The organism is uncultured Thiothrix sp. (assembly GCF_937873765.1).
Taxonomy (GTDB): Bacteria; Pseudomonadota; Gammaproteobacteria; order Thiotrichales; family Thiotrichaceae; genus Thiolinea.
In genome coordinates this window covers 57,672-114,093 of sequence record NZ_CALMZC010000056.1, presented here as the reverse complement: position 1 = coordinate 114,093, position 56,422 = coordinate 57,672, and the positions used below count along the sequence as shown (strand labels likewise).

General features: G+C 45.8%; 58 protein-coding genes (2 of these 58 only partly in view). 24 read left to right on the top strand and 34 right to left on the bottom strand.

All coding sequences use genetic code 11. The features are described 5' to 3' along the window. Positions 1 to 180 carry the 5' portion of a hypothetical protein gene (locus Q0307_RS17030; protein ID WP_298662250.1) on the bottom strand. It extends 114 nt beyond the left edge of the window, so 180 of the gene's 294 nt are visible here — the first part of the coding sequence; its start codon is at positions 178 to 180; the stop codon falls past the left edge of the window. A gap of 262 nt (positions 181 to 442) precedes the next feature. Between Q0307_RS17030 and ampD the strand changes: the two genes are divergently transcribed. The 6 genes from ampD to Q0307_RS17000 all read left to right on the top strand — a co-directional run bounded on the left by ampD (position 443) and on the right by Q0307_RS17000 (position 5,405). Continuing rightward, the gene (gene ampD, locus Q0307_RS17025; RefSeq protein ID WP_298662249.1) at positions 443 to 1,039 is read left to right on the top strand and encodes a 1,6-anhydro-N-acetylmuramyl-L-alanine amidase AmpD; all 597 of its coding nucleotides are present in this window, start codon (positions 443 to 445) and stop codon (positions 1,037 to 1,039) included. Between the two features lie 131 nt (positions 1,040 to 1,170). Beyond that, positions 1,171 to 1,722 (top strand): hypothetical protein, encoded by a 552-nt coding sequence (locus tag Q0307_RS17020; protein ID WP_298662248.1) that lies wholly within the window; start codon positions 1,171 to 1,173, stop codon positions 1,720 to 1,722. Positions 1,723 to 1,873: 151 nt separating this feature from the next. Continuing rightward, positions 1,874 to 3,127, top strand: a complete 1,254-nt coding sequence (gene glyA, locus Q0307_RS17015; protein ID WP_298662247.1) for a serine hydroxymethyltransferase — start codon at positions 1,874 to 1,876, stop codon at positions 3,125 to 3,127. A gap of 1 nt (position 3,128) precedes the next feature. Continuing rightward, positions 3,129 to 3,620: a transcriptional regulator NrdR gene (gene nrdR / locus Q0307_RS17010; protein WP_298662246.1), complete on the top strand. Its 492-nt coding sequence runs from the start codon at positions 3,129 to 3,131 to the stop codon at positions 3,618 to 3,620. Positions 3,621 to 3,628: 8 nt separating this feature from the next. Next, positions 3,629 to 4,735, top strand: a complete 1,107-nt coding sequence (gene ribD / locus Q0307_RS17005; protein WP_298662244.1) for a bifunctional diaminohydroxyphosphoribosylaminopyrimidine deaminase/5-amino-6-(5-phosphoribosylamino)uracil reductase RibD — start codon at positions 3,629 to 3,631, stop codon at positions 4,733 to 4,735. A gap of 10 nt (positions 4,736 to 4,745) precedes the next feature. Further along, positions 4,746 to 5,405, top strand: coding sequence for a riboflavin synthase (locus tag Q0307_RS17000; protein ID WP_298662242.1), 660 nt, complete (start codon positions 4,746 to 4,748; stop codon positions 5,403 to 5,405). Positions 5,406 to 5,422: 17 nt separating this feature from the next. Here the strand turns inward: Q0307_RS17000 and Q0307_RS16995 are convergent, their stop codons facing one another. Beyond that, the gene (locus Q0307_RS16995; protein ID WP_298662241.1) at positions 5,423 to 6,592 is read right to left on the bottom strand and encodes an ATP-binding protein; all 1,170 of its coding nucleotides are present in this window, start codon (positions 6,590 to 6,592) and stop codon (positions 5,423 to 5,425) included. A 186-nt stretch (positions 6,593 to 6,778) separates the two neighbouring features. Continuing rightward, positions 6,779 to 8,257, bottom strand: coding sequence for a ketol-acid reductoisomerase (gene ilvC / locus Q0307_RS16990; protein ID WP_298662239.1), 1,479 nt, complete (start codon positions 8,255 to 8,257; stop codon positions 6,779 to 6,781). A gap of 122 nt (positions 8,258 to 8,379) precedes the next feature. On the opposite strand from ilvC, the gene ilvY reads away from it, so the two are divergent. From ilvY to Q0307_RS16975, 3 genes are all read left to right on the top strand, one after another. Beyond that, entirely contained in the window at positions 8,380 to 9,285 is a 906-nt protein-coding gene (gene ilvY / locus Q0307_RS16985) for an HTH-type transcriptional activator IlvY (RefSeq protein WP_298662237.1), read from the top strand. Positions 9,286 to 9,821: 536 nt separating this feature from the next. Further along, the gene (locus tag Q0307_RS16980) at positions 9,822 to 10,409 is read left to right on the top strand and encodes a Uma2 family endonuclease (protein ID WP_298662236.1); all 588 of its coding nucleotides are present in this window, start codon (positions 9,822 to 9,824) and stop codon (positions 10,407 to 10,409) included. A 277-nt stretch (positions 10,410 to 10,686) separates the two neighbouring features. After that, positions 10,687 to 10,896 (top strand): hypothetical protein, encoded by a 210-nt coding sequence (locus Q0307_RS16975; protein ID WP_298662234.1) that lies wholly within the window; start codon positions 10,687 to 10,689, stop codon positions 10,894 to 10,896. 335 nt (positions 10,897 to 11,231) lie between these two features. Here Q0307_RS16975 and Q0307_RS16970 read toward each other — a convergent pair whose 3' ends face one another. The 4 genes from Q0307_RS16970 to Q0307_RS16955 all read right to left on the bottom strand — a co-directional run bounded on the left by Q0307_RS16970 (position 11,232) and on the right by Q0307_RS16955 (position 14,553). Further along, complete coding sequence (locus Q0307_RS16970; RefSeq protein WP_298662232.1) at positions 11,232 to 12,632, bottom strand: ATP-binding protein; 1,401 nt, start codon at positions 12,630 to 12,632, stop codon at positions 11,232 to 11,234. Between the two features lie 4 nt (positions 12,633 to 12,636). Continuing rightward, on the bottom strand, positions 12,637 to 13,323 hold the full coding sequence (locus Q0307_RS16965; protein WP_298662230.1) for a response regulator transcription factor: 687 nt from the start codon (positions 13,321 to 13,323) through the stop codon (positions 12,637 to 12,639). 12 nt (positions 13,324 to 13,335) lie between these two features. Beyond that, the gene (locus Q0307_RS16960) at positions 13,336 to 13,830 is read right to left on the bottom strand and encodes a DUF4405 domain-containing protein (protein WP_298662228.1); all 495 of its coding nucleotides are present in this window, start codon (positions 13,828 to 13,830) and stop codon (positions 13,336 to 13,338) included. A 270-nt stretch (positions 13,831 to 14,100) separates the two neighbouring features. Further along, positions 14,101 to 14,553 carry a hypothetical protein gene (locus tag Q0307_RS16955; RefSeq protein WP_298662226.1) on the bottom strand — a complete coding sequence of 151 codons (453 nt, stop codon included), beginning with the start codon at positions 14,551 to 14,553 and terminating at the stop codon, positions 14,101 to 14,103. Positions 14,554 to 14,693: 140 nt separating this feature from the next. Between Q0307_RS16955 and Q0307_RS16950 the strand changes: the two genes are divergently transcribed. Genes Q0307_RS16950 through Q0307_RS16940 form a run of 3 tightly spaced genes read left to right on the top strand, consistent with a single transcriptional unit; the run spans position 14,694 to position 17,410 of the window. Next, positions 14,694 to 15,593 carry a ribokinase gene (locus Q0307_RS16950; protein ID WP_298662225.1) on the top strand — a complete coding sequence of 300 codons (900 nt, stop codon included), beginning with the start codon at positions 14,694 to 14,696 and terminating at the stop codon, positions 15,591 to 15,593. A gap of 9 nt (positions 15,594 to 15,602) precedes the next feature. Continuing rightward, on the top strand, positions 15,603 to 16,574 hold the full coding sequence (locus Q0307_RS16945; RefSeq protein WP_298662223.1) for a nucleoside hydrolase: 972 nt from the start codon (positions 15,603 to 15,605) through the stop codon (positions 16,572 to 16,574). Beyond that, complete coding sequence (locus Q0307_RS16940) at positions 16,571 to 17,410, top strand: 2OG-Fe(II) oxygenase family protein (protein WP_298662222.1); 840 nt, start codon at positions 16,571 to 16,573, stop codon at positions 17,408 to 17,410. The genes Q0307_RS16945 and Q0307_RS16940 overlap by 4 nt, the downstream gene beginning before the upstream one ends. 56 nt (positions 17,411 to 17,466) lie before the next feature. Here Q0307_RS16940 and paaK read toward each other — a convergent pair whose 3' ends face one another. Genes paaK through paaZ form a run of 12 tightly spaced genes read right to left on the bottom strand, consistent with a single transcriptional unit; the run spans position 17,467 to position 28,701 of the window. Beyond that, a complete protein-coding gene (gene paaK, locus Q0307_RS16935; protein ID WP_298662221.1) occupies positions 17,467 to 18,780 on the bottom strand; it encodes a phenylacetate--CoA ligase PaaK in 1,314 nt (437 codons plus the stop codon). 28 nt (positions 18,781 to 18,808) lie between these two features. Next, positions 18,809 to 19,240 (bottom strand): hydroxyphenylacetyl-CoA thioesterase PaaI, encoded by a 432-nt coding sequence (paaI, locus tag Q0307_RS16930; RefSeq protein WP_298662220.1) that lies wholly within the window; start codon positions 19,238 to 19,240, stop codon positions 18,809 to 18,811. Between the two features lies 1 nt (position 19,241). Continuing rightward, positions 19,242 to 20,018 (bottom strand): 2-(1,2-epoxy-1,2-dihydrophenyl)acetyl-CoA isomerase PaaG, encoded by a 777-nt coding sequence (gene paaG, locus Q0307_RS16925; RefSeq protein ID WP_298662219.1) that lies wholly within the window; start codon positions 20,016 to 20,018, stop codon positions 19,242 to 19,244. A gap of 38 nt (positions 20,019 to 20,056) precedes the next feature. Further along, positions 20,057 to 21,358, bottom strand: a complete 1,302-nt coding sequence (locus Q0307_RS16920; RefSeq protein WP_298662218.1) for a TRAP transporter large permease — start codon at positions 21,356 to 21,358, stop codon at positions 20,057 to 20,059. Between the two features lie 3 nt (positions 21,359 to 21,361). Continuing rightward, complete coding sequence (locus tag Q0307_RS16915; protein ID WP_298662217.1) at positions 21,362 to 21,904, bottom strand: TRAP transporter small permease; 543 nt, start codon at positions 21,902 to 21,904, stop codon at positions 21,362 to 21,364. Position 21,905: 1 nt separating this feature from the next. Further along, entirely contained in the window at positions 21,906 to 22,931 is a 1,026-nt protein-coding gene (locus tag Q0307_RS16910) for a TRAP transporter substrate-binding protein (RefSeq protein ID WP_298662215.1), read from the bottom strand. Positions 22,932 to 22,979: 48 nt separating this feature from the next. Beyond that, complete coding sequence (paaE, locus tag Q0307_RS16905; RefSeq protein WP_298662214.1) at positions 22,980 to 24,077, bottom strand: 1,2-phenylacetyl-CoA epoxidase subunit PaaE; 1,098 nt, start codon at positions 24,075 to 24,077, stop codon at positions 22,980 to 22,982. A gap of 11 nt (positions 24,078 to 24,088) precedes the next feature. Further along, complete coding sequence (gene paaD / locus Q0307_RS16900; RefSeq protein ID WP_298662213.1) at positions 24,089 to 24,634, bottom strand: 1,2-phenylacetyl-CoA epoxidase subunit PaaD; 546 nt, start codon at positions 24,632 to 24,634, stop codon at positions 24,089 to 24,091. Between the two features lie 5 nt (positions 24,635 to 24,639). Further along, positions 24,640 to 25,410 carry a 1,2-phenylacetyl-CoA epoxidase subunit PaaC gene (gene paaC, locus Q0307_RS16895; protein WP_298662212.1) on the bottom strand — a complete coding sequence of 257 codons (771 nt, stop codon included), beginning with the start codon at positions 25,408 to 25,410 and terminating at the stop codon, positions 24,640 to 24,642. Between the two features lie 4 nt (positions 25,411 to 25,414). Next, positions 25,415 to 25,702 carry a 1,2-phenylacetyl-CoA epoxidase subunit PaaB gene (paaB, locus tag Q0307_RS16890; protein ID WP_298612353.1) on the bottom strand — a complete coding sequence of 96 codons (288 nt, stop codon included), beginning with the start codon at positions 25,700 to 25,702 and terminating at the stop codon, positions 25,415 to 25,417. Positions 25,703 to 25,714: 12 nt separating this feature from the next. Beyond that, positions 25,715 to 26,662: a 1,2-phenylacetyl-CoA epoxidase subunit PaaA gene (gene paaA, locus Q0307_RS16885; RefSeq protein WP_366936786.1), complete on the bottom strand. Its 948-nt coding sequence runs from the start codon at positions 26,660 to 26,662 to the stop codon at positions 25,715 to 25,717. After that, complete coding sequence (gene paaZ / locus Q0307_RS16880) at positions 26,659 to 28,701, bottom strand: phenylacetic acid degradation bifunctional protein PaaZ (protein ID WP_298662210.1); 2,043 nt, start codon at positions 28,699 to 28,701, stop codon at positions 26,659 to 26,661. Before paaZ ends, paaA begins: the two co-directional genes overlap by 4 nt. Positions 28,702 to 28,867: 166 nt before the next feature. Between paaZ and Q0307_RS16875 the strand changes: the two genes are divergently transcribed. The 3 genes from Q0307_RS16875 (at position 28,868) to Q0307_RS16865 (ending at position 33,298) form a co-directional block, all read left to right on the top strand. Continuing rightward, a complete protein-coding gene (locus Q0307_RS16875) occupies positions 28,868 to 29,479 on the top strand; it encodes a phenylacetic acid degradation protein PaaY (protein ID WP_298662208.1) in 612 nt (203 codons plus the stop codon). Between the two features lie 3 nt (positions 29,480 to 29,482). Next, positions 29,483 to 30,445 carry a PaaX family transcriptional regulator C-terminal domain-containing protein gene (locus Q0307_RS16870; RefSeq protein WP_298662206.1) on the top strand — a complete coding sequence of 321 codons (963 nt, stop codon included), beginning with the start codon at positions 29,483 to 29,485 and terminating at the stop codon, positions 30,443 to 30,445. A gap of 81 nt (positions 30,446 to 30,526) precedes the next feature. Further along, complete coding sequence (locus Q0307_RS16865; protein ID WP_298662204.1) at positions 30,527 to 33,298, top strand: SEFIR domain-containing protein; 2,772 nt, start codon at positions 30,527 to 30,529, stop codon at positions 33,296 to 33,298. A gap of 51 nt (positions 33,299 to 33,349) precedes the next feature. Here the strand turns inward: Q0307_RS16865 and Q0307_RS16860 are convergent, their stop codons facing one another. The 7 genes from Q0307_RS16860 to Q0307_RS16830 form a co-directional block, all read right to left on the bottom strand. Then, positions 33,350 to 33,496, bottom strand: a complete 147-nt coding sequence (locus Q0307_RS16860; RefSeq protein WP_298662202.1) for a hypothetical protein — start codon at positions 33,494 to 33,496, stop codon at positions 33,350 to 33,352. After that, complete coding sequence (locus Q0307_RS16855; RefSeq protein ID WP_298662200.1) at positions 33,486 to 33,767, bottom strand: hypothetical protein; 282 nt, start codon at positions 33,765 to 33,767, stop codon at positions 33,486 to 33,488. The genes Q0307_RS16860 and Q0307_RS16855 overlap by 11 nt, the downstream gene beginning before the upstream one ends. 84 nt (positions 33,768 to 33,851) lie before the next feature. Further along, positions 33,852 to 34,868 carry a fumarylacetoacetate hydrolase family protein gene (locus Q0307_RS16850; protein WP_298662198.1) on the bottom strand — a complete coding sequence of 339 codons (1,017 nt, stop codon included), beginning with the start codon at positions 34,866 to 34,868 and terminating at the stop codon, positions 33,852 to 33,854. Continuing rightward, positions 34,865 to 36,163 carry a homogentisate 1,2-dioxygenase gene (gene hmgA, locus Q0307_RS16845; RefSeq protein WP_298662196.1) on the bottom strand — a complete coding sequence of 433 codons (1,299 nt, stop codon included), beginning with the start codon at positions 36,161 to 36,163 and terminating at the stop codon, positions 34,865 to 34,867. Before hmgA ends, Q0307_RS16850 begins: the two co-directional genes overlap by 4 nt. A gap of 4 nt (positions 36,164 to 36,167) precedes the next feature. After that, positions 36,168 to 36,374 carry a DUF2783 domain-containing protein gene (locus Q0307_RS16840; RefSeq protein ID WP_298662195.1) on the bottom strand — a complete coding sequence of 69 codons (207 nt, stop codon included), beginning with the start codon at positions 36,372 to 36,374 and terminating at the stop codon, positions 36,168 to 36,170. Further along, positions 36,371 to 38,074, bottom strand: coding sequence for an FAD-dependent oxidoreductase (locus Q0307_RS16835; RefSeq protein WP_298662193.1), 1,704 nt, complete (start codon positions 38,072 to 38,074; stop codon positions 36,371 to 36,373). Before Q0307_RS16835 ends, Q0307_RS16840 begins: the two co-directional genes overlap by 4 nt. 42 nt (positions 38,075 to 38,116) lie before the next feature. Continuing rightward, positions 38,117 to 39,079, bottom strand: a complete 963-nt coding sequence (locus Q0307_RS16830; protein WP_298662191.1) for an MBL fold metallo-hydrolase — start codon at positions 39,077 to 39,079, stop codon at positions 38,117 to 38,119. Positions 39,080 to 39,190: 111 nt separating this feature from the next. Here Q0307_RS16830 and Q0307_RS16825 point away from each other — a divergent pair, with 111 nt between their 5' ends. Further along, positions 39,191 to 39,658 (top strand): MarR family transcriptional regulator, encoded by a 468-nt coding sequence (locus Q0307_RS16825; RefSeq protein ID WP_298662189.1) that lies wholly within the window; start codon positions 39,191 to 39,193, stop codon positions 39,656 to 39,658. Between the two features lie 3 nt (positions 39,659 to 39,661). On the opposite strand, the gene purN is transcribed toward Q0307_RS16825, so the two are convergent. Further along, positions 39,662 to 40,306, bottom strand: a complete 645-nt coding sequence (gene purN / locus Q0307_RS16820; protein ID WP_298662187.1) for a phosphoribosylglycinamide formyltransferase — start codon at positions 40,304 to 40,306, stop codon at positions 39,662 to 39,664. Next, positions 40,296 to 41,336, bottom strand: coding sequence for a phosphoribosylformylglycinamidine cyclo-ligase (purM, locus tag Q0307_RS16815; RefSeq protein WP_298662185.1), 1,041 nt, complete (start codon positions 41,334 to 41,336; stop codon positions 40,296 to 40,298). The genes purN and purM overlap by 11 nt, the downstream gene beginning before the upstream one ends. Positions 41,337 to 41,658: 322 nt before the next feature. Between purM and Q0307_RS16810 the strand changes: the two genes are divergently transcribed. After that, the gene (locus Q0307_RS16810) at positions 41,659 to 42,975 is read left to right on the top strand and encodes a hypothetical protein (protein ID WP_298662183.1); all 1,317 of its coding nucleotides are present in this window, start codon (positions 41,659 to 41,661) and stop codon (positions 42,973 to 42,975) included. Here the strand turns inward: Q0307_RS16810 and Q0307_RS16805 are convergent. After that, entirely contained in the window at positions 42,972 to 44,141 is a 1,170-nt protein-coding gene (locus Q0307_RS16805) for a pyridoxal phosphate-dependent aminotransferase (protein ID WP_298662182.1), read from the bottom strand. The two genes, Q0307_RS16810 and Q0307_RS16805, sit on opposite strands and share 4 nt — an antisense overlap. A 33-nt stretch (positions 44,142 to 44,174) precedes the next feature. On the opposite strand from Q0307_RS16805, the gene Q0307_RS16800 reads away from it, so the two are divergent. After that, positions 44,175 to 44,987, top strand: coding sequence for a peptidoglycan DD-metalloendopeptidase family protein (locus Q0307_RS16800; protein WP_298662180.1), 813 nt, complete (start codon positions 44,175 to 44,177; stop codon positions 44,985 to 44,987). A 462-nt stretch (positions 44,988 to 45,449) separates the two neighbouring features. Here the strand turns inward: Q0307_RS16800 and Q0307_RS16795 are convergent, their stop codons facing one another. After that, complete coding sequence (locus Q0307_RS16795; RefSeq protein WP_298662178.1) at positions 45,450 to 45,815, bottom strand: YkgJ family cysteine cluster protein; 366 nt, start codon at positions 45,813 to 45,815, stop codon at positions 45,450 to 45,452. Positions 45,816 to 45,827: 12 nt separating this feature from the next. Then, complete coding sequence (nhaR, locus tag Q0307_RS16790; protein ID WP_298662177.1) at positions 45,828 to 46,718, bottom strand: transcriptional activator NhaR; 891 nt, start codon at positions 46,716 to 46,718, stop codon at positions 45,828 to 45,830. A gap of 130 nt (positions 46,719 to 46,848) precedes the next feature. Here nhaR and Q0307_RS16785 point away from each other — a divergent pair, with 130 nt between their 5' ends. Then, a complete protein-coding gene (locus Q0307_RS16785) occupies positions 46,849 to 47,340 on the top strand; it encodes an Rrf2 family transcriptional regulator (RefSeq protein WP_298662175.1) in 492 nt (163 codons plus the stop codon). Between the two features lie 109 nt (positions 47,341 to 47,449). Here Q0307_RS16785 and Q0307_RS16780 read toward each other — a convergent pair whose 3' ends face one another. Together Q0307_RS16780 and Q0307_RS16775 are read right to left on the bottom strand one after the other, a co-directional pair. Next, positions 47,450 to 49,048, bottom strand: a complete 1,599-nt coding sequence (locus tag Q0307_RS16780) for a hypothetical protein (RefSeq protein WP_298662173.1) — start codon at positions 49,046 to 49,048, stop codon at positions 47,450 to 47,452. A gap of 89 nt (positions 49,049 to 49,137) precedes the next feature. After that, positions 49,138 to 49,452, bottom strand: coding sequence for a hypothetical protein (locus Q0307_RS16775; RefSeq protein ID WP_298662170.1), 315 nt, complete (start codon positions 49,450 to 49,452; stop codon positions 49,138 to 49,140). 83 nt (positions 49,453 to 49,535) lie between these two features. On the opposite strand from Q0307_RS16775, the gene Q0307_RS16770 reads away from it, so the two are divergent. From Q0307_RS16770 to lolD, 3 genes are read left to right on the top strand one after another with little or no spacing between them, the layout of a single operon-like run. Further along, positions 49,536 to 50,783: a lipoprotein-releasing ABC transporter permease subunit gene (locus Q0307_RS16770; protein WP_298662169.1), complete on the top strand. Its 1,248-nt coding sequence runs from the start codon at positions 49,536 to 49,538 to the stop codon at positions 50,781 to 50,783. After that, complete coding sequence (locus Q0307_RS16765; protein ID WP_298662168.1) at positions 50,776 to 52,050, top strand: lipoprotein-releasing ABC transporter permease subunit; 1,275 nt, start codon at positions 50,776 to 50,778, stop codon at positions 52,048 to 52,050. The genes Q0307_RS16770 and Q0307_RS16765 overlap by 8 nt, the downstream gene beginning before the upstream one ends. Next, on the top strand, positions 52,043 to 52,738 hold the full coding sequence (lolD, locus tag Q0307_RS16760; RefSeq protein ID WP_298662167.1) for a lipoprotein-releasing ABC transporter ATP-binding protein LolD: 696 nt from the start codon (positions 52,043 to 52,045) through the stop codon (positions 52,736 to 52,738). Before Q0307_RS16765 ends, lolD begins: the two co-directional genes overlap by 8 nt. 24 nt (positions 52,739 to 52,762) lie before the next feature. Here lolD and Q0307_RS16755 read toward each other — a convergent pair whose 3' ends face one another. Then, a complete protein-coding gene (locus Q0307_RS16755; protein WP_298662165.1) occupies positions 52,763 to 53,368 on the bottom strand; it encodes a DUF2062 domain-containing protein in 606 nt (201 codons plus the stop codon). Positions 53,369 to 53,420: 52 nt separating this feature from the next. Here Q0307_RS16755 and Q0307_RS16750 point away from each other — a divergent pair, with 52 nt between their 5' ends. Together Q0307_RS16750 and Q0307_RS16745 are read left to right on the top strand one after the other, a co-directional pair. Then, on the top strand, positions 53,421 to 55,799 hold the full coding sequence (locus tag Q0307_RS16750; RefSeq protein ID WP_298662164.1) for a DNA internalization-related competence protein ComEC/Rec2: 2,379 nt from the start codon (positions 53,421 to 53,423) through the stop codon (positions 55,797 to 55,799). A gap of 375 nt (positions 55,800 to 56,174) precedes the next feature. Continuing rightward, a protein-coding gene (locus Q0307_RS16745) for a PrkA family serine protein kinase (protein ID WP_298662162.1) crosses the window boundary here: on the top strand, positions 56,175 to 56,422 show its start. The gene runs 1,675 nt beyond the window's last position; only the first 248 of its 1,923 coding nucleotides appear in the window; its start codon is at positions 56,175 to 56,177; its stop codon lies off the right edge, out of view.

The window sequence follows — 56,422 nt, the reverse complement described above, 5'->3', positions numbered from 1 at the left end:
AGGGTACATGTCTTTGACTTTACCCATAATGGTAGATTTGCGCAGTGGTTGATCCGGTTGGGTTCGGGTCATCTGAATTTTGTAAGGAACATGAGTTTCCGCAATACTAATAGTAGGTGCTAAAGATGTAGACAAAGCCAAAAACACTGCACACCAACGTAGGTTGCTTTGTAAGTGCATTTAAATTTCCCCTGTTTTAAAAACTTGTGCAGACTCCATGCCCATGGGGTCTGTATTGCTATGGGCGAATTATAAGTGTTACTTTATTAACAATAAATTAATGAATGAGATTGGTGATTGTATTAGCAGAGCGAGCTTTCAATAAGGTTTTAAATAGAAAATTCTTATCTTTATATAATAAATATGAATGATTATTATTTATTTTTTAATTTAATGAATCATAATAAGTATGAGTAATTTTTGTCTAGGGTGATTTTTAACGATGGTAATTGATCACATTACTGGTTTATTGGCCGAAGCTCAACAATGTCTTTCTCCTAATCATGATGAACGTCCAGAGGGCTGTGTGCCCGAGCTGATTGTCTTGCATAATATTACCTTGCCTCCTGGTGAATTCGGTGGGGATTATATTACCCAATTATTCACGAATACTTTAAATAAAGATGCGCACCCTTTCTTTGCTGAGATTGGTCATTTAAGAGTTGCTAGCCATTTATTAATTCGGCGTAATGGTGAGGTTATTCAGTATGTACCTTTCCATTTACGTGCTTTTCATGCGGGCATCTCTCTATATCGTGGGCGTAGTCGCTGTAATGACTTCTCAATCGGGATTGAATTAGAAGGTACTGATTTTATGCCTTTTACTGAGCTTCAATACCAACAGCTTACCGAAATTATCAAAGCTCTGTGTTGGGCTTATCCAAGCCTGTCTATAGAGCAAATTACGGGACATCAGCACATTGCACCTGAACGTAAAACTGATCCAGGGCCATTTTTTGATTGGATACGCTTAGGTCAGGAATTGGGTGTTAGCTTGCCGGCCAAGGCTAGTTGTAGCGATCCGACTTCTTGTGGCTAAAATGCTAATATTTGGCTATATATCAGTCAAAATTTCAGTGAGTTGTTGTTTCTTTGCCTATACTTAAGCTGTCGCCAGCTTATTTTATTGCTTGGCGTTCATAACTTAAGAAGTGCCTAAGAGAGGGAACTATGAATAGCGAGGTCTTCCATTTGAACTCTGTACAATTAACGCGCAGAGCCTTTTTAATTCTACCTGCAGCGCTATGGGCTAGTCAGGTTTTAGCTGCAGATACACCGGTTCCATCTGCTAGTTTGCCGCCGGGAGCTTGCCCATTAAATAGTGGTGGTCCTTCCTTATTAGGAAGCCGTTGGTTTGTCATGTCTATTTACGGTAATGCAGTACCTAAAGAGTTACGTATGACCATGTTGGTTGAGCAGACAGCGATGGTAGGTATAGGCGGCTGTAATAATTACACGGCTAATTTTGTGCAAGTAGGCAATCGTGGTTTCAAAGTGGTTGGTATTAATCGTGGAGACAAACCGTGTGAAGTAATTCGCCCTGCTCCGGGTGAGCCAACAATTGATGCAGGGAGTTGGGAAGGGCGATATTTGCGCGTTTTAGGGCGTGCAGGTAGTGTGCAACAACTAGGTTCGACCTTGCAGTTTCATGATTTCAATGGGAAGCCCTCGCTGGTGTGCGGCAAAGTTTATGGTTCACGGGCTACTCCGCCGGCAGCTTGATAGTAGTTCGTAAGGCTAAAGCAGACTCTGATAGTTTAGAGTCTGTGCCGAGATTTAGTTTTTCTAAGCTGAACAGCATAGGTCAAGTTGTTAATTGTTGTTATGATACGCCGCTATCACCACTCAATAATGTGCAGGAGACTTGATTAGCATGTTTACCAAATCTATGACCATTGCCAGCTACGACCAAGAGCTAGCGCAAGCGATGGCCGCCGAAACTCAACGTCAAGAAGAGCATATCGAATTAATCGCCTCCGAGAACTATGCTAGCCCGCGGGTGTTAGAGGCACAAGGTTCAGTTTTAACCAATAAATATGCTGAAGGCTATCCAGCAAAGCGCTACTACGGTGGTTGTGAGTATGTGGATGTTGCTGAGCAATTAGCCATCGATCGCGTTAAAAAATTATTTGGTGCTGATTATGCAAATGTGCAGCCTCATTCAGGTTCACAAGCGAATGCGGCTGTGTATATGGCTTTACTCAATCCGGGTGATACGGTCTTAGGGATGAGCTTAGCTCATGGTGGTCACTTAACGCATGGGGCAAAAGTGAACTTCTCTGGGCGCATCTATAATGCGGTGCAATATGGCATTACTTCAGAGGGTTATATTGATTATGCTGAAGTTGAGCGTTTAGCGGTTGAGCATCAGCCAAAAATGATTGTTGCAGGTTTTTCCGCTTATTCACGCGTGATTGATTGGCAAAAGTTTCGTGAGATTGCCGATAAAGTAGGCGCTTATTTAATGGTCGATATGGCGCATGTAGCAGGTTTAGTGGCTGCTGGTGCTTATCCAAGCCCCGTACAAATCGCTGATGTAACTACCTCAACCACGCACAAAACTTTACGTGGCCCCCGTGGTGGCATTATTTTAGCGAAAGCGAATCCTGACCTTGAAAAGAAATTTAATTCTTTAGTTTTCCCTGGCATTCAAGGTGGCCCGCTGATGCATGTAATTGCTGCTAAAGCAGTTGCCTTCAAAGAAGCCTTAGAGCCAGAGTTCACCGCTTATCAACAGCAAGTGGTAAAAAATGCCAAAGTGATGGCGGCAACCTTGATTAGCCGTGGCTATAATATTGTTTCGGGCGGCACGGATAATCACTTAATGCTGGTTGATCTGATCGCGAAAGGTTTGACGGGTAAAGCTGCCGATGCTGCTTTAGGGGCAGCAAATATTACGGTGAATAAAAATTCAGTGCCGAATGACCCGCAATCTCCTTTTGTTACTAGCGGGATTCGCGTCGGTACACCGGCGATTACCACCCGTGGTTTTAAAGAAGCTGAAGTCGAGCAACTAGCCCACTGGATTGCAGATGTCTTAGATAATATCAATGACTCTGCTACCACCGAGTGGGTGAAAAAAGAAGTGCTAGCTATCTGCAAACGCTTCCCTGTATACGCGGACTAACATGCGTTGCCCATTTTGTGGCGCGGAAGACACGCGCGTGATTGATTCGAGGCTAGCCAGCGAGGGTGAGCAAGTGAGGCGGCGGCGCAAGTGTTCAGCTTGTGAAGAGCGCTTTACCACCTATGAGCTAGCTGAATTAACTATGCCACGTGTGATTAAATCGAATGCTGCACGAGAGCCTTTTCATGATGAAAAGCTCCGTGCGGGCATTATGCGTGCTTTGGAAAAGCGTCCTGTGACAATTGATCAAGCTGAAGCTGCGATTAGCCGTATCCGCAAAAAGGTATTGATGAGTGGGGAACGTGAAGTCTCCTCCGCTCAGATTGGCGAGTTGGTGCTGGCGGAGTTAAAGCATTTGGACGAAGTCGCCTATATTCGTTTTGCTTCTGTTTATCAACGCTTTAGCAGTATGGCTGAGTTTCGTAATATGATTGATCGGATGGAGCGTGAGCATCCTGATGAATATAAGTCCTCAACGGATCGCTTAGATTAATCCCTTCCATGTCAGTGTTTACTCCTGAAGATCATGCTTATATGGCGCGTGCTCTGCAATTAGCACGTTATGGCTTGTATACCACGCATCCGAATCCGCGAGTGGGTTGTGTGCTAGTACGAGACGGGCAAATAGTTGGTGAGGGTTGGCATGAACGAGCAGGTCAGCCGCATGCGGAAGTATTTGCCTTGCGAGCAGCCGAAGGGCGAGCACAGGGTGCAACTGCTTATGTCAGTTTAGAGCCTTGTGCCCATTATGGGCGTACACCCCCCTGCGCTGAAGCGTTAGTAGCAGCTAAAGTCGCTAAAGTGATTGCTGCGATGGTCGATCCTAACCCCCTAGTAGCCGGTCAAGGCTTGCAGCGTTTACAATCTGTCGGTATTGAAACGGCTTCAGGTCTATTAGCCGTAGAAGCACGCGCTTTAAATCCGGGCTTCATGAGTCTGATGGAGCGTCAGCGTCCGTTTGTACGGATTAAAATGGCGATGAGTCTCGATGGACGCACGGCAATGGCATCGGGAGAAAGTGTGTGGATCACCGGGGAAGCTGCGCGGCGCGATGTGCAGTTCTGGCGGGCGCAAGCGGGAGCGGTACTCACTGGGATTGATACGGTGTTGATGGATCAACCCAAGCTCAATGTACGCTTGACTGCACAAGAACTAGGGATTAGTGGTGAAGTGCGTCAACCTGTCCGAGTGGTTTTAGATTCTAAGTTACGTTTTCCGCTAGAAGCTCCTTTATTAGAAACGGCGGGTCAAGTGCTGATCTATACCTGTAGCACTGACGAGGCAAAAATCACTCTGCTACAAAATTTGGGCATACAAGTGAGGCAATTCACAGGCAATCGCCTAGATTTAACTGAAGTGCTGAAGGCTTTAAAGGTCGATGGTATTAATGAAGTGCATGTAGAGGCGGGTGCGACTTTAAGCGGTCAGTTTATTGAGCAAGGTTTAGCGGATGAGCTAGTTTTGTATATGGCTCCGCATTTAATGGGTTCAGCGGCACGACCTTTATTTAATTTGCCACTGATAACGATGGCAGAGCGCTATGCGTTAAGTATTCGAGATATTCGAGTAGTTGGACAAGACTGGCGAATTTTGGCTGATTTTAAGTAGGAGTAGGGTAGTGTTCACAGGCATTATTCAAGCAATGGGTACGATTCGAGCAATGCAGACGGTCGGTGGCGATCTACGCTTAACGATTGCGACCGGTAAGCTTGATATGGGTGATGTGCAATTGGGGGATAGCATTGCAGTGAATGGTGTTTGCTTAACAGCGGTGGTTTTAGACGCCTCCAGTTTTAGTGCTGATGTGTCTCGCGAAACTTTATCACTCACTAGTATTGGGCAATTAAATCTTGGTTCTAATGTCAATTTAGAAAAAGCTTTAACTTTAAGTACCCGCTTAGGTGGACATTTAGTCAGTGGCCATGTGGATGGTTTAGGCGAAGTCGTGAGCCGCTATGATGATGCCCGTTCAGTGCGTTTTCGTTTAAAAGCCCCGGATAGTTTAGCTAAATACATTGCAGCTAAAGGCTCGATTTGTGTCGATGGAACGAGCTTGACTGTGAATAAAGTGGAGGGTGCTTTTTTTGAGTTGAATATTGTTCCGCATACTCTGCAAGAAACGATTATGTCGGGTTATCGTGCTGGTTCTAAAGTTAATTTAGAAGTGGATGTGGTGGCGCGCTATTTAGAGCGTTTATTGTTGGGGGATAAGGCTGCAGAAATGAATGCCGGTGGGATTACTGAAGCCTTTTTGGCGGAGCATGGGTTTTTGCGGTGAGTCGTTTAACTCAGCATTTAATTCGGGACTTTCAATTTCTCCATCAAACCATACAAACCTATTTGTGTCGTTTGCTCGTTGATAGGAAACGAGATTTCCTCCGGAGTGACTATATAACTATGCCTTGCTTGTAAGTCAGCTTGGGCGCTGTAGAAGCCTTTACTGAGTTTGGGGCGTGGGTTGCGTTTGATTTCTATCGCTAGTTTACTTTGATCGGGATAAAGCAAAACTAAATCCATTTCCGCCCCACTGCTGGTACGGTAAAAATAGGGTATAACTTCGTCCGGTAAAATAGCTAATAAATTTTCGATCACAAAGCCTTCCCAACTTGCACCCGCAATAGGGTGCGTAATCAAAGAGTCCCAAGTGGGAAGTGTTAGTAAAGCATGTAATAAACCGCTATCTCGGATGTATAATAACGGTGTTTTGACTAAGCGTTTGCCAATATTAATATGAAAAGGCTGTAAACGCCGAACTAGCATTAAATCAACCAGTAAATCCGTATAAGCAATGACTTTTCGATAGTCTAAACCTAAATTATTGGCAATATGGCTGGCATTAAAAGGCTGGCCTTGCAAGTGTGCCAGCATCAACCATAAGCGCTGCATAGTTTCTTGGGGAACCGAGCGATCAAAGAAAGGAATATCTTTTTCTAAATAACTACGAAGCAAATATTTGCGTTTGCGAAAACTATCTTCATCAGAATGTGCCAGATAACTTTGTGGAAAACCGCCCCGAGTCCAGAGGGTTTCAATCTGGAGTTTGCCTACTTCCAGCGCATTCAGTGTGGTGAGGTCAAGATAAGCGACACGTCCGGCAAGGCTTTCTCCAGCCTGTTTCATCAGCTCAATCGAAGCAGAACCGAGTAGTAAAAATTGCCCCGAATCGCGTCCTTCACGACGACGCTGATCAATGATTCCGCGTAGTACCGGAAACAAGGCGGGTGTATTTTGAATTTCATCAAAGATGACCAGCTCATGTTTATGTTGTTCGCAAAAGAGTTTAGGGTTTTGCATCACACCTTCACGTTGCACATAGTCCTCCAAATCAAGATAGATAGCTTGATGGGTGGAGAGAAGTTGATGCGCTAAGGTGGTTTTCCCTACTTGGCGAGCGCCTAACAATACTACAGCCGGTTGATTTTGTAGTGCTTCGAGCAGATGTGGCATAAGGGTTCGTTCAATCATACTTGCAAATTATCATTTTCAATGATAATTTGCAAGGATTATTACGATTCCCAAAGGTTAAAATAATTGATTTAGTCTAAATTCGGCTAAAATTGATTAAAAGTTAGTCCAAATAATCCTTATGTAAAACTAAAAAAAGAAGCCCCTACTATGTTGCAAGAGCTTCTATGGCTAAGCTAAGCCAGCTTAAACAATTTTCTTCATCGCCGTCATATAAGAACGCAGTTCTTCGCCCACAATCTCAACGGAGTGATTGCAAATTTCAGCGTTAATATGCACTAACTGACGATTATCGACGCCGTTATCTTTCAAAGTCAAACCACGACCAATCACATCGGATTTAATCTTCGGCATGAATTTCTCAATTAATAATGGACGTGCTGCTTGGTCGAATAAATAACAGCCATATTCAGCCGTATCCGAAATAACGACGTTCATTTCGTACAGTTTTTTACGCGCAATTGTATTTGCGATTAGTGGTGTTTCATGTAGCGATTCGTAGTAAGCGGATTCTTCAATAATGCCTGCTTCCACCATCGTTTCATAAGCGAGCTCAACCCCAGCACGTACCATCGCTACTAACAAAATACCCTTATCGAAGTATTCTTGCTCGCTGATGGCTTGATCGGTGATCGCTTGCTTTTCAAATGCAGTTTCTGCGGTGGCAGCGCGCCAACGGTGTAAATCTTTATCATCGTTGGCCCAGTCTGCCATCATCGTGCTAGAGAATTTGCCAGACATAATGTCGTCTTGATGCTTTTGGAACAGTGGGCGCAGGATTTGTTTCAATTCTTCGGACAGTTCAAACGCACGAATTTTAGCTGGATTGCTTAAGCGATCCATCATATTGGTAATACCACCGTGCTTGAGGGCTTCTGTGACGGTTTCCCAACCAAATTGCATAAATTTGGCCGCCCATGCTGGCTCTAAACCTTCTTCAACCATTTTATCGTAGCAAAGGATAGCGCCCGTTTGCAGCATACCGCAGAGAATGGTTTGCTCGCCCATCAAATCCGATTTAACTTCTGCAATCGGTGAAGACTCCAATACGCCTGCACGATCACCGCCGGTTGCAGAAGCTAAAGCTTTAGCGATTTTTAAGCCATCACCATTCGGATCATTTTCACGATGCACTGCGATCAGAGTGGGCACGCCGAAACCACGGACATATTCAGCACGGACTTCAGAGCCGGGGCATTTCGGGCACATTAAAACAACGGTTAAGTCTTTGCGAATTTGCATGCCTTCTTCAACTAAATTGAAACCGTGCGCATAGTCTAAACAAGCACCTTGCTTCATTAATGGCATAATTGCATTAATGACAGAGGTATGTTGCTTATCGGGAGTCAGATTCATGACGATGTCAGCGCTAGGAATCAGCTCTTCATAAGTGCCTACTTTGAAGCCATTTTCGGTCGCGTTTTTCCAAGATTTACGCTTTTCAGCAATTGCTTCGGCACGTAAGGCGTAGCTGACATTCAAGCCGCTATCACGCATGTTCAAGCCTTGGTTTAAGCCTTGTGCGCCGCAACCAATGATCACGATTTTCTTATCGCGAATATAATTGACTCCATCAGCAAACTCAGACTGATCCATGAAGCGGCATTTGCCAAGTTCTTCAAGTTGAACACGCAATGGCAGCGTATTGAAATAATTTTGACCCATGATGGACTCCAAACAAGCTTAAGAAGGGAATTTTAGGGTTGCTACTGTAAGGGATTTTCAGCATTGCGTAAAATGATCAATTAGGGATATCATCTTGCGTTTTAAGCAATAAGGTAAACGCTATGGAAATTCGTGATTGCCAAATGTTTATTCAACTGGCCAGTACTCAGCACTTTGGCAAAGTAGCGAATGCCTGTCATTTAAGCCCTTCAGCGATTAGTCGGCAGTTGCAGCGTTTAGAAACTGAAATCGGTAAGAGGTTGGTCGAGCGTGATAACCGCGAAGTGCGTTTAACGCCAGCAGGGCGGCATTTTCTCGAATATGCCTATCAAACGGTACAAGCTTGGCAGCAGTTACGGCGTGATCTGAGTGATGATCCGCAAACGATTAGTGGTGAATTAAGTGTCTATGGTTCAGTGACCGCAAGCTTCAGTTTACTCAGTGCAATTCTGCCAGTACTACGCACGAGTTATCCGGGTGTGGAGCTAAAACTGCGCACGGGTGATCAAGCTGATGGGATTGAGCGGGTGCTGAATAACAGCGAGGATTGCGCGATTGCGGCTCAGCCAGATAGTTTGCCGAGTCAATTGCAGTTTTTAGTTTTGCAACAGTCACCTCTCTATCTAATTGGCCCAACGATGAATTGCAGTTTGAGTCAGCGTTTGGAAGAGGCTTTAGCGACGCATACCGTTTTAGACTGGACACAGGTTCCCGTGATTTTGGCAGAGCATGGTTTAGCACGTGAGCGCTTCTTGCAACGCTTAAGACAATTGAATTTGCATCCGCCGATTTATGCACAAGTTGCAGGACATGAGGCGGTAGTGGCAATGGTGAGCCTAGGTTTTGGTGTTGCGGTAGTACCTGAGTTGGTCATCAAACACAGCCCCCGCCAAGAAACTATTCGGATACTACCGTGGTTGAACGATTTAGAGCCGTTTAGGATTGGTTTATGTGCACGTCAAGAGCGTTTAGCTGATCCTTTATTGCAGGCGTTTTGGCAGAGTGCCCAAGTGGCTTTTTTTGAGTAAATGAAAATTACAAATCTAGGCTTTATGGTTCAATAATCTCCACTCTTCCTAATCGGTGTTCAAACTGGCGTGTTCACCTTAGCTTAGTACAAAAAACTATCTCTAACTTAATAGAAGTCAATGGTAGGGGTCAGAAGGATGTAGTGTGTACAAATGTGATTTTTAAGGCTCAAGAAATTAATCTCGAAAATTATCTGAAGCAACAAGTTCTTCCTATTAAAGACTTGTTAGCTGCCTATTTATTAACGCCAGAGCAGGCTAAAGAGCCAGCAACCTTGATGATGACCACTAATTGTCCGAATTTTATTTGGTCTAAGTAGTTTGTAATCCTCCAACCCAAAAGCACAGTGGAGTCGAAGGAGTTATTAGGTACACATTTTATGTTCTGGAAAGAGGGTGTATTATTTTCAGGGTCATCCGGCCTGCTCCAGTAAGTCGAGGACTAGGGCATGACCTTCTTACCCGTCCTACCAGTAGGGTATAAGTTGCTCTTATGTATATACTGGTACTAGTGTTATAATCTTGGAGCTAAGCAGATGACACACGCACAGCAACTAGCATTCATACCATTTGAAGATTATCTTGAAGGTGAGCGTGAGGTAGAGGGTGTACGCTACGAATATGTGGATGGGCAAGTCTACGCTATGGCGGGTGGTAGTGAGTTGCATAACACGGTGGCTTCTACTTTCCATGGTATCATTGAGAATGCCTTGCCTGATGAATGCCGAGCTTGGCAATCTGATATGAAAGTGGTAGGTAAAAATCAGAGCAAGCACTTTGCCTATTATCCCGACATTATGGCATCTTGTGAAGGCAACAGGGGCGATGATCTGTACATACGCGATAACCCTAGTCTGATTGTCGAAGTGCTCTCTCCCTCCACCCAACGTACTGATTTGAAGGAAAAGTTCGATAACTACATTACTATCCCTACCTTGATGGAGTATGTAGTGGTATCGCAGGATACGCCCTATGTACGGGTATTTCGACGCCGCAATAACTGGCAGAATGAGTCTTATTATGCAGATGACAGCTTCGTACTAGATTCAGTAGGGCTAGAAATCGCTGTCAAACAGATTTATCGGCGAGTGAAAAAAGAAGTGGGCTTGGAAACACGACGCTGAAGTCGCATTTTTTCAATTTTCACAGATGCTAGCTCAATGTTGGCATTAGTTCATCTGCTACTGATCTGTAAGTTCGATTAATTGCCCAAATATGACTCCTATGACTATCAATTGCCTTTTTGGGTTTGGAAATATGCTGATGGTAATGGAGTTAGTTACTCTTGGGCGCAAGTCAATACCAATACCTCGACAGTGGATGGTGTCGCACGGGGTACTGATGATGGGATTGGTGCTCTTATTCGAGTCGCTTGTGCAGTAGATGTTAATGGTTTTTTTGATGAAAAGATTATGGATGCCCTTAAGTGTATTGCTTATGGCTTGCAATGCCTGTGCGGGTCAAAGTGCTGCTCAACGCCTCCCCATTGTACAAGGTGCATGGGTAGTGATCGCCACTCAAGAGCCGACTTATTGGCGCGGTGCTGAACAAAAACTGTATGAGTATCAGCAAAGGATCGCTCAGTTACTCGCGAAACGTTACTGTGGCTGATGCACAAACCTTGATTGATCGGAGTCAATATTATTTATTGACTCCGAGTCGTAGATCCAGTGATTCTCGTATCTATGGTGCGAGAAGCATTGATGGTACTAGTCATCTTTTGCCACGAACTGATACGGGGGGCGGCTTCGTCAAAAATGTCCAGTAAAAATCTTGCAAGGGGCAATTCCGATTGGTAATGTTCCATCAGTTGAGAGTTATGGGCTACGATTTAATAAAACAATGGTAAAAGCTTGTATTAAACATTTTCGCTTAAATGACGGTTAAGTGTATGGGGTGTTGGCAACCTAAGATGAAAGCATGGCCAAGGTCATGCCTTCATTTCATTATTTAGGTTCAAGTCGCTCCGAAACTTGCCCAACCAACAACGGTAATTCAATACTAATCCGCAACCCCCCTTCAGCCCGATTACTCGCCCGAATACTGCCACTATGGCTATCAATTGCCCGTCGTGCTATTGCTAAGCCTAAGCCGTAGCCGTGACGTTCATGATTGCTTTTGCTGCTACGTTGGAAGGGTTCAAAAATTAAATCGATGTCCTCAGGGGGAACGCCGCTACCTTGGTCATCTACCGTCACATGCAGCGTATTGCTAGCTTTATTTTGATAGGCCGTTACGGTTACCGTGCTTTTAGGGGGCGTGTGATGCAGCGCATTACGCACCACGTTTTCTAAGGCACGATACAGGAGTTCGCCGTGTGCGGGGATAATCAGGCTGGCATCATCGCTGCTATGTAAAATTACGGAGCAATTTAGAGCACTGGCTTCAAAGCGTGCATCGTCAACTACGGTATCTAAGAGTTCTAAAACATCCACGTACTCATCAGTCGAGGGAGCAACCCCCGCCTCTAAGCGTGATAAGGTTAAAACCTCACCGACTAATTTATCTAAGCGCTCGGCTTCATGTTCAATCCGATCTAAAGTCGCTTGGGTTTGTTCGGGTTGTTGACGTGCTAAGCCAATACTGACTTGTAAACGTGCTAGTGGAGAGCGCAACTCATGGGAAACATCATGCAGCAAGCGCCGTTGTGAGGTCATCAAGGTTTGTAGTTGGCTAGCCATGTGATCGAAATCATTGCCTAAATCAGCAATTTCATCCCTTCGCCAGCCAATTTCTGGAGAAATGCGCGTATTTAAATCACCTTGTGCTATTGATTTAAAGGCTTTCCGCAACAAGCGCACTGGTTTGGAAAAATGCCAAGCTAGCAAGAAACTGGAGATAAAGCTCACAATCAAGCCGGATAAATACCAAGGCCAAGTCAGGTCACGATAACGCGGTGGCATACGATTGGGCTTTTGAAATTCAGGAAACTGCCCCGATAAAGGGGCGAAGAAAATCAGTTCTTCAGACTGAGTTTGCACACTACGCGCAATGGGGGGGGCGACATTTTGCTGAATACTGGTACGAATGCGTTGCAGCATGGCTGTAGGAACTGAGCGCCCTAGCAACTCTTTATTATTAGCATCAACCGCATAGACTTGGAGATTCGCAGGGGCTTCTTGATTTTGTTCTTGCAGCATATTGGAGACTGCATCCTTGCCACCAAAGCGGAAGGTATTTGCAGCTGCTTGCACTGAGAGAATCGAGCTAGGCCGAATCACTACATCTTCTGACACTGACTGCAAGGCGCGATGATGCCACCAGACGGCCAAAGCTGCCGTACCACCAGCTACCAACAAAGTGAGCCAAAAAGTCAGCAGAATTTTCCAGAATAAACGTCCCATCATGCGCTTAGTCTCGAATCAATTGATAACCAACGCCGCGCACGGTTTGAATGCAAGAGCGCCCATCGGGTAGATTGCCTAATTTATGGCGAATACTGCTCATGTGTACATCAATGCTACGATCGTAGCGGGTAAGAGGGCGGCCTATGCCAACTTCAGATAAATCATGTTTGCTGACCACCTTACCCGCTTGCTGTGCCAGTACTAACAGTAAACTAAATTCAGTACTGGTTAACTCCAAGGTCTGGCTTTGCCAAGTAGCTAAGCGCTTTTCAGGCCACAGACTCAAGTCACCGATATGCAAAGGCTCATGGTTCGTGGCATTTCCACTCGGTGCGGTGCGTCGCAAAATAGCACGGATACGGGCGACTAATTCGCGCGGTAAACAAGGCTTGGGCACATAATCATCTGCACCCATTTCTAAACCCATAATGCGATCAATATCGTCACCCCGCGCGGTGAGCATCAACACCGGCACAGAACTATTCATGCGAATGCGGCTGAGTGCTTCGATGCCGTTCATACCCGGCATCATCACATCGAGCACAATCAAAGCATATTCATGTAAGCTAGCTTCTTTTACTGCTGATGCGCCATCCATCACCGCAGTGACTTCAAAGCCCTCTTGTATTAAATAAGTACTGAGGAGTTTATTCAGTTCTAGATCGTCATCCACCAGCAGTAGTTTACTCATATGCCTATCTCGTTACTGTAGGGCTTTGCTCAAAGCTTCCATAGGGTTACGCTTGCTTGTTTCAGCAACTTGTTTAAGGGTGTTATTCAGGTCAGTGATAGTGAATCCCTGTTGAGTGAGCGTCGTTTGAAGGCTTTCAGCCGTTTTGTTGGTGACGCTGGCCAAAGTGGTAATAGGTAAATTCAATAATACATTCACTGCTTGTTGATCTGCACGACCACGTGGGCCACCTTGTTGCGGGATGACGAGCGCTGTGATAGTGAGAATCGCGAAGAGACTAATAATTGCTAAGCTCAGTTTTTGGCTAAAATAGCGCTTAAAAACTTTCCAATTCACCACTAAATGCAAACCTACCGCCCCCACCATGATTATACTTAACCACTCATGTGCGGCTTTTGCTAAACCAAGCTGTAGATGGAAATACATTAATAAGCCAGTTATCGCCATTAAAATAAAGGCACCGATGGTTAAAGGGGTAGCCCAAGGGCGTAGCTTATTCATATCCATAATCTTAATCCTTTTGATTCTACTAAAAATATTTCCGCAAGCTCAGTGACACATATGTCACTATTGAGCGAATAAAATTAATCAGAACTTAAAAAAAGGAGCGTGTTTCAAGCTGGTCTTGATGAGGAAGGCTAACCTACTGTGTAGAGACGCAGGCTAGTAAAGTCTCAATCCGCTTTAAGTTCTGGCGTTTGGTATAGGACTATGATTGCGGACAAAGTGCTAAGCGAACAGCAGTTTTACATTTTTTTACATGATCTTGATCTTACTTTACACAGCAGCGTCATTGTCCCCTAAAGCATAACCTCCACGGTAAAAGCGATTACGCCGATTAGAACTAGAGTTATCAATGATGGGTTTAGGTGTTAAACCAACAGGAGCTTCATTAGCTAATTTAGGTTGTTCTGTTAGCTGGGTTGATGGCAAGTCTAAAGTTTTTAAGCAAAATTCGTGTGCTACCGCCGCTTCTTCCCTAAAAGGAAGCATTAAATTCTCTGAAAAAGCACAAGCAGCCTGCTTAACTTGCAAGAGACTCAAGACAGCCGCTGCACCTTTAGCGCGACTATGGGTACAGTGCGTGATACGTCCGCGCTCAATAGCAAAGCGGCAAGAGGTATTCTGCTCGGTAGCAATAAGAAAAGTACCAGACTGTTTATTATATAGAGTAGTACTGAGCTGATGCAAAACTGCTGCGAGAGGATAAAGGATAGAGGTATTAGCCATGAGTGCAATTTCCGCTGATTTCAACTGTGGCTTATTGCATTGCAATAAATATACCAGCAAAAACGACGTATTAGCTCTATCTTTCCAAGTGGTGTCTAAGGTTATAATGCATTATCACAAGTTACCTAAACCATGTGCTTATGCCTATCTACAATTATGGCTCTATCAATATCGATCATGTGTACCGAGTCCCCCATTTGGTGCTGCCCGGCGAGACTTTAAGTAGCCATCATTATCGACAAGTTTTAGGTGGTAAGGGTGCGAATCAATCGATTGCTTTAGCACGTGCTGGTAGTGAAGTTTTTCATATTGGCCGTTATAACGTGGCCGATCAAGCTTTGGTACAACCCCTGATTGAGGCAGGTGTCGCCGCAGAGCATTTAGAAACAGTCAATGAGCCGAGTGGGCATGCGATTATTCAAGTTGATGATCAAGCTGAAAACTCGATCATTCTTTATGCAGGTGCCAATCATTCTTTTACCGTGACTGATTTAGCGAACAGCCTTCAAGCTGCCAAGGCAGGCGATTGGCTGTTGCTGCAAAATGAATGCAGTTGTACTCAAGCAATGATCGAATTGGCGGCTGCACGTGGGTTAAAAATTGCTTTCAACCCGGCTCCCATGAATGCAGCAGTTAAAGACCTGCCCTTAGACAAACTCAGCTTGTTGTTTGTGAATCAAGTGGAAGTATGTCAGCTACTGAATTTGCCCACTGAACCGCTGCCAACTCTAGAGGATTTAGTAGCCTTATTGCAAGCACGTTGGCCGGATACTTTAGTAGTTATTACCCTAGGATCGAAGGGTGCGGCTAGTGTTTATCAAGGGCAACTCGAATTTGTGCCTGCCGTACCGGTACAAGCGGTGGATACGACAGGGGCGGGTGATACCTTCACCGGATATTTTTTGCATGCTTGGATGCAAGGCCAGTCCTTGCGTGCGGCTTTAGAGCGTGCAGGTAAGGCTTCTGCTTTATGTGTGCAAAGAGTGGGCGCTTCTTCAAGCATTCCCACTGCTGCTGAGGTGGATGCATTTAAACAATAAGGTTGAGGAATGGCGCATAAGATTATTCTGGACACTGACCCCGGTATTGATGATGCAATGGCGATTTTCGCGGCTATTGCACACCCTGAGATTGAGCTACTTGGAATAACCACAACCTTTGGTAATGTCAGTGTGGCACAAGCATGTATGAATGCACTGACGCTAGTGGAAATGTGTGGAGCCGAGGTGCCGGTTTGTATCGGCGAATCTTGGCCGATGCATAGTGACCCAATGCCATTCCCTGATTTCGTGCATGGGATGGATGGTTTGGGGGATCAGTTCCTACCGCCACCCCATCGCCGCCATCATGATCAGTTCGCTGCCCCTTTTATTATTGAACAAGTCCGCAAATACCCCGGTGAAGTTACTTTAGTGGCTATCGGCCCTTTGGGTAATTTGGCGCATGTGCTTGAGCTTGATCCTGAAATTGCTAAGCTTGTTAAACAAGTGGTGATTATGGGCGGCACGATTGGGCATGTTGGTAATGTGTCGCCAGTAGCCGAAGCGAATATTTTTGCTGATCCCCATGCAGCCGATAGGGTGATGGCCGCTGACTGGCCATTAGTGATGGTTGGGCTAGATGTCACTTATACCGTGCTGTTTGATCGCAAACTATTTAGCTATATCGCTGCTAATAATCGCAAAGTCGGCTCTATGTTGCATCGAGCAGCGGATTTTTATATCGATTTTTACCAGCATGAATACAAAGTGCCGGGCTGCTATGGACATGATATTTCAGCGCTGACTTATGTGCTTAAACCAGAATTATTTAAAACCATTGAAGGTGGGATTTGTGTCGTCCCTGATGGCATTGCGGCTGGACAGACCATCATGAAGCGGATTAAAGGTGATACTTATTTTGTGCGGGCTTGGGATGAGCGCCCTGTGCATAAAGCTTGCATGCAAGTGGATGCCCAAGGGGTGATTGATTTTTTCCGTGACACTTTGACCAATGCATATTGGCAAGCGAGGTCAAAATGAATTTACAAGCTGTTGATTATCTAGTGCCAAATGCGGCAGCAAGCTTTGTTGAGTCTTTACGTGAGTTTGGTTTTGGTGTTTTAAAAAACCATCCAATTCGCCAAGAGTCTGTGCACGCGATTTATCAAAATTGGCTGAGTTTCTTTCAAAGCCCTGAAAAATACGAATACCGCTTTCGCCCGACTTTTGATGGCTATTTCCCGCCTGAAGTTTCAGAAACGGCTAAAGGTTGTGCAGTGCGGGATATTAAAGAATATTTTCATTTTTACCATCCTTGGGGGATTTGCCCCGAAGCTTTGCGCTCTGAACTGATTACCTATCGGCAAGCAGCGAATTCGCTAGCGGAAGAATTACTAGGCTGGATTGAAGCTTATTCACCCCCAGAAGTCGCCATTCTTTATCATGAGCCACTTTCTCATATGATTCAGGGTAGTGACCAAACCTTGTTACGGGTTCTGCATTATCCACCTTTTCAAGGCTCTGAGCCTTCACACGCCTTGCGTGCTGCTGCGCATGAAGATATTAACCTACTGACGATCTTACCCGCTGCGAATGAGCCGGGTTTGCAAGTTTTAACGAAAGCAGGGGAATGGTTAGATGTCCCTTGTGATTTTGGTTATCTGATTGTAAATATCGGCGATATGCTGCAAGAGGCTTCAGACGGTTATTTTCCTTCCACGACGCATCGAGTAATTAATCCCCCGCCTAATGCTGCGAATGTCTCACGAATTTCCTTGCCACTGTTTTTGCACCCACGCCCTGAAGTCGTGCTTTCTGACCGTTACACAGCGGATAGTTATTTGCAGGAGCGCTTGCGGGAATTGGGGTTTAAATAACCTCAAGCTGGCGAGCACAAATGCGAACTAATCAAGCTCGCACTGCCAAAGTAAGTTTAATTTTTTGGACGCTTATCCACCACCCGTTGCGCTTTCCCTTGCGAGCGTGCAATTTCACCTTCTGATTTCACATTGATTTTGGTGCTGACACCGACCAACACTTTAATCCGGTGTTGCAGTTCTTTAGCCGCCGCCGCACGTTCGGTTTCGCTCACTTGATTACTGCGTGCTTCTACATTCACCGTGAGGTGGTCTAAATTGCCATCCCTAGTGATTTCCAGTTGATAATGTGGTGACAGCTTGTCAATCTTCAGCAGAATTTCTTCGATCTGTGTGGGGAATACATTCACGCCCCGGATAATCATCATGTCATCACTACGCCCCGTGATTTTCGCCATCCGCCGCATATTGCACGCGCTGCCGGGGAGTAGGGTAGTGAGATCGCGGGTGCGATAACGAATCACTGGCATGGCTTCTTTGACTAAAGAGGTGAAAACCAATTCGCCTTCTTGTCCATCAGCCACAGTTTGCAAAGTTTCAGGATGGATCGTTTCGGGGTAAAACATATCTTCCCAAATGGTGGGGCCATCTTTAGTTTGCACAAATTCTTGCGCAACACCCGGCCCCATGACTTCAGATAAGCCATAAATATCCACCGCATCCAAGCCCATGCGCTGCTCAATCTCCAAACGCATCGCGGGTGTCCACGGTTCAGCACCAAAGATACCCACCCGTAGCGAACAAGCACGGGGGTCTAAACCTTGGCGCTCGAATTCATCCGCAATATTTAAGCAGTAAGAAGGCGTAACCATAATGATGTCAGGTTTGAAATCTTGAATCAGTTGCACCTGCTTTTCAGTTTGTCCACCGGACATGGGAATCACGGTACAACCTAGGCGTTCAGCACCATAATGCGCACCCAAGCCGCCAGTAAACAGGCCATAACCATAAGCCACATGCACTTTATCCCCCGGTTTGCCACCGGCGGCTAGAATGGAGCGTGCAACCGCTTCAGCCCAGCGCTCAATATCGCCTTTGGTGTAGCCCACTACTGTGGGTTTGCCGGTAGTACCACTCGATGCATGAATCCGCGAAACTTGCTCCATCGGCACTGCAAACATGCCAAACGGATAGTTATCACGTAAGTCATGTTTAGTGGTATAAGGGAATTTTTGAATATCCGCTAATTCTTTTAAATCATCGGGATGCACGCCTGCAGCATCAAATTTAGCCCGATACATCGGTACATTTTGATACGCATGTTTGACCGTCCATTGTAGGCGTTTTAATTGTAATGCTTGGATTTCGTCCCTACTGACTTTAGTAAAATTATCTAAATTCAGGGTTTCACTGGGAAAACCGGTACTCATTGCTTCTCCTCCTTGGTGCTACGATAATTTAGCTTTCGGGTAGCACGCTACCTTTGAGTTGATAGGAGCGTCCACGGAAGGTCGCTACTAATTTGCCATCAGGATTATGAATTTCCACATCATACACACCGGTACGTCCACTACGCGAGCGTTCTACTGCGGTGGCAGTCAATAGCTCACCTTCGTAAGCCGGTGCGAGGAAGTCAATCGTACAGCCTGAGGCTAAGGTGACTTTATTAGTGTTATTACACGCATGGGCGAAGGCGGTATCAGCTAAAGTAAACAGCATACCGCCGTGGCATACCTCATGCCCATTCAGCATGTCATTGCGAACTTTCATAGTCAGCACTGCTTGGCCAGCGACAGTATCAATAATATTGATACCCATCATGTGCGCAGTACGATCATTCACATGCATCGCATCGCTACAAGCGCGTGCAAAAGGGTCTTTTTCGTCCATCTTAAGCTCCTTTAAACACCGGTGCGCGTTTCTCTAAGAACGCATTCACGCCTTCTTTAAAATCATCACTTGCAGCGGCAGCCGCTTGCAAATCGCGCTCTAAATCGAGCTGTTGATCTAAAGTATGCGTGCCTGCTGCATGAATCGCCTGCTTAGTCATCGCTAAACCTTTAGTCGGCTGAATGGCTAAGTGTTTCGCTAATTTTAAGGCTTCAGCCATTAGATCTGCGTCGTCCACGCATTTCCAAATCATCCCCCAAGTTTCAGCTTTTTCAGCGCTAATTTTTTCACCTAATAAAGTCAAGGCCATGGCACGCGCATGCCCAACTACACGGGGTAGTGTCCAAGTACCCCCGGAGTCTGGGACTAAACCAATCTTGCAGAAAGCTTGAATGAACGAAGCGGAGCGAGCTGCTAACACAATATCGCAAGCTAAAGCGATATTCGCTCCAGCACCAGCAGCGATACCATTGACTGCACAAATAACTGGTATGGGTAAGGTAGTGAGTGAACGTACTAGAGGATTGTAATCACGTTCAACAGTCGCACCAATATCAGCACTTGCAACTTCATCTGCTAGGTCTTGGCCTGCACAGAAGCCCCGCCCTTTGCCAGTGATTAATAAGCAGCGCACATTGGTATCGGCTTGAATAGCACTTAAAGCCTCACGCAGTTCTGCATGCATGGCAGTAGTGAAGCTATTTAGCTTATCGGGGCGGTTAAACGTTAAAGTTGCCACGCCCTCTGCAATAGCTAGGTCAATAGTTTGAAAGTTCATGCCTGTCATTTCCTGTGTTAATCCAGTGAGTCGCTGAGTCAGCGATATAAAATTTCCGGTAGGAAAAGGGAAATTGCTGGAATCAAGGTCAATAAAGTTAAGCGGATCAAGTCTGCAATCCAGAAAGGTGTCACCCCTTTGAAAATCGTGCTGGTTTTGACATCTTTCAGCACACCACTTAAGACGAAGACATTCAAACCCACTGGCGGAGTCAGCAAGCTGATTTCAGTCACTACAACCACTAAAATACCAAACCATACCAAATCAAAACCGAGGCTTTGTACTAAGGGATAGAAAATCGGCACTGTCAGTAACATCATCGATAAGCTTTCTAAGATGCATCCGAGTAGGATATAGATGGCTAAAATCATGAAAATCACCATCATGGGGCTTAAGTTATAGCCTTGTACGAATTGCAATAAATAATCAGGGAATTCAGCGCGAGTGATGAAGTTAGAGAAAATCAGTGCGCCAATCACTACAAAGAATAGTGAAGCTGAAGTATGTGCTGTCTCAGTCAAAACTTCATATAGGGTGCGCCAAGTGATGGATTTGCGTGAGAGTGCAATCAAAAATGCACCTGCAGCACCAATACCTGCCGCTTCAGTGGCAGTAAACGCACCGACGTACATACCACCAATCACCAAGACGAAGAGGAGTAAAGTTCCCCAAACGCCTTTCATGGCGGCTAAACGTTCTTTACCTGTTGAGCGTTCCCCCGGAGGACCGGCTTTAGGATTACGCCACACCGTCCAAGCAACAGCACCCATATACAAGAGAATACCGAGCATGCCGGGCAAGAAGCCTGCTGCAAATAATTCCCGAATACTTTGTTCAGTCATAATGCCGTAAATCAGCAGAATAACGCTGGGTGGAATTAAGATGCCAAGTGTGCCACCGGCTGCAATCGAAGCAGTGGCTAAACTATCGCTATAGCCGTATTTACGCATCGGTGGCATGGAGACTTTCGACATGGTGGCTGCAGTCGCTAAGCTGGAGCCGCAAATAGCAGAGAAACCACCACAAGCCACGACGGTAGCCATCGCTAAACCACCGCGCAGATGTCCCATAAAAGCGTATGAAGCGCGATAGAGTTCATGAGATAAACCGGACTTGGTAACAAAGTTACCCATCAAAATGAAAAGGGGAATAACAGTCAGGCTATAATCACGTGAAGTATCAATGATCCGCCGGGCGGACATGGACAAGGCTGCTGTCCAGTTCCAGTCATTGAGCCAAGCAAAACCAAAAAAGCCGACTAAGCCCATGGCAATACCAATCGGCATGCGTATCATGATCAAAAAGAGTAAAACCGCAAAGCCAACTAAGGAAACTAACATGGCTTACTCCAAGTTTGCGGATGTGGTAGTGCGCACTAAGCGATATTGAATGAGTGCTCGATAGATGCCTAAAGTCACTAGGACTAATGCTGTAAACCAGCACATCACACCAAAGGAACTCACAATAGCGCCAACGGGAAGATGTAAGTATTCAGTGACCTCACCGTGCGAGCTAGCGCGTGCACCTAGATCCCAAATACGTTGGCCAATCACAACTAGCGCGATAGCTGTGAGGAGATTAAATAAAATAGTGCGGATGAAGTTAACATGCGGTGGAATGAAGGGGTCTAAAATATCCACTACCACTTGCTCATTACGCCAAGAGATCACCGGCAGAGCCATAAAAATCATGACTCCTAATAAAACCTCAATTAGCTCGACACCACCCACTAAGGGTTTATTGAACAAATAACGACCGATTACATCGATGCAGGTGATTACCATCATAGCCAGTAGAGCACTGCCTGCGATCAGGTTAAGAGCTAAGGCTAGCCATCGGGCTAGCCCCTTCTCGGAGTGCTGGGTGATTTGTTCAGCACTCGTCATCTCACTTAGATCCTTCCGCTTTAGCGATTTCGCGCATTTCTTTTAAAGCAGCTTCTGCATCAACTCCACTGTCTTTAACGCTTTCTAAAAAGTTTTTGTCAAAGTCTTTGGTCATTTCTGCAAATTCAGCCAAGATTTCAGGAGAGGCTACTTGGATAGTATTACCAGCCGCTGCTGCATCTTTCTCACCTTCTTCGGCTTCTATACCCCATTTTTCACCCGCCAAAGCAGATAGTTTTTCGCCAGAGACTTTCATAATGGCTTCGCGATCTTTGGCATCCAATTTATCCATGAATTCTTGGTTCAAGATAACCATGAAACTGCCTAAATACATACCATTTGGGAATTTGATCGAAAAAGGCGCGACTTCTTTCAGGCGTAAAGTTTTCTTTTCGCCCATTGGCATGAAAGCACCATCGGCAACGCCCTGTGCCAGAATTTCATAAACTTTAGAACCCGGAGCCGCAACCCCTTCAACCCCCATTGCTTTACCAATGTCGGCTTGTACACCCCCACCGATACGAATCTTTTTACCTTTCATATCAGCCAATTTTTCGATGGGTTTAGCTAAGTGAATTTGCCCAGGGCCATGCGTGAATAGACCTGCTAAGACCACACCTTCATGCTCTTTAGCTTTGGAGAGGTATTTTTCATGGATGCGCCAGTGAGCAATGGATGCTCCTTTAGCCCCACCTTCAATACCGGGCAACTCCACCATTTTGGTCAGCTTGAAACGTCCCGGATAATAGCCGTGGAAAGTCCAAGCCGCTTCATATGCACCATCTTGAACTTGGTCGAGTAGTGCTTTTGGATCGCCACCGGGGTATTCAATTTTCAGTTTGACGCGGCCTTCAGTCGCTTCTTCAATCCACTTGCCCCAAGTGGGTAAAACATCAGCATTCATGGTATGTGCCGGTGGTAGCCAAGAACCGACGCGAATCGTAGTTTCTGCCCAAGTTGGTGCTGAAGCTGCCAGTGCGGCTGATGCGATGGCAAAACTCAGCATTAACTTTTTCAAATTTTTCATGAATCCTCTCCTCTAGATGTTTTATACGAAAATCTTAGTTAAAAGCTATTAACGTTGATCGAAGTCGACCACGACTTCATCAGAGACTGGATGCGCTTGGCAGGTTAAAATGTAACCCGCCGCAATCTCATGTGCTTCCAAGCCATGATGAATATCCATGTCGACTTGGCCTTTGACCAGTTTAGCCTTACATGTCGAGCAAACACCGGCTTTGCAAGCATAAGGTAGGTCGAGGCCATTATGAATCCCCGCATCTAAAATGTTTTGCCCAACCGTAGCGAGGTCAAACTGTAAGGAGCGTCCGTCCGCAATCACAGTAACTTTACTGGTTTTTTCCTCACCATAGGTTTCAATCCGCTGTTGCGCCTTTTCGAGCAAGGTAGCTGCATCGGCTGAGGAGTTAGCAAACAACTCATAATGAATCTGTGCATCACTTAAGCCAGATGCACGGAAGCCGCGCGAGACTTCAGACATCATTGCTTCAGGGCCGCAGATAAACACTTCATCCGTGGTTTTAATATTGATTAGGCGGCTTCTGTGTAAAGCAGAGCCTTTTTGATTATCAATTTGTCCATTAAGAAGATCAGCCCCTTGATCTTCTTGGCTCATGATATTGATCCATTGGAAGCGGTTCAGGTATTTGTTTTTCAGGAAGCTCAACTCGTCCTTGAACATCACTGAATTACTGCGCCGATTCCCATAAATTAAGGTCACTTTGCTGTTGGGTTCTTCGACTAGAATAGTTTTCATAATCGACAGAATTGGGGTAATCCCGCTACCACCCGCTAAGCACATATAGTTCTTAGCATTATCCGCACTTAAAGGTGAATTGAAGCTACCTTGTGGCGGCATCACTTCCACCGTATCACCGACTTTGAATTGATCATTCGCGTAGTTAGAGAACTTGCCACCGCGCACCCGCTTAATCCCAACCCGCAAGCTGCCATCATGCACACCTGAGCAGATCGAATAAGAGCGACGGACATCTTCGCCATCAATATCTGCTTTGAGGGTGAGGAATTGGCCTTGAATAAATTTAAAAGTATCAGTTAATTCTGACGGAACCTTAAACGAGACACAAACTGCAGTATCAGTCTCTGGTTTAATCTCGCTAATGGTCAGAGGATAAAAACGGGTATCAGCCATCGGGGTCACCCTCAAAGATGCTTAAAGTAATCAAACGGTTCATGACAGTCTTGGCATTGAAATAAGGCCTTACAAGCTGTTGAACCAAACTCACTAATTCTGCGTGTATTGCTAGAGCTGCAATGTGGGCATTCAATCCCTGCATCGGGTGTTAAGCCTTGTGCATGGGCGCAGCCTCCACCCGTCGGTGGTGCAATCCCATAAGCTTGCAATTGCTCTCGGCCTTGCGGTGATAGCCAATCCGTCGTCCAAGCTGGGCTTAGGCGGGTGACGATTGCATAGGGCTGAATGTTTGCAGCGTCTAAAGCAGCGGCAATATCCGCTCTAATCGTTTCCATCGCCGGGCAGCCGGAATAAGTAGGGGTGATACTCACCACATACTTGTCCTCCACGACTTGCAGATCACAGAGCACACCTAAATCCCAAATACTTAACACGGGAATTTCTGGATCTTTAACTTGATCCAGCAGCTCCCAAAGGGACGTTAAGGTCGATTGCTTACGCCGTTGAGCGCGTTCATACCAAGCAAAAGGAATGACAGGGATTGATTTAGCCATCACAGTTACCACTGACAGCCCGGATAGGCGCGATGTAAAAACTGCATATCATTGAGCAGATGCCCAAGATTTTCAGTGTGATAACCCACTCGTCCCCCCCGGACTGCCCAATCATCTTTCGGCACTGTGAGCGTCGCTTCGGTCAAAATCGCCGAAACTTGCGCTAACCAAGCCGGACGCAATGCCGCGTTATGCACACCCACCCCCGCCTCGGCCAATTGCAGTTCGAGCGGATCAGCGTCGAATAACTCGTGGGTATAGCCCCAAAGTGACTCAAGTGCCCGTTGCATGCGCTGGTGGCTTTCTTCAGTACCATCGCCTAAACGTAAAGCCCATTCGTGGCTACGGCGCAAGTGATAGCGCGTTTCTTTAATAGCTTTCTGTGCAATCCCGGCCAGCGTGCTATCGGAAGATTTAGCAAGTTCTGGCAAATAATGGGTATTGAACACGTCCACCAATAATTGCCGCACCATGGTGTAAGCAAAATCGCCGCGAGGTAGTTCATGAATCAATAGATTACGAAACTCACGCATATCGCGCGTATAAGCAAGGTCGTCCTCAGTTTTACCATTGCCTGCTAACTCAGCGGCATAGGTGTAATACATCCGTGCGCGGCCAATATAGTCGAGTGCCACATTGCTTAGGGCAATGTCTTCTTCTAAGAAGGGGCCATTGCTCGTCCACTCAGAAATACGATGGCCTAAGACCACTGAGTCATCGCCTAAGCGTGTTGCATATTCTTGAGTAGCTGCTTTGAGATCGAAGTCGCTCATCATGACCTCACATATTGTTCACAGCTTCAGGAAGCTGATAGTAAGTTGCATGCCGATAAGGTTTGTCATCGGAAGGGTCATAGAAACTTTCACTATCATCTTCTTGTGACGCACAAATATCCCGCGAGCGTACTACCCAAATACTTACACCTTCACTACGACGGGTATAGCAATCACGCGCATATTCTAAGGCTTGCTCGGCATCTTGTGCGTGCAGGCTGCCGACATGCTTATGATCTAAGCCACGCCGCGCTCGCACAAAGACTTCGTATAATTCAAGATTGTCAGTAGCCATTGCGATCTCTCCTTAAGCAGCTTGGCGTTGTTCAGTGGTTTTAGCTTGTTGCTTAGCGTTATAAGCCGTCATGGCATCACGTACCCAAGCACCCTCTTCATGGGCACGCACATGATGTTCAATCCGTTGGCGATTGCAGTGACCATTGCCATTAATTACGTTATAGAATTCCTGCCAGTCGATCTCGCCGGAGTCATAATGCCCACGCTCTGCATTCCATTTCAGATCTTTGTCGGGATGCGCTAAGCCTAGGAATTCAATTTGTGGCACGGTTTGATCAATGAACTTTTGGCGCAAGTCATCATTGGTTTCACGCTTGATCTTCCAAGTCATTGATTTTGCGGAGTGTGCAGATTCAGCATCATGCGGGCCAAACATCATCAACGCAGGCCAATAGAAGCGATTCAGCGCATCTTGTGCCATCGCTTTTTGCTCAGGGCTGCCATGCGCAAGGGCAATCATCAATTCATAGCCTTGGCGCTGATGGAAGCTTTCTTCCTTACAAATCCGAATCATGGCACGCGAATAAGGGCCATACGAAGTGCGTTGTAGTGATACTTGGTTCACAATCGCCGCACCATCGACTAGCCAACCAATCGCACCAATATCCGCCCAAGTTTGCGTGGGATAATTGAAGATTGAGGCATATTTCGCTTCACCGGATTGCATGGCTGCAATGAGATCAGCACGCTTTACACCCAAAGTCTCACAAGAGCTGTAGAGATATAAACCGTGGCCGCCTTCGTCTTGCACTTTTGACAGCAATACCGCTTTACGGCGCAATGAGGGCGCGCGCGTAATCCAATTGCCTTCGGGTTGCATACCAATTACTTCAGAATGGGCATGCTGAGAAATTTGGCGAATTAAGTTTTGGCGATAGGTTTCAGGCATCCAATCTTTCGGCTCGATCTTTTCTTCAGCCTCGATTTTGCGCATGAAATTTTGTTCGGGAGTCATCATTTTGTTTCGCCTCCTTGTTGCTTGGCGACCAATGTCAATACATCATAATGAGCGACCAGCGCTCCCTCTTGATTTACGATAGCAGTATCCCAACGTACCTCACCGTAGTTTTCGGTTTCACGATTGGTTTTTTGCTTACAGGTAAATTGCACTTGCAGCGTGTCACCAGCATAGACTGGTGCTGAGAAGCGCAAATCATCTAAACCATAATTAGCCAGCACTGGGCCTTCATTGGGTTCAACAAATAAACCCGCTGCTAAAGACACTAAGAAATAGCCGTGAGCGACCCGATCTTTAAAGAAAGGATTGCGCTGTGCGGCAGCCTGATCCATGTGTGCATAGAATTTGTCGCCGCTGAGTTCAGCAAAAGCTTCAATATCTGCAAGGCTAAGCGTGCGTTTCTCAGTAATAACCGCATCGCCCACTTCTAATTCATCAAAGGTCTTACGGAAGGGGTGAATACCATCCGTATTACGCTCAGCACCTTGCATCCACACACCCGTGACAGCGGTCAGCATATCGGGTGAGCCTTGTACGGCAGTCCGTTGCATATAATGCTTTACGCCCCGCACACCCCCCATTTCTTCACTACCCCCCGCACGGCCAGGGCCACCATGAATCAGATGGGCTAGAGGTGAACCATGTCCAGTGGATTCTTTCGCACATTTTTCATCCAGCACTAAGACCCGACCATGATAAGGTGCGATGCCTACCACGATCTTACGGGCTACCTCTTTATTCGCCGTTGCGACTGAAGCGACTAAGCTACCTTTACCCAAAGCGGCTAATTCCACCGCTTCTTCATCGCTACTGTATGGAATCAAAGTGGTCACAGGGCCGAAAGCTTCTACATCATGTGCATTGGTAGTTCGTGCATCTTTACAGGCCAGCACCATCGGCGAGAGGAACGCACCCGTGTCATTATTCGCACCCAGTACATCCACCTGATGCATATCCCCGAACAGGACTTCATTTTGCTTAGCTAATTCAGCGATGCGCTCGCGTACATCAGAGCGTTGCTCTAAACCAGCTAAAGCACCCATTTTCACGCCTTCTTGATCAGGGTCACCAACTTGGATTTTGCTTAAGCGTTCTTTCAAAGCCGCCGCTACTGCTTCTAAGCGGTCAGCGGGTACGATAGACCGACGGATCGCAGTACATTTTTGCCCTGCCTTGACAGTCATTTCGCGCACCACTTCTTTGATATATAAGTCAAAGCTTGGTGTGCCGGGTTGCACATCGCTACCGAGAATCGAGCAGTTTAAGGAGTCCGCTTCCATATAAAAGCGTACTGAATTGGCAATTACATTGGGATGCTGTTTAAGCTTTTGCCCTGTCCATGCAGAGCCTGTGAAGCTTACTGCATCTTGGCAGGTCAAATGATCCAATAAATTACCTGTGCTACCACACACTAATTGCAAAACACCTTCCGGTAGAATTTTGGATTCAATAATCATTTTGACCACCAGCTCTGTCACATAAGCGGTTTGGCTGGCAGGTTTAACAATGGTAGGTACGCCTGCTAATAGCGTAGGTGCAAGCTTTTCGAGCATTCCCCAGCAAGGGAAATTGAAGGCATTGATTTGCACTGCTACACCCGTAATCGGTGTGTAGATATGTTGGGCAGTGAAAGTTCCATGGCGCGAGATTTGTTCCTGAGCGCCGTCTAAATAGATATTGCTATTCGGTAATTCACGGCGGCCTTTGCTGGCGAACACCAACATGGTGCTAATACCGCCTTCAATATCAATCCATGAATCTGTGCGTGTGGCGCCAGTCGCTTTCGAGCAGGTATAGAGTTGTTCTTTGCGCTCAATTAAATATTTGCCAAGAGCTTTGAGCATAAGAGCACGTTGATGGAAAGTATATTTACGTAAGTTGGAGCCACCTACTTTACGGGCATAATCGAGCATAGCCTGAAAATCGAGGCCATCACTGCTGATTTCTGCGAAGTCTTCGCCGGTAATCGCGTGCTTGATGAGAGCGCCTGCTGTTGAGGATGCATACCATTCTCCTTGAGCATAACTTTGCAGCTTCATACCCAACCTCTCCACTTGGTTATCTGATGTTGCAGATAGTAATATGATACAAAATCATAGTCAAAGTATTTTTTGTTGTATCACTTTGTGTTTTACTAAGGTCTGAGGAGTAGACGTAAAACGCTTAGACCGACTAAGCTTAAACCTAATAATGGAGGACTTATTCATGCCTTACTATGCCATTAATGGAATTCGCCCCGTGGTGCACCCTGAGAGCTATATTCACCCCACTGCAGTCTTAATCGGCGATGTGATTGTCGCTGCGGGTTGCTATGTTGGACCCAATGCAGTACTAAGGGGGGATTTTGGGCGTTTAGTATTAGAAGAAGGTTCCAATTTACAGGATACTTGCGTAATGCACGGTTTCCCCGGTACGGATACCGTGGTGCGCAAAAATGGCCATATTGGTCATGGGGCAGTTTTACATGGCTGCGAAGTCGGCGAAAATGCATTAGTTGGTATGAATAGTGTGATTATGGACGGGGCAGTGATTGGGCATTCGGCAATCGTGGCAGCGATGAGTTTTGTAAAAGCGAATATGCAAGTACCAGCACGGAGTTTAGTGGCAGGCACGCCCGCGCGGATTATACGTGAACTGAGCGACACTGAAATTGGCTGGAAAGAAGAGGGCACTCGTTCATATCAAAAGCTTGCTGTGCGTAGTATGCAAACCTTGGTTGAAACTACGCCTTTAACTGAAATCGAGGCCAATCGCCCCCAGATTGATGCTGATGGTCTTGCGCCCCTCTATCAAATTAAACAACAGGAACCCCGTTGAAACGTGACTAATCCGGCTCGACAACCCCAAATACAGATAGAGAATTCATTTAATCAAGCTGCACAAGCCTTGATTGATCAGTTTGTGCAAACCTCACCGATTCACGCGAACTCGCTGATTGTCACGGTTTATGGTGACACGGTTTGCCCGTATGGTGGCTCGATTTGGTTGGGCAGTTTAATTAAACTGGTCAAGCCGCTTGGAGTGAATGAACGTTTGGTACGCACTTGTGTGTTTCGTCTGTCTGAGAAAAATCTACTGCGTTCACAGCAAATCGGCCGGCGCAGTTTTTATTCACTGACTGAAAAAGGCTTGCGCCAATTCTCTAGCGCCGCCAGCCGGATTTATGCGCCCGATTTAGCCAGTTGGGATGGGCAATGGCGTTTAGTGATTACTCTTCTCGGTGAATTGAGTATTGAGCAGCGCGAGCAATTACGCAAGGAGTTATTCTGGCTGGGCTTCACACACATCACCACGGGCATCTTTGCGCATCCTACCGCTGATTTAGCCGAAGTCAGTGCTTTAATTAAAGAACTACAAATCGAAGAGCATGTTGCGATTTTACAAGCAACCACTCCTGAACCAGAAAACGTACCAGTGGCCAATCGCTTAATTCGCAATTGCTTTAATACTGCTGCTTTAGATGAGGAATATACTGAGTTTAACCAGCAATTTGCGCCTGTTTTAGATGCTGCTTTAAATACGCGGCAGCCTGATCCTGAATTATGCTTTTTAATTAAAATCTTGCTGATTCATAAATACCGGCGGATATTATTACGTGAGCCAGAGTTACCGAAAGAATTGGTGGAAGCCGATTCTGCTAGCCAGCAAGCGCGGAGAATCACTGCGCAATTATATGGGGCAATCGCAGCCTTTGCGGATGAGTATTTTAAGCAGGTGAGTGAGTCGGAGAAGGGGGCTTTTGCACAGCCGCCACGGGCTTATTATCGACGGTTTAAAAACTAGTTTATTGGCTTTAAAGCTTTTCGGACAAATCAGCGATCAATGGTAAAGTTTACAGCATCTAAGATTATCTAGGGCAAGCTTATGACCAAGGTTTTCATCAGTTACAGCCATGACTCTGATGCACACCGAGCTTTTGTGCGTGATTTGTCAGACCGTTTGCGTCGTGAGGGCTTAGATTGCCAGATTGATCAGTATATCAATGGCTTCCCGCCCGAAGGCTGGCAGCGTTGGATGGAAAACCAGCTTGAAGTTGCTGATTTCGTGTTATTGGTGTGTACGGAAGTTTATTTGCGGCGCTATCGCGGGCAGGAAACTCAGGGTGGCAAGGGGGTAACATTTGAAGGCGTGGTCATTTCGCAAACCCTGTACGACCACTACTACCACAACACCAAATTCATTCCGGTGATTCCATCACAGGGTGATTTTGACCATGTGCCTATAGCGTTGAAGGCATACTCCACTTATATGTTGCCACGTGATTACGATACATTATACAGGATGCTAACGAGGCAGGCTGAATATCTCGCACCCGTGATAGGTACACTCCGCTCTTTGCCAACTGCACAGATACCATCCCGCATCCACTCCGACCGCCTGCCCACCGTCAAGGGAGGATTCTTCGGACGCATTGCCGAACTGCAATTGCTCAACGACGCTTGGGCAGGTAATGGCACGCGCATCATCCAATTCATCGCCCCCGGTGGTACAGGCAAGACCAAACTCCTACGCCATTGGCTCGACCACACCAAGGGCATCGACGCGCTACTGGTGTGGTCCTTCTATGCACAAGGGGCAAGCGAAGACAAGCAAATCTCCGCTACACCGTTTTTCAGCCATGTATTCGGGGTGCTGAAATCCGACAAAACCCAGTTCAACACCGAAGAGGAAAAAGGTGAACACCTCGCTCATTTGCTGCGCCAACGGCGTTGTCTACTGGTGCTGGATGGCTTAGAACCACTGCAACATGCCGGTAGGGGAATGCGCGGTGAACTCAAAGACCGAGCTATTCGCCAATTGCTGAAAAGCCTTGCGGGGGAACATAACAGCCTGTGCATTATTACCACCCGCCTTGCGGTGCATGAACTCAGTGATCGCGCCCATGTCGTTTCCCACAACCTGCAAAACCTTGCCCCGCAAGATGGCGTTAGCTTGCTGAAGTCTTGGGAGGTGTACGGCAGTGAAACGGAACTGGAAAAAGCCGTCCATGAATACGGTTGCCATGCACTCGCGTTGCATTTGCTGGGCAACGCTTTGCACACCTATTTGGATGGCGATATACGCAAGCGCGATACACTGGATGAGTTACTAGGCGATTATGATGCTATTGAACGCCATGCTTTCAGGGTGATGCAGGCTTATAGCCGTTGGTTGGAAGGTACGCCTGATTTGCAACTGCTGCATTTGCTGGGGCTGTTCGACCACCCGATTGAAACCGAGGTTTTGCAGGTGCTGTGGCAGGCGCAAATTCCCGACCTGACCGCTGGCATTCCTGAAAAAGCGTGGAAAGTCACCATCCGCGATTTGCGCGAAAAACACCGGATGCTATCAGCACACGAAGGCCACCCCGATCTGCTCGACTGCCACCCGCTGATCCGCGAATACTTCGGCAAGCAATTGCAAAGCCAGCACCCCGCAGCATGGCAACAGGCACATGCACGGCTGTATGACTACTACAAAGCTTTGCCAGAAAAGGAGTTTCCTGATACGTTGGAAGAAATGCAGCCGTTGTTTAGGGCTGTAGCGCATGGGTGTGCGGCGGGGTTGCACCAAGAAGCATCAGGTCGCATTCATTGGATGAGAATATATCGTGGCGAAAAATCATATATTCTAAGAACGCTTGGTGCATCCAGCGATGACCTTGCTGTCATTGCAAATTTTTTTGATAAACCATGGAGCATTCCTTCGTCTAATTTGCACGAAGAGCTACAAGCCATCTATTTGAATAGAGCAGCTTTCCAGCTATCTGCAACAGGTCGAATACGTGAAGCATTAGAGCCTGCTGAGGCAGCAACGAAGATATTTTTTTCCAGAAAGAGTTGGCAACAGGTAGCAAGAGAGATGGGCAATCGAAGTGAGAGGGAAATGGCTCTTGGAAATTTTTCCGCCGCATTAGATATAGCTAAAATCGGCGTTGATTATGCTAAGAAATCTTCAGATAAAGTAGAAGAAATATTTGCGATCACTACATATGCAGATGTCTTGCATCAATCTGGTCATACAGAAACACCACTCAAACTCTTCATCGAAGCCGAAAAAATTCAGCAAAGGATTAATATAGCAGATAAGTTCTTATTCGGACTACAGGGTTTTCAATACTGTGATCTTTTACTGAGAATTAACAAAAAAGCTGAAGTACTTGAACGCGCGAAATTTACTATCAAAATAGCACGCAAAAACAAGTTTTTACTTGATATTGCCCTAGACCAACTTACTCTTGGTCGTTCTTATTTATTTCGAGGAAACTTTACAAAAGCCCTTGACTGGTTAAATCGGGCTACAACCAAATTCCATGAGGCCGAGTGTCAGGCATATACACCACTCGGTCTGCTGGCACGCGCTGCGCTTTACCGCACAACTGACGATTTCACTCGCGCTCGGCAGGATTTGCAGGAAGTGTTCGACATTGCCGAACCGAGCGGGATGCGCCTGCATTTGACAGATTATCATTTGGAGATGGCGCGGTTGTTGTTGGCAGAAGGTCGGGATGGGGGGAGCAGCAACAAAGTGGCTGATCATATCACCGCCGCTGCCCGCCTCATCCAAGAAACCGGCTATCATCGCCGCGATGCGGAGTTGGTAGAATTGCAAACCTTACTCATTGGTTATCCTTCAATGCTGCAAACGGATCAGTAAGCCGCAGCACTCCCTCAATGATTTGCCGGTGCTGCATGTCTTTGGAGTAAATTACTGACTGACCTCATTTAAGACTTGGGTACTAATCCAAGCGTCTGGTTGTTGAGCGCATTTTAGAGCTAAGGTAGCTTTTTCTGGTTCATCTTCAGAATAAAGATAAATAAGCACATTGGAATCGAGAAAAAACTTAGCGGGCATTGGCATCCTCACGATCAAAGCGATACCCAGCCGTTTTTAGTTTAATTGCATTAAATTGTTTCGTCGGAATTGATGGATTAGTTAAGTGCTGTAAGCGGTTTTCACGCATTAGTTTTTGCAAATAATCGAAGGTTAGGCCGGGGTACATTTCTGCGAGTCTACCGATTTTTGCCCAATAATCGACTTGTCCCCCTAAAGTACGTTGAAAGATTTGGGCTTGTTGGCGGGCAGACTCAATGGTCTCATCAGATAGTTTTACGCTAGCAGACATAGTAGACACCATTAGTTACTAGTAATTGGCTGTAGTAACTAATGGTAGTCAAGAGCAGTTCTGCCAACAAGTACTTAGGCCAATTTATGCGCCTTTATACTCCACAATCTTCTGCTCAATCGCCCCAAATACGCTCTGTCCCTGCGCATCCAGCATTTCAATCCGAATGCTATCACCGAATTTCATAAAGGAAGTTTGCGGTTGGCCGGTGTTGATGGTTTCAATCATGCGTACTTCAGCGATGCAGGAATAACCCACACCACCTTCAGAAACGGCTGAACCGTATTCGGTATCTTGCTTATTGGAGACCGTGCCAGAGCCAATAATTGCACCTGCACCTAAGGGGCGGGTTTTTGCAGCATGTGCGATGATTTGTGGGAAATTGAAGGTCATATCTTCGCCTGCATTGGCTTTGCCAAATAAGGCTTGGTTGTAAGTGACCAACAGTGGTAAATGCACGCGTCCATCTTGCCAAGCAGTGCCTAATTCATCCGGGGTGACTGCGATTGGCGAGAAGACACTGGAAGGTTTGGATTGGAAAAAGCCAAAGCCTTTGGCCAATTCAGCCGGAATCAAACCACGCAAGGAGACATCATTCACCAACATCAGTAAGCGAATTTTATCAGCACAGACTGCAGGGCTAGCGCCCATCGGCACGTCATCCGTAATCACTGCGACTTCGGCTTCAAAATCAATGCCCCAATCTTCGCTGGCTAAAGGCACAGGGTCGTGTGGAGCAATGAAGCTATCAGAGCCACCTTGATACATCAGTGGGTCATGCCAAAAGCTTTCGGGCATTTCGGCATTACGCGCTTTGCGGACGAGTTCAACATGATTCACATAAGCACTCCCATCCGCCCATTGATAAGCACGCGGCAGGGGAGACGCACAAGCACTTTCATCAAACGCAAACGCATGGCTAGCTTTACCGGCATTGAGCGCATCGGATAAGGCTTGTAGCTGTGGTGCGAGATTCGCCCAATCATCTAAAGCAGCTTGTAAAGTTGGCGCGATAACAGAGGCTTTCACTGCTTGTTTGAGATCACGCGAGACAATAATTAATTCGCCATCACGGCCTTGTTTTAATGAAGCGAGTTTCATGCAGCACCTCCAAAATGTTTGTTTAAACCATGCCAACAATCGACATAATCAGCTTGCAGTGCTGGGGTTTCGAGGGCAAAACGTGTGGGTTGAATCACATAGCGCGATTCAAACATAAAAGCTAACGTATTTTCATAACGCTGCGGTTTGAGTTCCACACTGCTTGCTTTCTCAAAAACAGCAGCTTCCGGGCCATGCGGTGAGAAGCTATTATGTAGGCTGCAACCCCCCGGATCGAAACCACCGCTATCTTTGGCATCATACACGCCCAAGATTAAGCCCATGAACTCACTCATGAAATTACGATGATACCAAGGTGGGCGAAAGGTATCTTCTGCGACCATCCAGCGAGGCGGGAAAATCACGAAATCCACATTGGCAACGCCCGCTTGCCCTGAAGGTGAAGTCAGTACCGTAAAAATGGATGGATCAGGATGATCGTAGCTTACGGTATTGATCACATTGAAACGTGCTAGATCGTATTTATACGGCACTGAATTACCCGTCCAAGCCACCACATCCAAGGGTGAATGCGTAAGCGCACAGCTATAATTCTGCCCCATAAATTTGGTAACTAATTCAAACTGGCCTTCACGATCTTCGAAAGCAGCAACCGGAATTTGGAAATCCCGGTCATTCGCATAACCATTCGCGCCGACTGGGCCACGCTCCGGCAGAATCAGTGGATGCCCATAGTTTTCGCACACATAACCGCGCGCACTTTCATTTAATAGCTCGACTCGCCATTTCATCCCGCGTGGGACGACAGCTATTTCACCCGGTACTACCTCTAAAATTCCGCATTCCGTATGTAAGCGCAGTCCGCCTTGTTGGGGTACTAGCAACATTTCACCATCGGCATTCAGATAAAAGCGATCTTGCATGGATTGGTTAGCCAGATACAGGTGAATGCCAATCCCTGCTTGCCCCGGCACGCTACCATTCACTGCCATCGTGGTTAAGCCTTGGACGAAATCAGTCGGTTGACTAGGAATCGCTAAGGGTGACCAGCGCAGCATATCCGGTGGTGTTGGAATTTCGGTGAAGGGCGCGCTACGGGTTAAACCATTATCAATAGCTTGGTAGCGACCTTGAATGACTGAAGGGCGAATCCGATAAAACCAAGTACGGCGATTATCGGCGCGTGGGGCCGTGAAAGCAGTACTGTTAAATTGCTCAGCATATAAACCGTGGTTGACGCGTTGCGGATTAAAGCGGCCAACTGGCAAAGCACCTGCTAAAGCTTCGGATTCAAATTCATTGCCGAAGCCGTGTAAATAGTTTAATTCACTCATAATTCTATTCATCGGTGGTGGTTAATTGGGCGGCGATACGCATCGCTTCGAGCAGAATCGCTTGATCACCAATATGATTGGCGAGAATTAAAATCAGCCGCGCATTGATACGCTCACTTTTACGTTCATCACCTTCACGATGGAGATCAGCCAGCGCTGCAAAAAAAGCATCAGCATCTGAAAAGTTAGCTTGAAGATTTAACTGGCTCATATCAGCTCCTTGCCTAAAGCTCGTTGCATGGCAGCCAGCACTTTATCGGCACGTACTTGCCGCCAACGGGCTGCTACATGTTGATCAGGGCGAATTAAATAAGCAGTTCCGGGTTGCAAGTCGTAGCGCTCTGTGACTAAACCTACGCTGTCTTTTAAGGTGGTGTAATTCGAGGAGACTTGCTCCGCGATCACGACTATATCTAAATCCGCTACCTGCTCAAGTTGTGCTAAAGCTTCACTCGGCAAAGCACGCCCATCCACTAATAGCACAAAGCGATCACCTAACTGCTGTAAGAGCCAAGGCTCGGCACTGTGCGCTGCATTCAAGGCCTTGATCGGTGCATCTTTACAACTAGAACCGGGACGGAGTGCTTTCGGGAAGTGATCAGTCGTTGTATCCGGTATACTTAAGGGTGAGGCTTCATAAATGCAGGGTAAGGATAAGCGTCCGCTATTCACTAAGGGGCGCGCAAAGGTGTATTGCTCGGCTAATTCTAAAACCGTATCACGGAAGAAGCGCGTCATGCGATTTTTAGGGGTAATAAAATCAGTCGCGCGTGTTGAGTTCAGAATATTTTCATCTGCGCCCTGACTGCGCTCTTGATCATAAGTTCTGAGCAAAGCTGCGGGGGCTTGCTGTTTCAGAACGCGGGTCAATTTCCAAATCAAGTTTTCAGCGGATTGTAAAGCACCATTCGCACCCCGTGCACCGAAAGGTGAAACCTGATGGGCTGAGTCACCGACAAATAAAATTTGATCTTCATGAATGAACGAGTCCATGCGTCGACAGCGGAAGCTATACACACTTAGCCATTCAAACTCGAATTCGATATCATCGCCCAGCATGGCTTTAACCAATGGACGGACTTTTTCAGGATCACGCCAAGCCTGACGATCAGCATTTGGCCCCAGTTGGAAATCGATCCGCCAACAGCCATCCGGTTGTTTATGTAGGAGGACGGACTGCCCCGGATGGAAAGGCGGATCAAACCAGAACCAGCGTTCGGTCGGGAAATCCGCCTTCATTAGAATGTCAGCAATCAAGAAGGTGTCATTAAAAATTTGCCCACTCGATGGCCGGCCTAAGCTTTCGCGGATGGGGCTATTCGCTCCGTCAGCGACCAATACATAGTCACAAGTCATCCGATAGTCGCCAGCCGGTGTAGTCACACTGACTTCAACGAGTTCGCCAACTTTTTTTACTTGAGTGACTTTAGTTTGCCAGCGCAAATCAATTTCAGGAAAGTCTTGAATGCGATTAACTAGGAATTCTTCTGGATAATATTGCTGGATATTGATGAAAGCAGGGCGCTGATGCCCGTCTTCAGGTAATAAGTTAAATTCGTAAACTTGCCGCTCATGAAAAAACACTTTACCGAGCTGCCAAGTCACCCCTTTATCCACCATCGCTTGACCACAACCCACACGGTCTAGGATTTCTAAGCTGCGTTTAGAGAAACATAAAGCCCGCGAGCCATAACTTACCGTATTATCTTCATCCAAAACTACGCTTGGAATGCCTTGTTTAGCCAGATCTAAAGCGCAATACAAACCTGTTGGACCTCCGCCGACAACGATTACAGGATGATGCGTGGGCGGATAGGCAGTTTGATCACTACTTGGCTTGAAGGCATAAACCGGATTTACATAAGTTGAAACCACACTATTCACTCCTCCAGTGAAGGTTGAAGCACTCAAGCCTTACTCTCATAGTAAGGCTTAGTGGAGTTGAACAAGGTCTTACTTACTGACCACGGCTTGCAGTGAATGCCACATTTGGTTATCGCGTTCTGCTGTCCAGATGCGTGGATCAGGATAGTCGCCCGCCTCGTCATAGCAGCGGGTAATATCGAAGGGTAAGCAGTGTTCAAAAATAACCCAATGCCCAAATTGAGGTTGCAGCAATTTATAGGTATCTGCATAGGTAGCGGCTAAATCCATCCCCGCTGCACGGCACTTTTTTACGTTGCCGTACATTTGTCCTAAAAAGTCACGAGTGCCATTAATCGCTTCTAAGCATTGCTCGGCAGTGACTAAGGCTTCGCCACGACCGGGTACTAATTTTTCAGGTTGAAGGGCTGCAATTTTTTCTAAAGTGTGTGGCCATTCTTCATGATAAGCATCACCGGTATAAGGGGTAGCACCGTATTCAACTTGATCACCGGAGAATAAAATCTTTTCTTTAGGTAACCACACGACGGTATCGCCTTTAGTGTGGCCTTTACCTAAATGCATGATTTTTACTTTACGTTTACCCATGAAAACAGTCAATTCGCGCTCAAACATAATATTCGGCCAAGTTAAACCGGGTATGGAGCTGGCATCAGCGAATAAACGTGGGAAACGACCTAATTCAGACTCAAAATCTTGTTGTCCACGTTCGACAATTAAGTCATAGGTATTACGGCTGGCGTAAATATTTTCTGGCTGATAAGCAGAAGCGCCTAACACACGTACAGCATGATAATGCGACATCACCACATGTTTAATCGGTAAATCAGACACTTCACGAATACGGCGGATCACATCCTGCGCCATCGTTGGAGTGGCTTGAGTATCGATTACCATTACCGAGTCATCACCGATAATAATGCCAGTATTGGGGTCACCCTCAGCCGTATAGGCATACACACCTTCGGCTAATTTCGAAAAAGTGACTTGCTTTTGATCTAAATCAGCGACCGATGCAAATTGTTTACCCATAATCTGGCAGACTCCTCGTAGTGTGGGCATGGAAAAATATTTTTGATCGAAACTAATATAGTTTTGTATAAAATCATTTGCAAGAAAAATTAATATAATTAAAATGTTGCAATGAAAAAATTAGAGCTTGATAATTTTCTGCCTTACCATCTTTCAGTCACTGCTGAAATGGTGAGTCGTGCTTTATCCAAAGTCTATGCAGGTTTTGGTATCACCATTCCGGAATGGCGGGTAATGGTGCACCTGAATCATCATGGTTCCTTAACCCCTAGCCAGCTTGGTATCGCCACCAGTATGGATAAAGCGCGAGTCAGTCGTGCACTTATCTTGATGGATAAAAAGGTTTTAATTAGTCGGCAAGTGGATCAGCGTGATAAGCGAGTCGCGCATATTTGCTTAACCGAAAGCGGCAAGGACTTATTCGTGCGTATTGAGCCTGAGGTTATGGCTTGGAATGCACGCTTAGCGTATGAAATGCCGGATCAGCAACATGATAATCTGTTGCAAGCTTTAAAAACGGTAGAAACTTGGTGCAAAGCTCAAGGCGTTACACCCAACGAAACTGAAAATGATTTCTGACGCTTAAACCTGTTGTTTAAGCGGTTCTAATAAACGCTGACCATCCAACCAAGCAAAGCCTTCGTTAAAACTTAGGCGCTCATCACAAAACCAAGCCACTACTTTCGGATAGATTTTGTGCTCTTCAACTAAAACTCGCGCTGCTAAAGTTTCGGCAGTATCTGCGGCTAAAACAGGCAGCTCAGCTTGTAAAACTACTGCTCCATCATCTAATTCTGCCGTCACGAAATGCACACTCGCACCATGTACTTTGGCCTGATCAGCCAAGGCACGTTGATGCGTATGCACACCTTTGTAAGCAGGTAACAGGGAAGGATGAATATTCAACATTCGCCCTGAATAATGTTCAACAAACTCTGTAGTTAGAATGCGCATAAAGCCCGCAAGCACCACTAAGTCAGGCTGGTAGGTATCAATCAATTCCATCAAAGCTTGATCAAAGCTTAGGCGATCTGCAAAGTTTTTATGATCGAGAGTTTGAGTTTCAATGCCTGCTAGGCGCGCGCGCGTTAAGCCATAGACTTCAGGGCGATTGCTGATAACTGCAACAATCGAGCCTTGAATTTCATGGCTAGCGCAAGCATTGATAAGAGCTTGTAGATTGCTACCACTGCCAGAAATTAAAACAACAATGCGCTTAGTCGACATAGGTGACATGCGGCTCAGTGGCATCAGTGCTAGCAATCTCACCAATCACCCAAGCTGGTACATGATCCAAGCGGCACGTGGTAAGAATATCGTCTTTATCCTGTGCTGCTACGACTAAAATCAAACCAATCCCACAGTTGAAAGTACGCAGCATTTCTTCTTCGGTGACATTACCCTTGTGTTGCAGCCAACCAAAAATCGCTGGGCGTTCCCAACTGTTGCGCTTCACGCGTGCTTGAATCCCATCAGGGAGGACGCGCGGAAGGTTGTCGGTGATCCCACCACCGGTAATATGCGCAATCCCGTGAATATCATGGCGTTTGAGTAGATTCAGTACTAGTTTGGTGTAGATTTTAGTCGGTTCTAATAAAGTGCGACCTAAAGTCGACTCACCAAAAGGTTCATCTAAGGATGCTTGACTGATTTCAATGATTTTGCGAATCAATGAGTAACCATTGGAGTGCGGACCACTAGAGCCAATCCCGATCAGTACATCGCCGCGATGGACTTTGGTTTGATCAATGATTTTATCGAGCTCTACCACGCCCACACAGAAGCCTGCTAAGTCAAAATCATTGCCATGATACATACCCGGCATTTCAGCGGTTTCACCACCGGCTAAGGCCGCACCTGCTTGTAAGCAACCTTCGGCGATCCCTTTAATGACTTGCTCAGCGACTTCAACATCAAGTTTCCCAGTCGCATAGTAGTCGAGGAAGAACAAAGGCTCAGCCCCACTGACAATAATGTCATTCACGCACATCGCCACGAGATCAATGCCGATAGTGTCGTAAATACCTGTATCTAGCGCGAGTTTGAGTTTAGTGCCAACCCCATCCGTACCAGAAACTAAAATCGGTTGCTTGTATTGTGGTGGGATTGCTAATAAAGCGCCAAAACCACCAATGCCCGAGATCATTTCTGGGCGGCGGGTTTTTTGTGCATGTGGTTTAATCCGGCGAACGAGTTCTTCGCCTGCGTCAATATCAACTCCCGCATCGCGGTAGCTTAGAGAAACACCTTCAGCCATTACCATGTTGTTCCAGAGTCAGGAAGTGCCGGATTTTACCATGTCTTTTGAGGCGCTGCCTGCTTTTCAATGTCTTTATCTAAGCTTGGGTTAGGTATTATACAAGGCTATTAACTAATAAGCGTTAAAGGTTTTATAAGCCTAACGTTTATGAGGTTCTATAATGCATGCCTATGATTTTGCAAATAATTATCTGGTGGTTTTGTTTAACCATTGTTATGATAAGAAAAATTTATGAAAAAAATTCAGCCTCAAACTTATTAAAATCAACTAAAGTTTGAGTTGCTGTTCTGGGCAAGCTAACAACGAATAGTACAAAAAAATGCAGGCTAGAACGATTGTATTGGGCTTTATTTTGAGCACCCTCGGCTTAACTTCTTGGCTATCTGCTTCTGAACAGCAGCCAACTAATCTTTTACAGGCAGACTTCGATCAGGATGGTTTAGTCGATAGTTTAGAAACCAAACTTAAAACGGATCCTGCTTTAGCGGATACGGATGGGGATGGCTTAAGCGATGGACTGGAGCTGGGTGCTAATCCACAACAACCGCGCGATAGTGATCAGAATTCGATTATTAATGCTTTAGATTGGGATGATGATGGCGATCATATTCCGACAGTTCTCGAATCCAAACGGGACACTGATCAAGATGGCTTAGCGGATTATTTGGATACAGATAGTGATAATGATGGTCAATCGGATACTCAAGAAGCAGGATTGGCTGGCTTAGATAATGATCAAGATGGCATTGACGATCGATTTGATGCTGATCTAACTAAAGGTAAGGATCAGAACGGTGATGGAGTGGATGATGCTAGTGTTCTAGCAACGGCTGTGACTACTTTTAATCAAGTAGTGTCCAATGCTGAAAAGCCTAATGCTATTCCTAATATGCCGAGTAGTTCAGTAGACACAACTGCTACCTTGGCCAATCCTAATCAGGTTTTAGAGGTTGAAGTGTCAGAAACCGCTGAGCTGAGTATGTTAGTGAATCTACCTAGTTCAGTAGTAGAGGGAGTTACTAAATTAGCCAAAAAGCCAGATACGGATGGTGATCGTTTACCTGATGAATTAGAAATCGGCCTTGATCCTAAACATCCTGTTGATACCGATGGTGATGGTATTTTTGATTTTCTCGACGAAGATGACGATGGCGATAATGTGCTAACTGTTGTAGAGGGTGAAGCAGACCGCGATGGCGACGGGCGCGTGAATTATTTAGATATCGATGAAAGCGGTTATTTCTATTGCGCCACCACCGGACGGATTATAGGGGGAATTAAAAACTTTAAGATTACACCAAGCGCAGATGTGGTATTACAAGCGGATGCAAAAAAAGGCCACTATCGTTGGTATCCGCTAAAGCCGGGTACTTACACTCTACAGTTTGTACTACCCAAAGGTTTACGTACTGTCACCGAGTTAGAAAAAGGCCAACTGTATGTGACTAGTGCAAATAAAGCTTTGGTAAATTTAGGCTGGAATGAAGATATTAATCATGAAGGGCAATTAGCTCGCTTTAATTCGCAGAAACTACCCCTTTGGTACAGTTCTTTTGTTATTCAGGCCGGTGCACCACCGATTATTAATCACAATATTCCTCTAATGGGTACCGCTTGCGATACGCCTAAATCTTAAGACGGCAGATACTTAGCTAAGCGCTCCACAGCCTGCTCTAACTCAGGCAAGTTGGTGGTGTAAGCAAAGCGTACATGTGTTTTAGCTAAATAATCACCAAAATCAATACCCGGTGTAAAGGCAACACCAGCCGTTTCTAACAAATTTAAGCTTAGCAGATGGCTATTCTCACTAAAGGCTGAGGAATCCGCATAAATATAAAAAGCTCCTTGCGGTATACTTTGAATTTCAAAGCCTAAATGTTGCAAAGCAGGTAATAAAAAGTCACGGCGTTTCGCAAATTCCAAGCGGCGAGCTTCAGTAATCTCTAAAGTATTTTGTCCAAAAGCTGCCAACGCTGCATATTGAGCTACAGTCGGTGGAGAGAGAAATAAGTTCTGTGCTAAGCGATTCAATGAATCTAAAGCATATTCTGGTGCAATCAGCCAACCTAAACGCCAACCGGTCATGCCGAAATATTTGGAGAAGCTATTCACGATCCAAATATCATCAGCAACGCTCAGGGCAGTTTGTGGCTCTTGTCCATAAGTTAGGCCTTGGTAGATTTCATCAACGATAAAAGTACGCTGTTGCTGTGCAATATAGTGATAGAGCTGTTGGATTAGTTCACTGCTTAATAAAGTACCGGTTGGATTAGCGGGTGATGCTAATAAAACTGCGCGAGTGTGTTCACTCCAAGCTTGTTGGATTTGTTTTAAGTTTGGCTGATAATTTTGTGCGGCGGTAACAGGGAGTGAAATAGGTTTGCCTTCAAATAAGTATAAAAAATGCCGATTGCAAGGATAGCCCGGGTCTGTGAGTAACACCTCATCTTGTGGATTGACCAATACGCCTAAAGCTAATTGCAACGCTCCAGAAGCACCGGGGGTGACAATCACTCGTTCGGGGGTAATTCTGACTTGAAACCGCTGCCAATACCAATCGGCGATGCGCTCACGCAGTTCGGGTATCCCACAAGCAGGTGTGTATTTAGTTTGTCCGTTTTTTAAAGCTTGCATACCCGCTTCAATAATCGGTGCTGGGGTGGCGAAATCTGGCTCACCTACTTCCATATGAATGATAGAGCGCCCTTGACTGGCTAACTGACGCGCACGTGCCAAAATATCCATGACGTGAAAAGCTTGGATGGACTTCATCCGTTCAGCCAATATGTTATGCTCGGACATAATAATTAATCACTAAAAAACAGGGTATACAAAATGTTCAGGGCTATCCAACTCTTTGCAGGCTCAACGCTACTCGCTTCTGCCTGTGTAGTGCAAGCATTTCCTACTCAGCAGGTAGTCCCCGGTGGTTTGGTTATTTTACCTTTGGCTAGCCAAGAGGAGCATAGGCCGATGGCTTATTATGCAGGCGCTAGGGTGACGGTTGTTCCAGAGGGTGATAGTTGGGTTGCCTTGGTGGGTATTCCTTTGGATACTGAGCCAAGTTTGCAGCAACTTAAGATAAACCTAGGTGGTGTGCAACAAACCATTAGTTTTGAGGTTCAGCCTAAGCATTACCGCACACAATACTTACGCATTAAAGATAACAATAAAGTTGAGCCTGACGACGATTCATCCGAACGGATTGTGCAAGAAATGGCTTTACAGAAACGCCTAACGAAACAATATACTGGTGAAGTATTAAGCACTGAATTTATTCGTCCGGTTGCAGGGCGTGATAGTGGACGGTTCGGCTTACGCCGTATTCTGAATGGACAACAACGTCAGCCCCATAGTGGGATGGATATTGCCGCTGCTACGGGTACACCAGTTAAAGTCGTTGCACCAGGCCGTGTGATTTATACCGGCAATTTATTTTTTAGTGGGAATGTGGTTTATGTCGATCATGGTGGTGGATTAATTAGTATGTACGCCCATTTGAACCAAATTAAGGTGAAAAATGGCGAGGTTTTGGGGCAGGGCGATTATTTAGGAGCAGTTGGAAGTACTGGCAGGGCTACAGGATCGCATCTTCATTGGTCTGTATACCTCAATGGTACGGCGATTAATCCAGCTTTATTTCTTTAAAAACACAATTGATTAAAAAATCGTCCAATCATTCAGGTTTGATTCAGTGCTATGTACCTAGAATGGGCTTCAACTTCAGCAGGAATCGCGAAAATTGGGGTTTGTGGTAGCGGTTCTGTCGTCACGACGATGCTGTAATAAAAAAATAATGTTTCCGCCGTTCTGACACTCAATGGCTTAGAGGTTTCAGAATGACGCGAGCTGAGGTTGCTGTTCTCAATTAGCCCTTACAACCGGCCATTCATTGGGGAGCTGGTTGTTGGGTAGGTTGAGAGCTAGATCAGGGATGTGCTGTGCTTAACGCTGTCCTTGATCACCAAAGACTGGATCTTTGGAGTTCTTGAGTCACCTTCACAAAGCAGGCGGATCAGTTTTTTTTGATCCGCTTTTTTATTTTGAGCAAGTATAGAAAATTTTTATTAAATAAACAAGACCTGAATAACAAAAGTCTATAAGATTTCCCTAAGTCTGATCCCAATCTGCGGTTAATGGCGCTAGCTGGTATTTTTGACGTGCACGGTCACAGGCTTCATTAAAGACATTCTTTTCCCACGAAGCATTGAATTCCCTGCAAGGCGACGGGCGTTTTGGATGAATATTGCAAAAAACTTCACTTCCTACTTGGCCTTTTAGGGCTACACAGCGCGGTTCAGCTTGATCTGTTCCCCGCATTGCTGCTCGATAAGGGGAAATAGGCTGAGTTAAGTCAGTGGGTACATAACCACCCGGAGTGGTATCGGACTCGCCCCAATAAAAAGAAACTCGAAAGCAAGCGCAGCAAGCACCACAACTTAGGCAAGGATTTGCTGATGTTTGTTGTTCTGCCATTATGTAACCTTCTTAATGTAGCCAACCTTGAGCATGTTCAGTGATTGCCTTGATGGCGGAGTGCGTGATTTTACGCTCAATCGAGATTGCATAAAAGTTTTCATAAATCTCACAGCTACGTCCAATCACTTCAACTCTACCTTCTTGCTCCAACGTTTCTTCTAAGGCGGTGGGAGCAATAAATACGCCTGTGCCTGCAAAACCGAAAGCTTGCATCAATGCACTATCATCAAATTCACCTACAATCATCGGTTTGACTTGTTGGCTATGAAACCAGCCCAGTAGCTTTGAGCGAATCGCTGCACCTTCACTTAACATCAGTAAAGCAGCTCCATCTAAACAAGCAGGAAATTCACCAACGAGGGAGGCTTTTAATTCAGGACTAGCGAAAAAACTAATTCCGCTCGAACCCAATTTGTGACTAAAACCTTTCACATTCATATAACTAGGCATCGGACTGTCGGCGATAACTAGCTCCATGCGATGCACCCCTAATTCGGCAAGCAAATCTGAGAGTTTACCTTCAGTGCACACAATCCGAATCTTTTTGTTCATGAGCATGGCAGGCTGTAATAAGCGATAAGCAATCGATTTGGGCACTAAGTCTGAGACTCCGACTCTAAACAATTGAGCACGGCCTTTAGGCAGTTGTTGCAGAATTTGCTCTAAGGCTTCACCTAATTGAAAAATTTCATTCGCATACTGCAAGGCAACTTGCCCTGCTTCAGTGAGTTCGAGATTACGGCCTTGGCGTTTAAACAACTCAGTTCCTAAAGACTCTTCTAATAAGCTGATCTGGCCACTTAAGGTCTGTGGAGTTAAATGCAGACGTTCACTAGCACGTGTCAGGCTACCAGCCGTGGCCACTTCACGCATGTAGTATAAATGTTTGTAGTTGAGCATAGGCTTAAAGTTCCGTTAAACACTTCGTTTTTAACGAAGTGAATATATTTAAAATTCGAATTTTTCTTAAGATTATTCTTTTATATACTCTCTCCATACCTTAAGTAAACCGTTATATAGGAGACGGCCAATGAAACTGACAACACAAAGCCAACGTGCAGTGATGGCGATGCTGGCGTTGGCATTACATAACGATCGCAAGGTACTACGTTTAAGCAATCTCGCCAAAGAACAAGGTATTTCCTTGTCATATATGGAACAACTATTTTATAGCTTACGCCATGCAGGACTTGTTGAAGGGATTCGCGGCCCGGGCGGTGGGTATCGTTTAGGGCGTCCAGCCGGGCGGATTTCGATTGCCGATATTGTACGGGCGATTGAAACGCATGGGGATACGGAGGATCGCGATGCAGCGGCCTGTTCCAATCAAGCGAATATTGATGCCATGCTAGTGGGGTTAGATGAGCGAGTGGCGGAGTTTTTAGAAGGGATTACCCTAGAAAGCTTAACCTATAAGCATAAAAAGCAAGAAACAGCTTATCGCCCCGGTACTACGGCAAGCTTGATTGCTCGTATGTTTCCAGCGCGTGGCGGTTTGATGCCTCAGCCAGCCGGTGCTTAGGCTGATTAGAAGTTCACTCTCAGCTGCCTGACTCCTCCTCCAATCGCTACTGGCAGCTTATGTCGAGCGGGGTTGTCGCAAACATCAGCCCCGCTTTTTAGCTTTCTGTCTAACGTCCTAAAACCCGATTAAACCATTCACCGATACGCGAGCTGGCGCTAGTTGAACTAGTTGACGTACTAGGTGTAGTGCTCGGATTACTGGGTGTTGGGGGAGTAGGTGTAAGTCCTACTCCAGTCGTTGAACGTACACCTCCATTAGAAAAGGCAATTAAGCGTTCCACCACTTTTGCTAAAGGTGAGTAGTCATTAGTCGCTGCTTGAATTCCTGCAGTGCGCCAACTGACTGGCATTGCACGGCGAATATCATCCCAAGTACCAGTAGCCACGGATTCATAGCGAGTTTGTGCTGGAATGCTTTTAGTGGGTGTCCACAAAAAGTCGGGGTGTTCATTGCGATACCATTCACCACCAATAATCACATCATTAGCATCCAACTCTAAATCATACTCATAAGCCACCTGCTGGATGGAGTCATAAGCAGGGCTATCGTCTTCACGTTGGCTTGGGTTGGTTTCTACTACATAAGACACCAGCATAGACACACCGACGACTGAACGAGCGATTGGGCTGCGGAAGCGTTTGAATTTGTCATTGGTGTAAGCACTGATGGCTACTTTGGCCTGAGCTAAGGTACTCGTGGCTTTGCGGGTTTGTGGATTGAAATAAGTATAGCTATAACCATACACTGGCTGATTCCAGACCTCATAATCAAAGGTAACATCAAAAACCATACTGCGCTTTGCAGCCCCAATCTGATTGACGACGGCTAAGTGCCAAGTACCGGGGTTAGTGTCAAAGCATTGTGCAGATACGACCCGCCCCGTGCTTTGATCCATCGCAGGATTTTTGTCATTGCAACGCCCGCCAATAAAGCGTGTGCGTGCTGGCATATTCGCCCACAAAAGAGATGATAGGGCTTTAATATCGGAGGGGAAAAATTTAATCGGAATATTGTCCGGTGTAACCACAGTAACCGAACGCCGAGGGCGTGCTAACATGTATGCAGCGGGTGACCAGCCATGACAAATACCCATCCACGTTTCGACGGAGCCGGTCGCATCATAAAAGCTTTTGCCATCAGCCCACATGCGCTTAGTCAAGGTGCTATTATTATCCCCCAGAATCGCATCGTATTTTTCTGAGGGTGCAAGCCGATTAATGCGTGAGGCACTACGGCTTTTTACAATCGCAGCAGCAGGATTCGCGACGATATAATTCCAGTTTTGTTGCCAATTATCGCTATTTGGGAAGCTAGGATCTGCATAGCGTGCACCTAACTCACCTTTATACAAACCCCAATAATCATCTGACCACGGTGATTCTGCTAGCTTAGCCTGTGTAAGCCGTGCGTTTTCCATATCGTGTAATTTGTTATAACGTAAAGCATCGACTAAATTAGCGGCGTTATCGTTTGCAGCAGCTGCCGCACGGGCAGTGCCATGTGAACCAACTGCTAAAGCTCGTTGCCGTGCAATATCGCGAGCTTCCACAAAGCGGCGATTAGTAATGGTGCTTGCACTAAATAAACTCACCCCAGCCACTGGGTGGCCATTAGTATCGTATTTAGTAGGTTTTTCATTCATGAAAGCTACTGGATTACGATTAAAGGCGTCTAGGCGGGCATTGATCTCAGCTTCTCTATCCATTGGGCAAGTCCTTCATTTGAGGTTGTTATAGTATGCATTGAGTATAGCTTGCCCGGATCAGTTTGCTGTTTGCTAGTTAGGGATTTAAGCTAATGGATCACTGTGTGCAATACACGACTTCGTTCAAAATAGACGGTATAACTACCGTAATCCCAAGCAGTAATTTTTGGCCATTTCTGTTTAACTTTGCCTTGAGAGACTTTCACCGAATGCGGTTTACCAAAGCGTTTACGGACTTGTTGCATACTTGCACCACGGCGTGGATAGGCAGTGCGCTTATAAACACTGTGTTGTAAGGCAGATGGCTCAGCGCCTCGTTCTGCATAAGCCACTTGGGGTAAAGAACTACTCAGGGCAAGTGGTAAACAAAGCGCACACGATAAGAGCCATGTTGGGGTTTTCATAACGTACTCCAAAACGTCGATACTTGTTTTATTACAGCAAATTAAGCTGTGATTTTGTGGTTCAAACGGTACAATCGCCACCCATGTTTAGACCATTAGAATTATTCATCGGGCAGCGCTATACACACTCACGGCGGCGTAACCGTTTTATTTCATTCATTTCCTTTGCATCCATGCTCGGCATCATGCTTGGGGTGATGGTGCTGATCACTATTCTGTCTATTATGAACGGATTTGAGAAAGAACTCAGAAGCAGAATACTGGGGGTGGTCGCGCATGTCACTGTTTCTGGGACAGATGGCAAGCTTTCTGACTGGATGCCAAATTATGAAAAGCTGGTCAAAGAGCCGCATGTGTTGGGAGCAGCCCCTTATGTGCAAAAACAAGTCATGATTGCTAATAGCAATCTGTTACGGGGCACGCTTTTACAGGGTATTCATCCAGATTATCAGGATCAGGTGAATGAACAAGGATTCTCTCTATTAGAGAGTAGCTTTAAGGATTTAAAGCCGCGTTCTTATGGAATCATTTTAGGAGCAGGGCTAGCCAATGCTTTGCAAGTAGTACCAGGCGATAAAGTCACTGTAGTGGTTCCCCAAGTACAAGTGACACCGGCTGGCGTATTGCCGCGTTTACGGCGCTTTACGGTGATTGGCATTCACCAGTTCGGCATGCAGGAATTCGATAAGATGACAGCATTTGTGCATCTGGAGGATGCTGAGCGTTTATTCAAGATGCCGGGACAGGTCAGCGGGATTCGTTTAAAACTCGATGATTTATTTGCAGCTCAGCCACTGGCTCATGAATTGCAGACCAAGCTGGGTAATCAATTTGAGGTCGCTGATTGGAGTAAGGAGCACGGCAATTTCTTCCGTGCGGTTAAAACTGAAAAAATTGCCATGACTTTGATTTTATTCTTAGTAGTCGCTGTAGCTTTGTTTAATTTGGTCGCTTCTTTAGTCATGGCGGTGAATGATAAGCAAGCGGATATTGCTATCTTGCGCACCTTTGGGCTGGAACCGAATCGGGTGATGCGTATCTTTATGATTCAAGGCAGTATTATTGGGATTTTCGGGACTTTGGTGGGGGTAGTCTTAGGTGTTTTATTGTCCTTAAATATTGAAACGATTGTTCCTGCCCTCGAAAATACGTTTGGTTTTAAAGTCTTTCCAGCCGATATTTTCTATATCAGTGAAGTGCCCTCCGATTTGCATTGGAGCGATGTGTGGTGGATTGCCGCCGCCGCTTTAGTCTTTTCAGTGTTAGCCACCATTTATCCAGCACGTCGTGCTGCAGCGGTACAGCCTGCGGAGTCCTTACGTTATGAGTAAGCCGTTTTTGCCGCTAGAGCTATTTATTGGCTTACGTTATACGCGTGCGCGCCGCCAAAACCATTTTGTTTCCTTTATTTCACTGGCCTCCATGTTGGGCATCGCGATTGGCGTATTGGTTTTGATCACCGTGTTGTCGGTGATGAACGGTTTTGAAGTGACCTTGCGGGATCGCATGTTGGGGATGTTGGCACATGTAACCATTTCTTCTCAAAATGATGCGCAACTAGATAGTATTGAAGCACCAGCCTTACGTTCTACTATCCAAACTTATCCTTATGTAAAAGCAATTTCGGCTTTTATTGAAAAACCAGTCATGCTCAATCAAGGTGATGAGGCACGTGGTGTCCTACTTCAAGCGATTGAGCCAGAGCAAGAAAGCCAAGTCGCTGATGTATTTAAGCATGTCGAAAAAGGTGATATGCAAGCCTTAGTTGCAGGCAGCAATGGAATTGCAATTGGTGCTGGGCTAGCCAAAGAGCTGAAAGTCGAGCTAGGTGATGCGCTCACTTTAATTAGTCCAACGGAAGATATTTTAGATACCAGTGAGCTACCGGTTTTGCAGCGTTTCACCGTTAAAGCGATTTTTCGGGTTGATATGCAAAATTATGATACTGGTTTTGCCTATGTGAATTTAAAAGATGCCCAACAAGCCTTAGGTATGGGTGAGAATATTACCGGCTTGCGCTTACGCTTAGGGGATGCTTGGCGTGCACCTAAGGTGGCAGATGATATTTATAATCGTCTTCTACCAGAATATCCGAATTTATGGGTCGGCGATTGGACTAGTCAGCAAGGTAATTTTTTTAAAGCTTTACAGATTCAAAAGAGCGTGATGTTTATTATCCTCATGCTGATTATTGCAGTCGCTGCCTTTAATTTAGTCTCCACCTTAGTGATGGTCGTTACTGATAAAGAGGCAAATATCGCTATTTTGCGTACCTTAGGCTTGTCACCTGCACGTATTATGGGGGTATTTATGGTGCAAGGTAGCTTGATTGGCTTCATCGGAACGCTTTTAGGTGTCGTGCTGGGTGTGTTGCTAGCGAGTCATTTAGAGACGATTGTGCCTTGGTTAGAGCGTCTATTAGATACGCATTTTATCTCGGCTGAGGCTTATCAGATTAGTGAGTTGCAATCTAAAGTGAATCCGGCAGATGTGATTGTGATTGCAATTTCCTCCTTATTAATGGCGATTGTTGCCACGCTTTATCCAGCTTGGCGTGCTTCTAAAGTGCAGCCAGCTGAGGCTTTACGTTATGAATAATGCTATTTCCCCCACCACTGTTATCAACTGCCAAGATTTGAGTAAGCGCTTCCAAGAAGGCCAGTTGGATGTGTCGGTTCTAAGTGGTATTAATTTAACTGTGCGTGCTGGAGATCGAATTGCAATCGTCGGTAGCTCAGGTAGCGGTAAGAGCACCTTGTTACATTTATTAGGTGGCTTAGATTTGCCTAGCTCTGGGCATGTCGAGGTTATGGGCAAACGTATGGAACAGCTTTCAGACAAAGATCGTGGTCTGTTGCGCAATCAGTCTTTAGGCTTTATTTATCAGTTTCACCATTTGCTGCCAGAGTTTACGGCTTTAGAAAATGTCGCTATGCCTTTATTAATTCGTGGTGTGAAAGTTAAAGAGGCTACTGAACAAGCCGAAGATATGCTAAGTAAAGTCGGTTTAGGTAAGCGTTTAGGGCATAAACCTGGGCAGTTATCCGGAGGTGAGCGGCAGCGAGCTGCGATTGCACGTGCTTTGGTGACACGTCCACATGCGGTGTTAGCGGATGAGCCAACTGGGAATTTAGATCAGAATACCGCTGAGCAAGTATTTGAGCAGATGCAAAATCTAAATGAGGCTCTACAAACCGCCTTCGTGATTGTTACCCATGATTTGAGCTTAGCGCGGCGCATGGACTCAGTCTATCGTTTAGTGGAAGGCCGCTTGCAAGCAGCCTAGGTTTCTTTCAACAGTGTCTTAGAGCTAAGAGCGCTGCTCATCTTTCATTTTCGCAGCTAGTGTATTGCTATCTGAGTTGAGGGAGGGAGTGATCAGTGTTTGGGCTTTCAAACTACCATTTTCTTGACGATCACGTCGGTCTCTAAGCTTTTGATTTACATGAAAGCGCCAAAAAAACTGGATACCGTAATAGCCAATTAGCGCCGAAACTACCGCCACTACTAGACAACCCACTACCATAGGTTCCCAGATTTGCCCGAGCGTTTGCTCTAGCCATTCGATATTCATCTCAAAATGAGGAATTTGCGGCTGATCTAGCAAACGCGCACCCACAACATAAGCACCATAAAACATGGGGGGGCCAGTGACTGGATTAGTAACGAAGACTAGTGCCACTGACATAGGAATATTGGCACGAAACAAAATTGCTAGGGCTGCTGCAAAAATGGATTGACCCGGAAACGGAATCCACATGCAAGCTAGGCCAATTGCAAAAGCTTTGGCTACACTATGCCGATTGAAATGCCAAAGAGCAGGCAAAAACAAAGAACTACCCAAATAACGCATGTATTTGTTTTGCGTAATCGTATCTGGGTGCGGCGAAAACTTTTTAAATAAACGCTTTGGCATTATTTAATTACTAACCAATAAAAATAAAAGGATCTTCCTTGATTGTTGCAACATGCGCGGACTGGCAATAAGTAGCCTCTTAGGCATTTGTGCATTAGTTTGGTTCACTCAGCTACCCGATCAGAGCTGGTGCCTCCTCATTGTGACCATCTCGATTTTAATCTCAGGATTATTAGGTCTAGTGCCCTTTAGGCGCAAGTACTTACTCTACATAATCTGCTTTTTTCTAAGTTTTTCTTATGCTTGTTGGAGCGCGAATACCGCCTTGCAAGGTCAATTACCACAGGCTCTAGAAGGAAAGGATATACACCTCATCGGTAGTATACGGGATCTACCTGAACGGCTAACGACCGGTTACAGCTTTCTTTTCCATGTGGAGCAAGTTTTGGCGGTAGATGGTTATACTAACCTAAACCCTGCATTCACTGGTTTAGTGCGTTTAACTTGGTATGCACAAAAAGGAGAGGTTTTACCTGAACTAAAAGCAGGCGAGCGTTGGCAATGGGTAATACGCGCTAAGCGCCCCCATGGTTTAAGTAATCCGGGGGGCTTTGATTATGAGCGCTGGTTGTTTGCTGAACGGATTCTCGCGACCGGCTATGTACGCGGGCAAGAGCAATCCCTACGCCTGAGTGCAGCAAAGTCTTTAAGTATTGATTCTATTCGGGAATACATTAGTGACGCCATTCGTCAAGCCTTAGGTGAGCAACCCAGCACTAGCTTAATTCAAGGTTTAGCGGTTTCTGCAACTGCAGGTATCAGTAAGGAGCAATGGCAAATCCTACAAGCTACTGGTACTGCGCATTTGCTATCAATTTCCGGTTTGCATATTGCGATGGTGGCAAGTTTTGGTTTGTTGCCGATGCTGCTGCTTTGGCGTCTATTTCCACAGCTCTATTTATATCTGCCTGTGCGTTTAGCGGGTGGGGTTTTAGGGGCGGGGTTTGCAATAGTCTATGCCTTACTCGCTGGCTTCAATATTCCGACTCAGCGTTCCTTGGTCATGGTGCTGATTCTCATGCTTGGGTTACTATTTAAACAACGCTTAGCATTTAGTAATAGTTTCGCCTTAGCCTTATTCGTCGTGCTTATACTTGATCCATTAGCACCTTTGTCGATTGGCTTTTGGCTATCCTTCGGCTCAGTAGCTTTATTAGCTTTACTAAGCCAACATCAGTCTAAGATAGTTTGGGTTAAAGTATTTAGCTTACAGTTAAGCTTATCGATTTTCCTAATTCCCCTAAATATAGGCTTTTTTGCTAGCTTGCCGATGTATTCACCGCTTGCGAATTTAATGGCGATTCCTTGGGTGACTTTGCTGGTCGTACCGCTGATTTTATTGGGGATTTTGTGCTTGCCTTGGTCTTTTGCTTTAGCCAGCAGCTTATGGCAGTTGGCTGCACAAGCTTTAGATATTTTAGCTTGGGGGCTGGAGTATTTAGCACAACTTCCCAATGCGCTGATCTATTTTCCAGATTTACCTTGGTACTACTTAGTCCTAGCTTTGTTGGGTGTTTTATTAATGCTCTTGCCAAGGGGCTTGCCGAGTCGTTGGCTTGGTTTAGTCTGTCTATTGCCGTTAGTTATTTGGCAACCGAGTAAACCTAAACTTGGTGAGTTTCGTTTGACCGTGCTAGATGTGGGGCAGGGTTTAGCTACGGTCGTGCAAACCGCTGAGCATGTTTTAGTTTTTGATACAGGTTCCAAATCCCCTTATGGTTTTGATATGGGCGAGATGGTGGTAGCACCTTGGTTGCATTCGCAGCAAATCCAGCAAATTGATACCTTGATGGTCTCGCATGGCGATAATGATCATCGTGGTGGTGCCGATTATCTCTTAGCTAAGTTTCAGGTAGCGCAAGTTGCGACTAGTCAATTGAAGAATTTTCCAATGCCTATCAACTCAAATTTAACCTTATGCACTGCAGGGCAGGTTTGGATTTGGGATGAGGTTAAGTTTGAGGTCTTAAGCCCCGATTCTAAACTGGCCTATTCCAAAACCAATAATCAGGCTTGTGTGCTAAAGGTGAGCAATGCTCAACATGCTTTATTATTACCATCGGATATTGAAAAGGCTACCGAACAAGGATTAATCAATATGGGTGCAGCTTTACAAGCTGATGTGGTGCTGATGCCACATCATGGGAGTAAGACCTCATCGTCTGCTCAATTTTTACAAGCTGTTGCACCTAAGTTAGCTTTAGTCAGTACGGGCTATTTAAATCGGTTTAATCATCCGCATCCACGGGTACTTGAGCGCTATCAAGTCTTAGGTGTGGACTTATTAAACACAGCCGAAGTTGGGGCTATTTATGTTGATTTCCCAAACCTAAGCCAAGAAGAAATGATAATTTTTTCTTATAGAAATCAGTATGCACGCTTCTGGAGACGTACTGTCGAACCTTCAGTGACAGCTATACTAGATAAATGATTTTATTCATGCCATGTTTAGCTCATGCGGCATAGTCTTGTGTGTAGATTGTGATCAGCAGCTGGATCCCACGATCAGCCGCAAACGCTGTCAGCAATAAATAAAATAAATATGACAAGGGCGCATAGTGGGCATTTCCTTTTTGAATAAAACTCTTTTGCAGTTTAGGTAGTCTAATATTTAGTACATGACTGTGTCTTTGTTATTTTCTGAACTATTTCCTTACATAGGTTTTGTGGTCATTGGGTTTTCGGTATGAAAAATGCAAAAGTAATCCTTATACCCATGTCTAAATTCATCAAGTTGTTGTTATTGCATTTCAATCAAGTCAGCTGGCTAGGTGAGCGGATCAGCTAAGCTGAGAAGGGGTTAAAAATGAGTATTTTCAGTCATTACCAGTCACGGTATGAGTCCTTAAAAGAAGAAGAATACACTCTGCAAGAATACCTTGAACTCTGCAAAAAAGAGCCAATGACTTATGCTACGGGCGCAGAGCGTCTGTTATGGGCGATTGGTGAGCCTGAGCTGGTAGATACTTCGCGTGATCCACGCATGAGTCGAATTTTTTCTAATAAGGTCATCCGGCGTTATCCGGCTTTTTCTGAGTTTTATGGGATGGAGGA

Excerpts from the sequence above, each read along its gene's own strand:
- ilvY (WP_298662237.1), top strand. The coding sequence starts at position 8,380 with ATGGAAATTCGTGATTGCCAAATGTTTATTCAACTGGCCAGTACTCAG.
- Q0307_RS16960 (WP_298662228.1), bottom strand. The coding sequence starts at position 13,830 with ATGGATATGAATAAGCTACGCCCTTGGGCTACCCCTTTAACCATCGGT.
- paaB (WP_298612353.1), bottom strand. The coding sequence starts at position 25,702 with ATGGCTACTGACAATCTTGAATTATACGAAGTCTTTGTGCGAGCGCGG.
- paaZ (WP_298662210.1), bottom strand. The coding sequence starts at position 28,701 with ATGAAGCTGCAAAGTTATGCTCAAGGAGAATGGTATGCATCCTCAACA.
- Q0307_RS16765 (WP_298662168.1), top strand. The coding sequence starts at position 50,776 with ATGAGTAAGCCGTTTTTGCCGCTAGAGCTATTTATTGGCTTACGTTAT.
- Q0307_RS16860 (WP_298662202.1), bottom strand. The coding sequence starts at position 33,496 with ATGCCCGCTAAGTTTTTTCTCGATTCCAATGTGCTTATTTATCTTTAT.
- hmgA (WP_298662196.1), bottom strand. The coding sequence starts at position 36,163 with ATGAGTGAATTAAACTATTTACACGGCTTCGGCAATGAATTTGAATCC.
- Q0307_RS16810 (WP_298662183.1), top strand. The coding sequence starts at position 41,659 with ATGCAGGCTAGAACGATTGTATTGGGCTTTATTTTGAGCACCCTCGGC.
- Q0307_RS16965 (WP_298662230.1), bottom strand. The coding sequence starts at position 13,323 with ATGAGTAAACTACTGCTGGTGGATGACGATCTAGAACTGAATAAACTC.
- glyA (WP_298662247.1), top strand. The coding sequence starts at position 1,874 with ATGTTTACCAAATCTATGACCATTGCCAGCTACGACCAAGAGCTAGCG.
- Q0307_RS16785 (WP_298662175.1), top strand. The coding sequence starts at position 46,849 with ATGAAACTGACAACACAAAGCCAACGTGCAGTGATGGCGATGCTGGCG.
- paaC (WP_298662212.1), bottom strand. The coding sequence starts at position 25,410 with ATGATGAGCGACTTCGATCTCAAAGCAGCTACTCAAGAATATGCAACA.
- paaK (WP_298662221.1), bottom strand. The coding sequence starts at position 18,780 with ATGAGTACCGGTTTTCCCAGTGAAACCCTGAATTTAGATAATTTTACT.
- Q0307_RS16850 (WP_298662198.1), bottom strand. The coding sequence starts at position 34,868 with ATGAAACTCGCTTCATTAAAACAAGGCCGTGATGGCGAATTAATTATT.
- paaD (WP_298662213.1), bottom strand. The coding sequence starts at position 24,634 with ATGGCTAAATCAATCCCTGTCATTCCTTTTGCTTGGTATGAACGCGCT.
- Q0307_RS16780 (WP_298662173.1), bottom strand. The coding sequence starts at position 49,048 with ATGGATAGAGAAGCTGAGATCAATGCCCGCCTAGACGCCTTTAATCGT.
- Q0307_RS16795 (WP_298662178.1), bottom strand. The coding sequence starts at position 45,815 with ATGGCAGAACAACAAACATCAGCAAATCCTTGCCTAAGTTGTGGTGCT.
- paaA (WP_366936786.1), bottom strand. The coding sequence starts at position 26,662 with ATGATGACTCCCGAACAAAATTTCATGCGCAAAATCGAGGCTGAAGAA.
- Q0307_RS16945 (WP_298662223.1), top strand. The coding sequence starts at position 15,603 with ATGGCGCATAAGATTATTCTGGACACTGACCCCGGTATTGATGATGCA.
- Q0307_RS16940 (WP_298662222.1), top strand. The coding sequence starts at position 16,571 with ATGAATTTACAAGCTGTTGATTATCTAGTGCCAAATGCGGCAGCAAGC.
- Q0307_RS16910 (WP_298662215.1), bottom strand. The coding sequence starts at position 22,931 with ATGAAAAATTTGAAAAAGTTAATGCTGAGTTTTGCCATCGCATCAGCC.
- lolD (WP_298662167.1), top strand. The coding sequence starts at position 52,043 with ATGAATAATGCTATTTCCCCCACCACTGTTATCAACTGCCAAGATTTG.
- Q0307_RS16775 (WP_298662170.1), bottom strand. The coding sequence starts at position 49,452 with ATGAAAACCCCAACATGGCTCTTATCGTGTGCGCTTTGTTTACCACTT.
- ampD (WP_298662249.1), top strand. The coding sequence starts at position 443 with ATGGTAATTGATCACATTACTGGTTTATTGGCCGAAGCTCAACAATGT.
- Q0307_RS16995 (WP_298662241.1), bottom strand. The coding sequence starts at position 6,592 with ATGATTGAACGAACCCTTATGCCACATCTGCTCGAAGCACTACAAAAT.
- Q0307_RS16770 (WP_298662169.1), top strand. The coding sequence starts at position 49,536 with ATGTTTAGACCATTAGAATTATTCATCGGGCAGCGCTATACACACTCA.
- Q0307_RS17020 (WP_298662248.1), top strand. The coding sequence starts at position 1,171 with ATGAATAGCGAGGTCTTCCATTTGAACTCTGTACAATTAACGCGCAGA.
- purM (WP_298662185.1), bottom strand. The coding sequence starts at position 41,336 with ATGGCTGAAGGTGTTTCTCTAAGCTACCGCGATGCGGGAGTTGATATT.
- Q0307_RS16805 (WP_298662182.1), bottom strand. The coding sequence starts at position 44,141 with ATGTCCGAGCATAACATATTGGCTGAACGGATGAAGTCCATCCAAGCT.
- paaG (WP_298662219.1), bottom strand. The coding sequence starts at position 20,018 with ATGAACTTTCAAACTATTGACCTAGCTATTGCAGAGGGCGTGGCAACT.
- Q0307_RS16980 (WP_298662236.1), top strand. The coding sequence starts at position 9,822 with ATGACACACGCACAGCAACTAGCATTCATACCATTTGAAGATTATCTT.
- Q0307_RS16865 (WP_298662204.1), top strand. The coding sequence starts at position 30,527 with ATGACCAAGGTTTTCATCAGTTACAGCCATGACTCTGATGCACACCGA.
- Q0307_RS16920 (WP_298662218.1), bottom strand. The coding sequence starts at position 21,358 with ATGTTAGTTTCCTTAGTTGGCTTTGCGGTTTTACTCTTTTTGATCATG.
- paaI (WP_298662220.1), bottom strand. The coding sequence starts at position 19,240 with ATGGACGAAAAAGACCCTTTTGCACGCGCTTGTAGCGATGCGATGCAT.
- Q0307_RS16830 (WP_298662191.1), bottom strand. The coding sequence starts at position 39,079 with ATGGGTAAACAATTTGCATCGGTCGCTGATTTAGATCAAAAGCAAGTC.
- Q0307_RS16950 (WP_298662225.1), top strand. The coding sequence starts at position 14,694 with ATGCCTATCTACAATTATGGCTCTATCAATATCGATCATGTGTACCGA.
- Q0307_RS16855 (WP_298662200.1), bottom strand. The coding sequence starts at position 33,767 with ATGTCTGCTAGCGTAAAACTATCTGATGAGACCATTGAGTCTGCCCGC.
- Q0307_RS16755 (WP_298662165.1), bottom strand. The coding sequence starts at position 53,368 with ATGCCAAAGCGTTTATTTAAAAAGTTTTCGCCGCACCCAGATACGATT.
- Q0307_RS16955 (WP_298662226.1), bottom strand. The coding sequence starts at position 14,553 with ATGGCTAATACCTCTATCCTTTATCCTCTCGCAGCAGTTTTGCATCAG.
- purN (WP_298662187.1), bottom strand. The coding sequence starts at position 40,306 with ATGTCGACTAAGCGCATTGTTGTTTTAATTTCTGGCAGTGGTAGCAAT.
- Q0307_RS16975 (WP_298662234.1), top strand. The coding sequence starts at position 10,687 with ATGAAAAGATTATGGATGCCCTTAAGTGTATTGCTTATGGCTTGCAAT.
- nrdR (WP_298662246.1), top strand. The coding sequence starts at position 3,129 with ATGCGTTGCCCATTTTGTGGCGCGGAAGACACGCGCGTGATTGATTCG.
- paaE (WP_298662214.1), bottom strand. The coding sequence starts at position 24,077 with ATGGCTGATACCCGTTTTTATCCTCTGACCATTAGCGAGATTAAACCA.
- Q0307_RS16825 (WP_298662189.1), top strand. The coding sequence starts at position 39,191 with ATGAAAAAATTAGAGCTTGATAATTTTCTGCCTTACCATCTTTCAGTC.
- Q0307_RS16875 (WP_298662208.1), top strand. The coding sequence starts at position 28,868 with ATGCCTTACTATGCCATTAATGGAATTCGCCCCGTGGTGCACCCTGAG.
- ilvC (WP_298662239.1), bottom strand. The coding sequence starts at position 8,257 with ATGGGTCAAAATTATTTCAATACGCTGCCATTGCGTGTTCAACTTGAA.
- nhaR (WP_298662177.1), bottom strand. The coding sequence starts at position 46,718 with ATGCTCAACTACAAACATTTATACTACATGCGTGAAGTGGCCACGGCT.
- ribD (WP_298662244.1), top strand. The coding sequence starts at position 3,629 with ATGTCAGTGTTTACTCCTGAAGATCATGCTTATATGGCGCGTGCTCTG.
- Q0307_RS16800 (WP_298662180.1), top strand. The coding sequence starts at position 44,175 with ATGTTCAGGGCTATCCAACTCTTTGCAGGCTCAACGCTACTCGCTTCT.
- Q0307_RS16750 (WP_298662164.1), top strand. The coding sequence starts at position 53,421 with ATGCGCGGACTGGCAATAAGTAGCCTCTTAGGCATTTGTGCATTAGTT.
- Q0307_RS16915 (WP_298662217.1), bottom strand. The coding sequence starts at position 21,904 with ATGACGAGTGCTGAACAAATCACCCAGCACTCCGAGAAGGGGCTAGCC.
- Q0307_RS16840 (WP_298662195.1), bottom strand. The coding sequence starts at position 36,374 with ATGAGCCAGTTAAATCTTCAAGCTAACTTTTCAGATGCTGATGCTTTT.
- Q0307_RS16970 (WP_298662232.1), bottom strand. The coding sequence starts at position 12,632 with ATGATGGGACGTTTATTCTGGAAAATTCTGCTGACTTTTTGGCTCACT.